Source organism: Citrobacter sp. S39 (assembly GCF_009495675.1).
GTDB classification, from domain to species: Bacteria; Pseudomonadota; Gammaproteobacteria; order Enterobacterales; family Enterobacteriaceae; genus Citrobacter; species Citrobacter freundii.
In genome coordinates this window covers 57,672-111,984 of sequence record NZ_CP045556.1, presented here as the reverse complement: position 1 = coordinate 111,984, position 54,313 = coordinate 57,672, and the positions used below count along the sequence as shown (strand labels likewise).

General features: G+C 48.6%; 68 protein-coding genes and 2 pseudogenes (1 of these 70 running past the window's edge). 18 read left to right on the top strand and 52 right to left on the bottom strand.

Annotated elements, in window-relative coordinates; all coding sequences use genetic code 11:
- The first annotated feature begins 17 nt into the window (after positions 1-17).
- The 4 genes from dhaK (at position 18) to GFB57_RS23625 (ending at position 4,884) form a co-directional block, all read left to right on the top strand.
- On the top strand, positions 18-1,088 hold the full coding sequence (gene dhaK, locus GFB57_RS23640; RefSeq protein ID WP_007372180.1) for a dihydroxyacetone kinase subunit DhaK: 1,071 nt from the start codon (positions 18-20) through the stop codon (positions 1,086-1,088).
- Between the two features lie 10 nt (positions 1,089-1,098).
- Positions 1,099-1,731 carry a dihydroxyacetone kinase subunit DhaL gene (gene dhaL / locus GFB57_RS23635; protein WP_007372179.1) on the top strand — a complete coding sequence of 211 codons (633 nt, stop codon included), beginning with the start codon at positions 1,099-1,101 and terminating at the stop codon, positions 1,729-1,731.
- Positions 1,732-1,741: 10 nt separating this feature from the next.
- On the top strand, positions 1,742-3,160 hold the full coding sequence (gene dhaM / locus GFB57_RS23630; protein ID WP_007372178.1) for a dihydroxyacetone kinase phosphoryl donor subunit DhaM: 1,419 nt from the start codon (positions 1,742-1,744) through the stop codon (positions 3,158-3,160).
- A gap of 74 nt (positions 3,161-3,234) precedes the next feature.
- Positions 3,235-4,884, top strand: coding sequence for a glycerone kinase (locus GFB57_RS23625; protein ID WP_007372177.1), 1,650 nt, complete (start codon positions 3,235-3,237; stop codon positions 4,882-4,884).
- Between the two features lie 103 nt (positions 4,885-4,987).
- Here GFB57_RS23625 and GFB57_RS23620 read toward each other — a convergent pair whose 3' ends face one another.
- A complete protein-coding gene (locus GFB57_RS23620) occupies positions 4,988-5,758 on the bottom strand; it encodes a siderophore-interacting protein (protein ID WP_007372176.1) in 771 nt (256 codons plus the stop codon).
- A gap of 239 nt (positions 5,759-5,997) precedes the next feature.
- On the opposite strand from GFB57_RS23620, the pseudogene GFB57_RS23615 reads away from it, so the two are divergent.
- Positions 5,998-6,215 (top strand): annotated as a pseudogene (locus GFB57_RS23615) (PadR family transcriptional regulator); the annotation flags it as partial.
- A pseudogene (locus GFB57_RS23610) lies at positions 6,201-6,611 on the top strand (site-specific DNA-methyltransferase); the annotation flags it as partial. The pseudogenes GFB57_RS23615 and GFB57_RS23610, both read left to right, overlap by 15 nt.
- Before the next feature lie 148 nt (positions 6,612-6,759).
- On the opposite strand, the gene GFB57_RS23605 reads toward GFB57_RS23610, so the two are convergent.
- The 18 genes from GFB57_RS23605 to GFB57_RS23520 all read right to left on the bottom strand — a co-directional run bounded on the left by GFB57_RS23605 (position 6,760) and on the right by GFB57_RS23520 (position 19,559).
- On the bottom strand, positions 6,760-7,740 hold the full coding sequence (locus GFB57_RS23605) for an IS5-like element ISKpn26 family transposase (RefSeq protein WP_000019445.1): 981 nt from the start codon (positions 7,738-7,740) through the stop codon (positions 6,760-6,762).
- Between the two features lie 45 nt (positions 7,741-7,785).
- On the bottom strand, positions 7,786-8,178 hold the full coding sequence (locus tag GFB57_RS23600; RefSeq protein WP_032951328.1) for a hypothetical protein: 393 nt from the start codon (positions 8,176-8,178) through the stop codon (positions 7,786-7,788).
- 14 nt (positions 8,179-8,192) lie between these two features.
- Positions 8,193-8,948, bottom strand: coding sequence for a hypothetical protein (locus GFB57_RS23595; RefSeq protein WP_009654999.1), 756 nt, complete (start codon positions 8,946-8,948; stop codon positions 8,193-8,195).
- 153 nt (positions 8,949-9,101) lie between these two features.
- Positions 9,102-10,811: a DUF4942 domain-containing protein gene (locus tag GFB57_RS23590; protein WP_007372173.1), complete on the bottom strand. Its 1,710-nt coding sequence runs from the start codon at positions 10,809-10,811 to the stop codon at positions 9,102-9,104.
- 191 nt (positions 10,812-11,002) lie between these two features.
- Entirely contained in the window at positions 11,003-11,587 is a 585-nt protein-coding gene (locus GFB57_RS23585) for a hypothetical protein (RefSeq protein WP_032951326.1), read from the bottom strand.
- A gap of 51 nt (positions 11,588-11,638) precedes the next feature.
- Positions 11,639-12,079 carry a hypothetical protein gene (locus GFB57_RS23580; RefSeq protein WP_223226831.1) on the bottom strand — a complete coding sequence of 147 codons (441 nt, stop codon included), beginning with the start codon at positions 12,077-12,079 and terminating at the stop codon, positions 11,639-11,641.
- On the bottom strand, positions 12,069-12,551 hold the full coding sequence (locus tag GFB57_RS23575) for a hypothetical protein (RefSeq protein ID WP_032951323.1): 483 nt from the start codon (positions 12,549-12,551) through the stop codon (positions 12,069-12,071). Before GFB57_RS23575 ends, GFB57_RS23580 begins: the two co-directional genes overlap by 11 nt.
- Positions 12,552-12,648: 97 nt before the next feature.
- Positions 12,649-13,077 (bottom strand): HNH endonuclease signature motif containing protein, encoded by a 429-nt coding sequence (locus GFB57_RS23570; RefSeq protein WP_032951321.1) that lies wholly within the window; start codon positions 13,075-13,077, stop codon positions 12,649-12,651.
- 18 nt (positions 13,078-13,095) lie between these two features.
- Positions 13,096-13,698: a hypothetical protein gene (locus GFB57_RS23565; RefSeq protein ID WP_223226832.1), complete on the bottom strand. Its 603-nt coding sequence runs from the start codon at positions 13,696-13,698 to the stop codon at positions 13,096-13,098.
- Positions 13,695-14,573 carry a hypothetical protein gene (locus tag GFB57_RS23560; RefSeq protein WP_290366982.1) on the bottom strand — a complete coding sequence of 293 codons (879 nt, stop codon included), beginning with the start codon at positions 14,571-14,573 and terminating at the stop codon, positions 13,695-13,697. Before GFB57_RS23560 ends, GFB57_RS23565 begins: the two co-directional genes overlap by 4 nt.
- Before the next feature lie 11 nt (positions 14,574-14,584).
- Positions 14,585-15,568 carry a recombination-associated protein RdgC gene (gene rdgC, locus GFB57_RS23555; protein ID WP_007372167.1) on the bottom strand — a complete coding sequence of 328 codons (984 nt, stop codon included), beginning with the start codon at positions 15,566-15,568 and terminating at the stop codon, positions 14,585-14,587.
- Positions 15,555-15,785, bottom strand: coding sequence for a hypothetical protein (locus GFB57_RS23550; protein WP_007372166.1), 231 nt, complete (start codon positions 15,783-15,785; stop codon positions 15,555-15,557). Before GFB57_RS23550 ends, rdgC begins: the two co-directional genes overlap by 14 nt.
- Positions 15,782-16,603, bottom strand: coding sequence for a Dam family site-specific DNA-(adenine-N6)-methyltransferase (locus GFB57_RS23545; RefSeq protein ID WP_007372165.1), 822 nt, complete (start codon positions 16,601-16,603; stop codon positions 15,782-15,784). Before GFB57_RS23545 ends, GFB57_RS23550 begins: the two co-directional genes overlap by 4 nt.
- Positions 16,604-16,753: 150 nt before the next feature.
- Positions 16,754-18,022: a DNA polymerase III subunit beta gene (dnaN, locus tag GFB57_RS23540; RefSeq protein ID WP_223307982.1), complete on the bottom strand. Its 1,269-nt coding sequence runs from the start codon at positions 18,020-18,022 to the stop codon at positions 16,754-16,756.
- An 87-nt stretch (positions 18,023-18,109) separates the two neighbouring features.
- On the bottom strand, positions 18,110-18,409 hold the full coding sequence (locus GFB57_RS23535; RefSeq protein ID WP_009653866.1) for a hypothetical protein: 300 nt from the start codon (positions 18,407-18,409) through the stop codon (positions 18,110-18,112).
- Between the two features lie 13 nt (positions 18,410-18,422).
- Positions 18,423-18,767 (bottom strand): hypothetical protein, encoded by a 345-nt coding sequence (locus tag GFB57_RS23530; RefSeq protein ID WP_032951317.1) that lies wholly within the window; start codon positions 18,765-18,767, stop codon positions 18,423-18,425.
- The gene (locus tag GFB57_RS23525; protein WP_223227020.1) at positions 18,757-19,083 is read right to left on the bottom strand and encodes a hypothetical protein; all 327 of its coding nucleotides are present in this window, start codon (positions 19,081-19,083) and stop codon (positions 18,757-18,759) included. The genes GFB57_RS23530 and GFB57_RS23525 overlap by 11 nt, the downstream gene beginning before the upstream one ends.
- A gap of 62 nt (positions 19,084-19,145) precedes the next feature.
- Entirely contained in the window at positions 19,146-19,559 is a 414-nt protein-coding gene (locus GFB57_RS23520) for a hypothetical protein (RefSeq protein WP_007372162.1), read from the bottom strand.
- A 133-nt stretch (positions 19,560-19,692) separates the two neighbouring features.
- Between GFB57_RS23520 and GFB57_RS23515 the strand changes: the two genes are divergently transcribed.
- Positions 19,693-20,040 carry a hypothetical protein gene (locus GFB57_RS23515; protein ID WP_127649446.1) on the top strand — a complete coding sequence of 116 codons (348 nt, stop codon included), beginning with the start codon at positions 19,693-19,695 and terminating at the stop codon, positions 20,038-20,040.
- A 17-nt stretch (positions 20,041-20,057) separates the two neighbouring features.
- Here the strand turns inward: GFB57_RS23515 and GFB57_RS23510 are convergent, their stop codons facing one another.
- The 15 genes from GFB57_RS23510 to GFB57_RS23440 all read right to left on the bottom strand — a co-directional run bounded on the left by GFB57_RS23510 (position 20,058) and on the right by GFB57_RS23440 (position 29,221).
- Entirely contained in the window at positions 20,058-20,372 is a 315-nt protein-coding gene (locus GFB57_RS23510; RefSeq protein WP_127649449.1) for a hypothetical protein, read from the bottom strand.
- A 27-nt stretch (positions 20,373-20,399) separates the two neighbouring features.
- On the bottom strand, positions 20,400-21,080 hold the full coding sequence (locus GFB57_RS23505; RefSeq protein ID WP_007372161.1) for a hypothetical protein: 681 nt from the start codon (positions 21,078-21,080) through the stop codon (positions 20,400-20,402).
- Between the two features lie 277 nt (positions 21,081-21,357).
- The gene (locus GFB57_RS23500; RefSeq protein ID WP_154050669.1) at positions 21,358-21,711 is read right to left on the bottom strand and encodes a hypothetical protein; all 354 of its coding nucleotides are present in this window, start codon (positions 21,709-21,711) and stop codon (positions 21,358-21,360) included.
- A 55-nt stretch (positions 21,712-21,766) separates the two neighbouring features.
- A complete protein-coding gene (gene ssb / locus GFB57_RS23495) occupies positions 21,767-22,324 on the bottom strand; it encodes a single-stranded DNA-binding protein (RefSeq protein ID WP_008786804.1) in 558 nt (185 codons plus the stop codon).
- A gap of 322 nt (positions 22,325-22,646) precedes the next feature.
- Positions 22,647-23,177, bottom strand: coding sequence for a hypothetical protein (locus GFB57_RS23490; RefSeq protein ID WP_007372158.1), 531 nt, complete (start codon positions 23,175-23,177; stop codon positions 22,647-22,649).
- 82 nt (positions 23,178-23,259) lie between these two features.
- On the bottom strand, positions 23,260-23,712 hold the full coding sequence (locus GFB57_RS23485) for a hypothetical protein (RefSeq protein ID WP_007372157.1): 453 nt from the start codon (positions 23,710-23,712) through the stop codon (positions 23,260-23,262).
- Between the two features lie 12 nt (positions 23,713-23,724).
- Positions 23,725-24,030 (bottom strand): hypothetical protein, encoded by a 306-nt coding sequence (locus GFB57_RS23480; RefSeq protein WP_032941601.1) that lies wholly within the window; start codon positions 24,028-24,030, stop codon positions 23,725-23,727.
- Between the two features lie 5 nt (positions 24,031-24,035).
- Positions 24,036-24,563: a hypothetical protein gene (locus GFB57_RS23475; protein ID WP_007372155.1), complete on the bottom strand. Its 528-nt coding sequence runs from the start codon at positions 24,561-24,563 to the stop codon at positions 24,036-24,038.
- 79 nt (positions 24,564-24,642) lie between these two features.
- Positions 24,643-25,527 (bottom strand): hypothetical protein, encoded by an 885-nt coding sequence (locus GFB57_RS23470; RefSeq protein WP_007372154.1) that lies wholly within the window; start codon positions 25,525-25,527, stop codon positions 24,643-24,645.
- 199 nt (positions 25,528-25,726) lie between these two features.
- Positions 25,727-26,128 (bottom strand): hypothetical protein, encoded by a 402-nt coding sequence (locus GFB57_RS23465; RefSeq protein WP_020996135.1) that lies wholly within the window; start codon positions 26,126-26,128, stop codon positions 25,727-25,729.
- Between the two features lie 90 nt (positions 26,129-26,218).
- Positions 26,219-26,680 carry a hypothetical protein gene (locus GFB57_RS23460; RefSeq protein WP_009653863.1) on the bottom strand — a complete coding sequence of 154 codons (462 nt, stop codon included), beginning with the start codon at positions 26,678-26,680 and terminating at the stop codon, positions 26,219-26,221.
- Between the two features lie 383 nt (positions 26,681-27,063).
- Positions 27,064-27,399, bottom strand: coding sequence for a PerC family transcriptional regulator (locus GFB57_RS23455; protein ID WP_008786801.1), 336 nt, complete (start codon positions 27,397-27,399; stop codon positions 27,064-27,066).
- Positions 27,400-27,407: 8 nt separating this feature from the next.
- The gene (locus GFB57_RS23450) at positions 27,408-27,725 is read right to left on the bottom strand and encodes a hypothetical protein (protein WP_020996134.1); all 318 of its coding nucleotides are present in this window, start codon (positions 27,723-27,725) and stop codon (positions 27,408-27,410) included.
- Positions 27,726-27,834: 109 nt separating this feature from the next.
- On the bottom strand, positions 27,835-28,905 hold the full coding sequence (locus tag GFB57_RS23445) for a phosphoadenosine phosphosulfate reductase family protein (RefSeq protein ID WP_071684404.1): 1,071 nt from the start codon (positions 28,903-28,905) through the stop codon (positions 27,835-27,837).
- Positions 28,898-29,221 carry a hypothetical protein gene (locus GFB57_RS23440; protein WP_020996132.1) on the bottom strand — a complete coding sequence of 108 codons (324 nt, stop codon included), beginning with the start codon at positions 29,219-29,221 and terminating at the stop codon, positions 28,898-28,900. Before GFB57_RS23440 ends, GFB57_RS23445 begins: the two co-directional genes overlap by 8 nt.
- A gap of 122 nt (positions 29,222-29,343) precedes the next feature.
- On the opposite strand from GFB57_RS23440, the gene GFB57_RS23435 reads away from it, so the two are divergent.
- Entirely contained in the window at positions 29,344-30,333 is a 990-nt protein-coding gene (locus GFB57_RS23435; protein ID WP_007372150.1) for a hypothetical protein, read from the top strand.
- A gap of 26 nt (positions 30,334-30,359) precedes the next feature.
- Here GFB57_RS23435 and GFB57_RS23430 read toward each other — a convergent pair whose 3' ends face one another.
- From GFB57_RS23430 to GFB57_RS23410, 5 genes are all read right to left on the bottom strand, one after another.
- Positions 30,360-30,764, bottom strand: coding sequence for a hypothetical protein (locus GFB57_RS23430; protein WP_008786799.1), 405 nt, complete (start codon positions 30,762-30,764; stop codon positions 30,360-30,362).
- A gap of 326 nt (positions 30,765-31,090) precedes the next feature.
- Positions 31,091-31,642: a hypothetical protein gene (locus GFB57_RS23425; protein ID WP_007372149.1), complete on the bottom strand. Its 552-nt coding sequence runs from the start codon at positions 31,640-31,642 to the stop codon at positions 31,091-31,093.
- Between the two features lie 29 nt (positions 31,643-31,671).
- Positions 31,672-31,908 (bottom strand): hypothetical protein, encoded by a 237-nt coding sequence (locus tag GFB57_RS23420; RefSeq protein WP_007372148.1) that lies wholly within the window; start codon positions 31,906-31,908, stop codon positions 31,672-31,674.
- A 77-nt stretch (positions 31,909-31,985) separates the two neighbouring features.
- On the bottom strand, positions 31,986-32,276 hold the full coding sequence (locus GFB57_RS23415) for a hypothetical protein (protein ID WP_007372147.1): 291 nt from the start codon (positions 32,274-32,276) through the stop codon (positions 31,986-31,988).
- A 185-nt stretch (positions 32,277-32,461) separates the two neighbouring features.
- Positions 32,462-32,863, bottom strand: a complete 402-nt coding sequence (locus tag GFB57_RS23410; protein ID WP_008786797.1) for a hypothetical protein — start codon at positions 32,861-32,863, stop codon at positions 32,462-32,464.
- Positions 32,864-33,219: 356 nt separating this feature from the next.
- Between GFB57_RS23410 and GFB57_RS23405 the strand changes: the two genes are divergently transcribed.
- Positions 33,220-33,903 (top strand): hypothetical protein, encoded by a 684-nt coding sequence (locus GFB57_RS23405; RefSeq protein ID WP_008786796.1) that lies wholly within the window; start codon positions 33,220-33,222, stop codon positions 33,901-33,903.
- Positions 33,904-33,988: 85 nt separating this feature from the next.
- Here GFB57_RS23405 and GFB57_RS23400 read toward each other — a convergent pair whose 3' ends face one another.
- The 6 genes from GFB57_RS23400 to umuD all read right to left on the bottom strand — a co-directional run bounded on the left by GFB57_RS23400 (position 33,989) and on the right by umuD (position 38,611).
- Entirely contained in the window at positions 33,989-34,480 is a 492-nt protein-coding gene (locus GFB57_RS23400) for a GNAT family protein (RefSeq protein ID WP_000217395.1), read from the bottom strand.
- Positions 34,481-34,650: 170 nt separating this feature from the next.
- On the bottom strand, positions 34,651-34,908 hold the full coding sequence (locus GFB57_RS23395) for a helix-turn-helix transcriptional regulator (RefSeq protein WP_001333498.1): 258 nt from the start codon (positions 34,906-34,908) through the stop codon (positions 34,651-34,653).
- A 288-nt stretch (positions 34,909-35,196) separates the two neighbouring features.
- Entirely contained in the window at positions 35,197-35,577 is a 381-nt protein-coding gene (locus GFB57_RS23390) for a type I-E CRISPR-associated protein Cas6/Cse3/CasE (RefSeq protein WP_127649377.1), read from the bottom strand.
- 312 nt (positions 35,578-35,889) lie between these two features.
- The gene (locus GFB57_RS23385) at positions 35,890-36,780 is read right to left on the bottom strand and encodes a DNA replication terminus site-binding protein (protein ID WP_007372144.1); all 891 of its coding nucleotides are present in this window, start codon (positions 36,778-36,780) and stop codon (positions 35,890-35,892) included.
- 149 nt (positions 36,781-36,929) lie between these two features.
- A complete protein-coding gene (umuC, locus tag GFB57_RS23380) occupies positions 36,930-38,195 on the bottom strand; it encodes a translesion error-prone DNA polymerase V subunit UmuC (RefSeq protein ID WP_009652912.1) in 1,266 nt (421 codons plus the stop codon).
- The gene (umuD, locus tag GFB57_RS23375) at positions 38,195-38,611 is read right to left on the bottom strand and encodes a translesion error-prone DNA polymerase V autoproteolytic subunit (protein WP_008786793.1); all 417 of its coding nucleotides are present in this window, start codon (positions 38,609-38,611) and stop codon (positions 38,195-38,197) included. The genes umuC and umuD overlap by 1 nt, the downstream gene beginning before the upstream one ends.
- A 253-nt stretch (positions 38,612-38,864) precedes the next feature.
- Between umuD and GFB57_RS23370 the strand changes: the two genes are divergently transcribed.
- A complete protein-coding gene (locus GFB57_RS23370; protein ID WP_047715698.1) occupies positions 38,865-39,368 on the top strand; it encodes a hypothetical protein in 504 nt (167 codons plus the stop codon).
- A 356-nt stretch (positions 39,369-39,724) separates the two neighbouring features.
- Here the strand turns inward: GFB57_RS23370 and GFB57_RS23365 are convergent, their stop codons facing one another.
- Positions 39,725-40,747, bottom strand: coding sequence for an IS110 family transposase (locus tag GFB57_RS23365; RefSeq protein ID WP_000156887.1), 1,023 nt, complete (start codon positions 40,745-40,747; stop codon positions 39,725-39,727).
- Between the two features lie 698 nt (positions 40,748-41,445).
- Here GFB57_RS23365 and GFB57_RS23360 point away from each other — a divergent pair.
- The 3 genes from GFB57_RS23360 to GFB57_RS23350 all read left to right on the top strand — a co-directional run bounded on the left by GFB57_RS23360 (position 41,446) and on the right by GFB57_RS23350 (position 43,295).
- The gene (locus tag GFB57_RS23360; protein WP_000493286.1) at positions 41,446-41,775 is read left to right on the top strand and encodes a type II toxin-antitoxin system RelE/ParE family toxin; all 330 of its coding nucleotides are present in this window, start codon (positions 41,446-41,448) and stop codon (positions 41,773-41,775) included.
- Entirely contained in the window at positions 41,756-42,037 is a 282-nt protein-coding gene (locus GFB57_RS23355) for a helix-turn-helix transcriptional regulator (RefSeq protein ID WP_000780222.1), read from the top strand. The genes GFB57_RS23360 and GFB57_RS23355 overlap by 20 nt, the downstream gene beginning before the upstream one ends.
- Before the next feature lie 277 nt (positions 42,038-42,314).
- On the top strand, positions 42,315-43,295 hold the full coding sequence (locus GFB57_RS23350; protein ID WP_000019445.1) for an IS5-like element ISKpn26 family transposase: 981 nt from the start codon (positions 42,315-42,317) through the stop codon (positions 43,293-43,295).
- A gap of 316 nt (positions 43,296-43,611) precedes the next feature.
- Here GFB57_RS23350 and GFB57_RS23345 read toward each other — a convergent pair whose 3' ends face one another.
- Positions 43,612-44,112, bottom strand: coding sequence for a non-heme ferritin-like protein (locus tag GFB57_RS23345; protein ID WP_001752509.1), 501 nt, complete (start codon positions 44,110-44,112; stop codon positions 43,612-43,614).
- Between the two features lie 326 nt (positions 44,113-44,438).
- On the bottom strand, positions 44,439-45,143 hold the full coding sequence (locus GFB57_RS23340; RefSeq protein WP_001067855.1) for an IS6-like element IS26 family transposase: 705 nt from the start codon (positions 45,141-45,143) through the stop codon (positions 44,439-44,441).
- A gap of 79 nt (positions 45,144-45,222) precedes the next feature.
- On the opposite strand from GFB57_RS23340, the gene GFB57_RS23335 reads away from it, so the two are divergent.
- Positions 45,223-45,723 (top strand): hypothetical protein, encoded by a 501-nt coding sequence (locus tag GFB57_RS23335; protein WP_001239317.1) that lies wholly within the window; start codon positions 45,223-45,225, stop codon positions 45,721-45,723.
- Positions 45,724-45,872: 149 nt separating this feature from the next.
- A complete protein-coding gene (locus GFB57_RS23330; RefSeq protein WP_001011939.1) occupies positions 45,873-46,514 on the top strand; it encodes a type A-2 chloramphenicol O-acetyltransferase CatII in 642 nt (213 codons plus the stop codon).
- A 143-nt stretch (positions 46,515-46,657) separates the two neighbouring features.
- Here the strand turns inward: GFB57_RS23330 and GFB57_RS23325 are convergent, their stop codons facing one another.
- On the bottom strand, positions 46,658-47,362 hold the full coding sequence (locus GFB57_RS23325; protein WP_001067855.1) for an IS6-like element IS26 family transposase: 705 nt from the start codon (positions 47,360-47,362) through the stop codon (positions 46,658-46,660).
- Between the two features lie 46 nt (positions 47,363-47,408).
- The gene (gene tetR(D), locus GFB57_RS23320; protein WP_023352616.1) at positions 47,409-48,017 is read right to left on the bottom strand and encodes a tetracycline resistance transcriptional repressor TetR(D); all 609 of its coding nucleotides are present in this window, start codon (positions 48,015-48,017) and stop codon (positions 47,409-47,411) included.
- Between the two features lie 95 nt (positions 48,018-48,112).
- On the opposite strand from tetR(D), the gene tet(D) reads away from it, so the two are divergent.
- Positions 48,113-49,297: a tetracycline efflux MFS transporter Tet(D) gene (gene tet(D) / locus GFB57_RS23315; protein ID WP_001039466.1), complete on the top strand. Its 1,185-nt coding sequence runs from the start codon at positions 48,113-48,115 to the stop codon at positions 49,295-49,297.
- Between the two features lie 45 nt (positions 49,298-49,342).
- Here tet(D) and GFB57_RS23310 read toward each other — a convergent pair whose 3' ends face one another.
- Positions 49,343-52,348, bottom strand: a complete 3,006-nt coding sequence (locus tag GFB57_RS23310; protein WP_001143760.1) for a Tn3-like element Tn3 family transposase — start codon at positions 52,346-52,348, stop codon at positions 49,343-49,345.
- A gap of 163 nt (positions 52,349-52,511) precedes the next feature.
- Here GFB57_RS23310 and GFB57_RS23305 point away from each other — a divergent pair, with 163 nt between their 5' ends.
- Positions 52,512-53,069 carry a recombinase family protein gene (locus tag GFB57_RS23305; protein WP_001235713.1) on the top strand — a complete coding sequence of 186 codons (558 nt, stop codon included), beginning with the start codon at positions 52,512-52,514 and terminating at the stop codon, positions 53,067-53,069.
- A gap of 182 nt (positions 53,070-53,251) precedes the next feature.
- On the top strand, positions 53,252-54,112 hold the full coding sequence (locus tag GFB57_RS23300; RefSeq protein ID WP_000027057.1) for a broad-spectrum class A beta-lactamase TEM-1: 861 nt from the start codon (positions 53,252-53,254) through the stop codon (positions 54,110-54,112).
- Positions 54,113-54,184: 72 nt separating this feature from the next.
- On the opposite strand, the gene GFB57_RS23295 is transcribed toward GFB57_RS23300, so the two are convergent.
- A protein-coding gene (locus GFB57_RS23295; protein ID WP_001067855.1) for an IS6-like element IS26 family transposase crosses the window boundary here: on the bottom strand, positions 54,185-54,313 show its 3' portion. It continues 576 nt past the right edge of the window; 129 of the gene's 705 nt are visible here — the last part of the coding sequence; its start codon lies off the right edge, out of view — the gene reads right to left on this strand; its stop codon occupies positions 54,185-54,187.

The window sequence follows — 54,313 nt, the reverse complement described above, 5'->3', positions numbered from 1 at the left end:
CCTACGGAGCATAAACAATGAAAAAACTGATTAACCGTGTGGAAGATGTACTGAGTGAACAGCTTATCGGCCTGGCGAAGGCGCATCCTGAACTGACGCTGCACCAGGACCCGGTCTATGTCACCCGCGCTGATGCACCGGTCGCCGGCAAAGTGGCGCTGCTCTCCGGCGGCGGCAGCGGACACGAACCGATGCACTGCGGCTACATCGGCCAGGGCATGCTCTCCGGCGCCTGTCCGGGGGAAATTTTCACCTCGCCGACGCCGGACAAAATGTTCGAATGCGCGATGCAGATTGACGGCGGCGAAGGCGTCCTGCTGATTATCAAAAACTATACCGGCGACATCCTGAATTTTGAGACCGCCACCGAGCTGCTGCACGAAAGTGGCGTTAAGGTTACCACCGTCGTGGTGGATGACGACGTGGCGGTAAAAGACAGCCTCTATACCGCCGGACGCCGCGGCGTCGCCAATACCGTGCTGATTGAAAAACTGGTCGGCGCCGCCGCCGAACGCGGCGACTCGCTGGAAGCCTGCGCTGAACTGGGCCGCCGTTTAAATAACCTTGGTCACTCGATTGGCATCGCGCTGGGCGCCTGCACCGTACCGGCCGCCGGACAGCCCTCCTTTACCCTGAAAGATGATGAGATGGAGTTCGGCGTCGGCATCCATGGCGAGCCGGGTATCGACCGCCGCCGCTTCAGCTCGCTCGACCAAACCGTCGATGAGATGGTCGATACCCTGCTGGAAAACGGCGCATACAGCCGCACGCTGCGCCAGTGGGATAACGTCAAGGGAGCGTGGCAGGAAGTGAAACAGAGCAAAACCGCGCTGCAAAACGGCGATCGGGTTATCGCGCTGGTCAATAACCTCGGCGCCACCCCGCTTTCCGAACTGTACGGCGTTTACAACCGCCTTGCCCAGCGCTGCGAAGCGTCCGGCATTGTGATTGAACGCAACCTCATCGGCAGCTACTGCACCTCGCTGGATATGGCGGGTTTCTCCATCACCCTGCTGAAAGCGGATGATGACACACTGGCGTTATGGGACGCCCCGGTCCATACCCCAGCGCTGAACTGGGGAAAATAAGGAGCACGACATGTCACTGAACAGAACGCAAATCGTCGACTGGCTGTACCGCTGTGGCGACATTTTCACCAAACAGAGCGATTTTCTCACCGGCCTTGATAAAGAGATCGGCGACGCCGACCACGGCCTCAATATGCATCGCGGCTTCAGCAAAGTGGTCGAAAAGCTGCCGTCGATCGCCGATAAAGACATCGGTTTTATTCTCAAGAATACCGGGATGACGCTGCTTTCCAACGTCGGCGGCGCCAGCGGCCCGCTGTTCGGCACCTTCTTTATCCGCGCCGCCCAGGTCACCCAGGCGCATCAGAGCCTGACCCTCGACGAGCTTTATCAGATGATCCGCGAAGGCGCGGACGGCGTCGTCAACCGTGGTAAAGCGGAGCCGGGCGATAAGACGATGTGCGACGTCTGGCTGCCGGTGGTGGAATCCCTGCGTCATTCCAGCGAGCAACATCTGTCTATCCCTGCCGCGCTGGATGCCGCCTGCGAAGTGGCCGAGCGCGCCGCCCACGCCACCATCACCATGCAGGCGCGTAAAGGCCGCGCCAGCTATCTCGGCGAGCGCAGCATCGGGCATCAGGATCCCGGCGCGACCTCGGTGCTGTTTATGGTTCAGATGCTGGCTGCCGCCGCCAAAGAGTAAGGAAATCGCGATGGTAAACCTGGTTATTGTTTCTCATAGCGCCCGGCTGGGCGAAGGTGTCGGAGAACTGGCCCGGCAGATGTTAATGAACGATGGCTGTAAGCTGGCGATCGCCGCCGGGATCGACGATCCCGACAGCCCGATCGGCACCGATCCGATTAAAGTCATGGAGGCGATCGAATCCGTCGCCGATACCGACCATGTTCTGGTGATGATGGATATCGGCAGCGCCCTGCTCAGCGCCGAAACCGCCCTCGATCTGCTCGATCCGGCGATGGCGGCAAAGGTGCGGCTGTGCGCCGCGCCGCTGGTCGAAGGGACGCTGGCGGCCACCGTCAGCGCCGCCTCCGGCGCCGGGATCGACAAAGTTATCGCCGATGCCATGAACGCCCTGGAAGCCAAGCGGGTTCAGCTGGGTTTACCTTCGCACACGCCTGACGCCGCCGCCCCAACGCTTGCTGACGACGGCGATGCTAAATCGGTTTCAGTCATTATTAACAATCACAACGGCCTGCACGTGCGTCCGGCATCAAAGCTGGTCGCCGCGCTGGCGGGTTTTAACGCCGACCTGGTGCTGGAGAAAAACGGCAAATGCGTCACCCCGGACAGTCTGAATCAAATCGCTCTGCTACAGGTGCGCCGCCACGATAAGCTGCGCCTGCTGGCCCGCGGTCCGGACGCCGATGCGGCGCTGGCGGCGTTTCAGGCGCTGGCCGCCGATAACTTCGGCGAGTCGCCGGAGGCGCAGCCGACAGCGGAACCCGCCATACCTGCGCGTGTTGAAGGCGCCGCGATGATTTATCCGCAGGCGCCGATCCAACCGGCGCTCCCCGCCGCCGCCGACATCGCCCGCGAGCAGCAGCGCCTGCGCCAGGCGATCGACCAGACGCTGGCCGATCTCAATGCGCTCACCGAGCTGGCGGAACACAAATTTAACGCCGATATCGCGGCGATCTTCGCCGGTCATCACACCTTGCTCGACGATGAAGATCTGTTTGATGCCGCCAACGATCGCCTGCTCACCGAACAGTGCTCGGCGGAATGGGCGTGGCATCAAGTGCTGATGGAGCTCAGCCAGCAGTATCGTCAGCTGGATGACGCCTATCTGCAGGCCCGTTATATCGATGTCGACGATATTCTGCAGCGCACGCTGCGCCATCTGCAGGGTATTAAGGAGACGCTGCCATTCGCCAGTGAGCCGACGATTATTATCGCCGACAATATTTATCCCTCGACTGTACTCCAACTGGATGCCAGCAAGGTCACCGGCCTGTGCCTGCGCGACGGCAGCGAACAGGCCCACGGCGCGATTATCGCCCGCGCGGCGGGGATCGCCTGGCTATGCCAGCAGGGCGAAGCGCTGAATGATATTCAGCCTGGCGAAGCCATCACGCTCGATATGCGTCTGCAACGTCTTATTCGTCGCTAAATCCACTTTGACCGTTACCACTCCGGGGGCCCGCCTCCGGAGGGTGAGTTTTCGCTTACTGATCAGGAACCACTATGTCTCAATTCTTTTTTAACCAGCGCGCCAGCCTCGTTAACGACGTGATCGAGGGAACCATTATTGCCAGCCCGTGGAACAACCTCGCCCGCCTGGAGAGCGACCCGGCGATCCGTGTAGTGGTACGCCGCGATCTGAATAAAAACAACGTGGCGGTGATTTCCGGCGGCGGCTCCGGCCATGAACCGGCGCACGTCGGCTTTATTGGTAAAGGCATGCTGACCGCCGCGGTCTGCGGCGATCTGTTCGCCTCGCCGAGCGTCGATGCGGTACTCACCGCGATTCAGGCGGTGACCGGCGAGGCGGGCTGTCTGCTGATCGTTAAAAACTACACCGGCGATCGGCTTAACTTCGGCCTCGCGGCGGAGAAAGCGCGCCGTCTTGGCTATAACGTAGAGATGCTGATCGTCGGCGACGATATTTCGCTGCCGGATAACAAACAGCCGCGCGGTATCGCCGGGACTATTCTTGTGCATAAGGTGGCGGGTTATTTCGCCGAGCGCGGCTTCAACCTCGCCACCGTCCTGCGTGAAGCGCAATACGCCGCCAACCATACCGCCAGCATCGGGGTGGCGCTGGCCAGCTGTCACCTGCCGCAGGAAGCGGAAAGCGCGCCGCGCCATCAGCCCGGCCACGCCGAGCTGGGGATGGGCATCCACGGCGAACCGGGAGCCTCGACGATCGCGACCCATAACAGCGCGGAAATCATGCAGATTATGGTAGAGAAGCTGACCGCCGCCCTACCTGAAACCGGCCGCCTGGCGGTGATGCTCAATAATCTCGGCGGCGTGTCGGTGGCCGAGATGGCGATTCTGACCCGCGAGCTGGCCAACACCCCACTCCATGCGCGCGTTGACTGGTTGATTGGCCCGGCTTCGCTGGTAACGGCGCTGGATATGAAAGGCTTCTCGCTGACCACTATCGTGCTGGAAGAGAGCATTGAAAAGGCGCTGCTGTCGGATGTCGAAACCGCCAGTTGGCAGAAGCCGGTGCAGCCGCGGGCTGTTAATATCATGCCGTCCGCGCTCGCCAGCGCACGCGTCGCCTTTACGCCATCGGCCAACCCGCAGGTGGGCGATTACGTGGCGCAGGTGACCAGCACCCTCTCCGGCCTCGAAACCCATCTCAACGCGCTTGACGCCAAAGTGGGCGACGGCGATACCGGCTCCACTTTCGCCGCTGGCGCGCGTGAGATTGCCGCTCTATTGCAACGCCAGCAACTGCCGCTCAATGATTTACCCACGCTGTTCGCGCTAATTGGCGAACGCCTGACGGTGGTGATGGGCGGCTCCAGCGGCGTATTGATGTCGATTTTCTTCACCGCCGCCGGGCAGAAGCTGGAGCAAGGCGCCAGCATGGCGGAAGCGCTGAACGCCGGTCTGGGGCAGATGAAATTTTACGGCGGCGCCGATGAGGGCGACCGGACGATGATTGACGCTCTACAGCCGGCGCTGGCGGCGCTGCTGGCCGAACCGGATAATCTGCAGGCCGCTTTCGCCGCGGCGCAGGCCGGCGCGGATCGCACCTGCCAGTCGAGCAAAGCCGGCGCCGGACGCGCCTCCTATCTCAATAGCGAGAGCCTGCTCGGCAATATGGACCCCGGCGCCCACGCGGTGGCGATGGTGTTTAAGGCGCTGGCGGAACGCTAAGCCTCACCCGGTGGCGCTGCGCTTACCGGGGCGACATAACACCATTGAAAGGTAGCCCGGAGAAGGCGCAACGCGCCGCCATCCGGGTTTACCACACTGCCGATTATTTGCTATGCCAGTACGCCTGCGAACGCACCAGTTGCTGATCGATACTCGGCTCCTCAAAGCGCGCCAGCAGCGATTTCACCACGCCGCCTTCTCCGGTCAGCCAGATAAAATAATCTTCTGACGGCACCTTGACCTGAGCCAGCCGCTCGGCGACGAACGCCGGGTTGTGGCCTACCACCCATTCGATATTAAAGCCGTCGAGATCCGCCAGATAATCTTTATACGAAGCATCCGCGACGGTGACGATGGCCGTCACCTGCGGCGTCACCGGCAGCTGACGTAATCCCAGCAGGCGACGGCGCAGCGCCGGCATGCCCGACTCGTCACAGACATAAAGCTGCCAGGCGTAATCTTCCGGCACCACCAGCGAGCCGCGCGGCCCGCCGATCACCAGCTTATCGCCGATGTTGGCTTCCAGCGCCCAGCGGCTGGCAATACCGCCATCGTGGATATAAAAATCGTAAGCCAGCTCGTGGCGTTCGGCATCGTACAGCGGCGTGTAGTCGCGGGTCGCCGGGCGCACGCCCTCGCCCCAGTTAATGCCTTCGTCGGTCACTTCCGGCGGCGTAAATACGCTGCCCGCCTGCGGGAAAAACAGTTTGGTGTGGTCGTCAAAACCTTGTGAAACAAAGCCATCCAGCGCCTCGCCCCCCAGCACGATCCGCTGGAACGCCTGGCCGATACGCTCAACGCGCAGCACGGTTAATTCGCGAAAACGTAGTTCGTTACGCACGCGCTGTGGGTAGCGTGAGGTGTTTTTTGTCATTTTTTCGCCTTCGTGAAGATAATACGATATATCTAAATTTATTTTTAAATGATAATGATTGCTAATCAAAAAGATTGCAAGCACTTTTTTGATATAGTCAGCTTGAGATTAAACAGCTATCAGCAATCCATAAAAACCATTAATAATCATTAAATTAAACAAAAATTATTTTATAGACTTACAAGTCGATAAACTTTAGATATAAATTAGATATATCTAAATAACATCAGGAGACGATGATGCAAAACCATCATGAAGGTTGCTGTAAACATACAGAGCACCAACACGAAGGCTGCTGCAAGGGTGAAGGACATCACCACGAAAGCCGCCACAGTGAGCACCATGCAGGCTGCTGCAAAAGTGAAGAGCATCGCCACGCAGGCTGTCACCAGGAACATCACCACGAACAGGGTGCGGACGCCGCCACGGTCGCGGCGGAGGTGGTGGTCGTCGCCAGTGCATCTCCGTCACTAACAACGAAGTCGCTGCCGACGAACAGAAAAAATTGCGCGAACAGGGCTTAAGGCCTGGAGATCCTGATTGGGAAAAGTGGGGGATCTGTGATTATATCACCAAACCACGTGTACAAGCTGCTATCACAGGCAAAACGCCGAATGAACAACCGATTAAGGTCAATTATAGGTTTACAGACGAGTTCCCAATGTCTGACGGTTTTGAGGAAAATGCCGAGTTTTTCACTCTGACCTACGAAGCTGAGAAGTCGGTTAGCCACAACTTGGCCTTTGTTCGCATTGCGCCGTTGCTATGGCTACGCGCGGGTGCGCGCGGCGAACGTATTGAAAAAATACCTACTAAAGGATGGGAAGTGACCGATGCGTACGGTCTACTGCTAGGGAAGGTGCGAATAAGCAGGTCATTTCTTCCCAAGCTGACTCGCTGATTAAAATTTCGCGGATCTGGGCCGATTTTTTTCCCGCAAACACATCGAATCAGCCTATTTAGGCTATTTTTTCCACCATTTCTGGCGTTATTTCCGGTTTTTACTGAGATCTCTCCCACTGACGTATCATTTGGTCCACCCGAAACAGGTTGGCCAGGGTGAATAACATCGCCAGTTGGTTATCGTTTTTCAGCAGCCCCTTGTATCTGGCTTTCACGAAGCCGAACTGCCGCTTGATGATGCGAAACGGGTGCTCCACCCTGGCACGGATGCTGGCTTTCATGTATTCGATGTTGATGGCCGTTTTGTTCTTGCGCGGATGCTGCTTCAAGGTTTTTACCTTGCCGGGACGCTCGGCGATCAGCCAGTCCACATCCACCTCGGCCAGCTCCTCGCGCTGTGGCGCTCCTTGGTAGCCGGCATCGGCTGAGACAAATTGCTCCTCTCCATGAAGCAGATTACCCAGCTGATTGAGGTCATGCTCGTTGGCCGCGGTGGTGACCAGGCTGTGGGTCAGGCCACTCTTGGCATCGACACCAATGTGGGCCTTCATGCCAAAGTGCCACTGATTGCCTTTCTTGGTCTGATGCATCTCCGGATCGCGTTGCTGCTCTTTGTTCTTGGTCGAGCTGGGTGCCTCAATGATGGTGGCATCCACCAAAGTGCCTTGGGTCATCATGACGCCTGCTTCGGCCAGCCAGCGATTGATGGTCTTGAACAATTGACGGGCCAGTTGATGCTGCTCGAGCAGGTGGCGGAAATTCATGATGGTGGTGCGATCCGGCAGGGCGCTATCCAGGGATAATCGGGCAAACAGGCGCATGGAGGCGATTTCGTACAGGGCATCTTCCATGGCACCGTCGCTCAGGTTGTACCAATGCTGCATGCAGTGAATACGCAGCATGGTCTCCAGCGGATAGGGCCGTCGGCCATTGCCCGCCTTGGGATAAAACGGCTCGATGACAGCGGTCATATTCTGCCATGGCAGAATCTGCTCCATGCGGGAGAGGAAAATCTCTTTTCGGGTCTGACGGCGCTTAGTGCTGAATTCACTATCGGCGAAGGTGAGTTGATGGCTCATGATGTCCCTCTGGGATGCGCTCCGGATGAATATGATGATCTCATATCAGGAACTTGTTCGCACCTTCCCTAGCTGAGCGCATTTTGCAACGCGGACTGAGTGGTCAAGGTTGACCTTGTCGAATTCAGCCTTCAGTTGCTCATCTGGCTTAGCTTCGTTAACAGTTACCAGAATCCGACTAGCATACTCGCTACCCTTGGCTTGATTGCCTACCATCTTACCCAGTACACGGCCAGCTTTTGATTTCGCTTCAGTCAAACGTTCCTCGCCATTTTCGAGGTAGTCTTTACATGCGATAACAGCAGCAATCTCGGAAGCATGAACTTTCATCACGTCATTCAGTTCGTCACGAGATGGAGAGCTTTCCGCTGATATTGCGAAACTTGATGCATTAATTGCAAATAAACAAACAACCGCATTTAATATTATTTTTCTCATCACAGGTTTCCTTTTTATTGGTTACGAGGCAATGCTGCTTCAGACAGCTGGTAATTCAATATTGATAAGTAGGCCAGAGGTATAGTTGCTGCCGGGATTAACCATTCATACCTGAGCGAAAAGTATGACCACGAAAGTAAAACAACACCAGAGATAGCTGAAAATGCGAACAACGGCCCAATATTCATAAAAGTACTTTTACAAATGACTGGTATACTTTTCAGCAGAGAACCTTTACACCGCGTAACTGTTGGTATGAATAAAACGAGCATTGGCGTAGCGATAAATACGCTCAAAGTGGCAAGGGCGTACATATTGAAATACACTATTAGGTTGGAGTAAGCCAGACTAATGCTTGTTAATGTTGGTTGTTTATATTCAACATGGTTGGTTTCACCCGCAACCGCTGAAGCAATCATAAATTTGACTAACCACAATATTACGATCATTAGTACGGTCAGGAATAATGCATAAACTAACACAACGATAAAGTTGCGTAGTTCTTCCCAGATATTCAATCTTAGCTCTGAGCTTTGATATCGGCATAAGATAGCCGTAAGGTAGAGGGTGAGTACAACTGGCTGTAAGATAAAAAATGCAAGCCCCTCCATTGTCACATTTTTCATGATGAGTGTCAGGAGTCCACCACCAGCAATTATCGGCAAGAATATTGCCAAAATACCATGAAGAGATGCCATTGTTTTCATGGAGGACAACATTATTTGTTTGGTATCTTCGAAAGATAATTTATTGATGAGAAATGCTGACATTGTGTTTCCTCTTCATGTAGTTGGCTCAATTGTCGCATGTTGAAAAATTTGAATAGCATTTAACATCGACAAACTGACGGCTTTTTCTCTATCTCATTTTTTCTGTTCAGTTACGGGTGACGAAATTAACTCGACCAGCTCTTCCTTTCCCCACTATTCATGGGCATCAACGGAGAAAAGTTTTATGGATTCTGCGGTTCCTTCAAAGGCGTTGTCATAGCAACCCAGAATATTGATGTCGTAACCGGGCCCAGCTTCTCGGGTTAAAAGATGCTCCTTTGCGCTCCCTGGCAGTATTGCTATCAAGCGTCCTCCCGGTTTCAGGAATCTCATCGCATGTTGAAAATGTGCAATCCAGCGTGAGTCACTAAATGGAGGATTCATCAGAATTCTTTCAAACAAGCCGGTATTTTCAGGCTTGACCAATAGAAAATCATTAAGGGTGACGTTCCAGCGCAGGCCAGTAATTGCAACAGCTGCGGGGTGTATATCAAAACCAGTAACATCCACCCCCTCTGGTAACCCTTTCAGTAGCGCACCAAGACCGATATTCGGTTCCAGCAAACGCATACCTGAAGCCACCATACATTCATCAATTGCTCGTTTCTGGAGTTCTCCGACCGTTGCATAGAACTGGTGCGTATAGCGGTCAGGTATAGAACCATGTAATGCCAGAAGTTTGAATGCTTCAACGGGGCTAAAGTCAAAGTCATATACTTCTCTATATCTTCTGACAGCACCCAATGACTCCCATATGTTCACCAGTTCTTTTTTCTCACTAACAGACTGGTTGTCCCGCAGGATAAAAGTGTGCGGCCCCGGTGACAGGTGTTTGCCCGCGTTCAAATGGTCAGTGGCATATGATATTAAGGAGTTAACAGCAGAGAATGATATCAACTGCGACCGATATTCATTGGTTTTTACAGTTCTTGCGGAGTTATGGCCGGTGGTGTATCGGCGATCGAGAGGAATGCAGCCTGGCATTAAATGGGATAGTACCAGATTGAGATTGTCACAAGTTTCCTCCTCAATCAGGATATGCACATTGCCGTTAATAAACCCCTTCACTTTAAGACTATCGTTATCAATACTTACCCATTCGCCAGGGTTACTCATCATGTACTCTTTGACCGCAGCCGAATTCACATCCTCAGCACCGCTTCGTCCATACATCAGTCCAATAACCTTACGAAGGTCATTAAAATAGTTGAGATAGTCATAGGATCTGCGGTTATCTCTACTTGGTAAGCAGCTGGCTATGATGAGTTTGTTGCTGAAGCCCTGGGCACGGTTAGTCTTATGCAGAGCGGAGAGCTTTTCAAACACACCATGAACCATCTGGGCGAAGTAGTCTTTTTTCTCTTCATTCAATGCGAATGCGGTAGAAAAGATACTTTCTTCGTTGAAGGGTACAGGCTTAAGCTTCTCAAAATTTGATTCTGATGATTTTCGCCATGCCCTCAATCCTTCGTTCCAGTCATCGTATCTTTCGGTGGGCATAAATGGTTTTACGCCGGTCAGATCGAGCAGCTTTTGCCAGTACTTTTCATCGAGAGCACAGCGGGCCCGTTCTATACAGAACAAATTTTCTACAGCCAGCGTATATTTGATGGAATTGTCACAAGAATCACAGAACATGCGCCATGCTTCATCATGCCGGTTCCGCATCACTGCATCATACATGGCCTGCATGTGCTTCAGTGTTGTGTTGTATTCCACCAGCAGATCGCGCATGGCATTTAGTTTTTGAAAGCCGTCATGTTCAATGAGGCCACTTTGACTGTCTACGGGATTAGCATAAAGGCTGAGGACGTCTGATTCATTTTCATCGTTATTCGCTAATACAGCTGTCGGTAGGTTCATCAGATTTCTCCAAATAGAGAAATTATGAGACAGGTATGGCAGGTGACGAAGCAAATCGACGAACTACATAAGCCGGGATATTTGGGGATACCGTGAAGTACATAGCACGGCGGAAGTCCAAAAAAAGAGACCCCAGTAAGGGGTCTTAAATGAGGTATATATAACTATCAGATCACAGAGCCCGAAGCAGACTACTCAACGTCCTGAATTTCAGGAAGCTTCAACCCTTTCGGATAGAAGATTGTATGAACAGTCAGGTCAGCCAGGAACGTAGATTTGATAATTAATTTTATTATAGGGTTAATACTATCCCAAGAATCGGGCGAATTCCAGATAGTGGCATCACAGCTTTCAGGATACTGGTTAACTCCAGGAGCATGGCCAGCCGTGCAGCGCATTGGGTCGGTTGATTCATGCTCGCATTTAGGGCAAATATAGCGCCGCAGCTGGTGTTCACCTAGGTCTTGGTCAAAATCGTGAGGAGTTTCCCAGCAATGAACATCTTCAAGCTCAGGTAGCCTGGACGGAGTGTAAAAAGCCCACGGCACTTCCGTACCTCGCAGTACCTCAAGTGCGTGTATCACCCGCTCAGGCTCGATTTTAAGCACGTCACTGTATGCTTCTATTCGATCACGTAACAGGCTGGCCATTACAGAGATTGTATGGATATCGATACCGGCTGCTTGAGCGTCCCTTTCCAGCTGCTCAATAACGACATCAATACTTGCTGGTGGTGCAGACATAAATAACTGCGTTGCGGCTTCTTGTCGTGACATATACGAAGGTTCCTTCGGTTACCGGTGACAGTAACCGATATTTTCCCCTCGCTACAGCTGGTCACGAATTTTTTCAGCTTGTACATCGGATACCAGAACACAATCACCTGTTGCAGAATTACAAACGTAATATTTTCCGTCCTGATGCTGCTGTAATTTCAGTTTTGTACCCGTAAGTGACACTGTAACGCCACTTGCTTCAAACTGCCCTTTGTTGGTGATGAAAAAGTTGTTTTTTGCGAGGGTTCCGGCTTTCAAATCAACGCCTCTGATCACTTCACCCAGGTCCCATTCGTTCATTACTGAGCGTTGTTTATGGATCAAGGAGCCAAGACAGACAAACACCACGACACTGATTGCAGCAAGACCCATAAGGTTTTTAAACGAATGGTGGGCTTTCAGGTCAAGCGTCTTCGCTTCTACCAGCTGCTCGGACGTTAACTGGACAGCTCGATTGTTACGCGAAGGACGTTTACGTTGGTTAGCAGTCATGGTTCACCTCTGTTTGAAGGAGAGATAATTTTAAACCTGCCAGTATATAAGCGATCTGAATTGGGTGAAGCGAATCATCAATGCTCATGGCCAGTCTACCCTTCTGATTGGTATCTACGGCTTTGCTGCCTCGGTACTGGTATCCATATCTCTTCCTGGCAAGTTCCAGGCCAGCCAGCATGTACTGGACTTGCTGTAACGATAATGAATCAATTTGCAGAGACTTGAGCCTGTTTTTTTGCTGGCACAGACCAAATAACTCCCTCGACTCGAAATCGTCGGGGTAAGAGTGTAGTAACCCATCAACTGAGCAGGCATTCAACTTATCGAATTCACGTTCAATACCCTCGACCGAGAAATGTCGGTCTCGAACGGACTCGACTCTACATTTGCTGAGCTGGCCATCTGGTGTGGCTACAAATATAGTTGCGCCTTCGGTCAGGTCTCCAGTCCAGTTTGTATGATTAGTCATATACGCTCCGTAATGGGCCTACTAAACAATATTATCACGGCTGAATATTTGACGAAGCAGTGCGCGATACGCGCCATGATAATGTTAAATTAGTCGTTTATTTGATAGCACCATTTTTCTCTGAATACTGTTCAAACCAGAAAACAATGGGTTTCTCTACAATGCTTATCTGGCCGAATCTTTCTGCCGTTCTGAAATTCATACTACTCTTCCGTGCCCTTTCAACCTGTAAACTTATTTGTTTGCGGAACATTTCCAGTGAATATGTTGTTTTGAGCAGATTGCAGGGCGCACAGGCTGGGAAAAGATTTTCTAAGCAGTTGGCACTTTCATTAAACACTTCACCGGTAGCCTTAAGCTTAAATTTCCCTCTGGCCGCAGCTTGCATATCCTGGACGGATTTCCTTAGCACAGGTTCTACGTGATCAGCGTGCCAACCTTTTTCTTTCAGTACCTCGCCACAATATGCACATCGACCACCAAATTTAGCCCTCAGTACTATTCTTTGTTTTTTTGACAGAGACATAATAAATTCCTTGTGGAACTAAGAGAATCGGCCATCGTCTATTGATTCAGCGATGTTGACTGCCAGGGCGTTATCGTCCAAGCCTGACAACGTTTCATAGCGAAAGACAGGAATGTGAGTTCTTTTAAAAAGGGCAATAATGAACTCTCCTTCAGGCTGAGCGCTGATAGCATCTTCATTGATCATTGCTAGCACTAGTTCCCCGGTATGCGCATCGGAGAGAACAAAATCGAACACGAATTCATCTGCGTACTGTTGCGCCTGAAGTACGTCAACCGGGGCAACCGGTTCATCTTCGAGCTCCAGCTCTACTAAGTCCCGGGCAAGCACCTGGGGTGCGATAATGTACTGACCATTGAACACCGCACTCAAGCGCACATAAAGATCCATCAGGACTTTTGGCAATATCGAATTTTTTTTGATGAAGTACTCGCTCAACCCATCAAGTGCGGCGTTCTCGTCGGCATCGGCATTAATATCTGCCTGCTGATCATGCTCGTCCAAAGGTTGCTGAGTTTGTTGTTGTTCTCGTTTTGTTCGACTCGCGTAGATAAGTATGAAAGCTGCAAAGCACACAAATGTCAGAAATATTGCGAGAGCGATTATATATTTTAGAGTCATGGGTTCATTCCTATAGTCTGGAGATACTCAGGCTCCTTGAACTTCATATTTTCGGGTATATGCCGCATCACCTTTTTGATGTATGGTTGTTCAATTCTCTTAAGCGTATCTAATTGAGATTGATAATCCTTAGTTCTCAAATCATGCTCAGCACCCAGTTGTCCTAATAACGTCTGAAGTTTCTTTAAGGCTTTGCTGCACTGCACTTCGGCATTATCCAGCTTTTCAATATTTAACCAGGAGAGAATATCGATAACAGGATTTATAGTCAGATCGACAAACAGATCAAGCGTGTCATCTGGTAAATTTGAATCAATAGGTGATTGCCGGGCAGGCATTTCATCTGCTAATCGCTTAAGCGCACCCATAGCTCTCTTTAACGAACTACTCGCAGAGGATGTGTCTATTGCTGAAAGTATGGATATTGCTTTACTGGTAGTAACCATATCCAGAAATTCAGTTGTGGAAGCACTATTACATTCATCCTTTGCTGTTTTTAATAGTTCACGGGCATTTTCTGCAAGTTTGAGTCGTCTGCCTGACTCGTTATATTTTATCTGAGCTTCTTTCCAGCAGTTGACTAGATGCTGATAAATCTCACAATCTGGTGATTTCGAAATTTCTTCCAACGAGGACATAACTACGTATTGAAGAAAGATGCTCCTGCATTTTGGCAGCAGCAGGTTAAGATGCAATTCACATTCGTTCAGCTTTTTTCGCGCCGGTGTCTCTCTGAAGAGACCAATAAATAGCGCCCACAATGAAAACTGACGATCTCTTGTCTCTTTAACCAACTCTTCAACTGCCAGGGCTCGGGCAATGTTAGCATTTTCAACCTGGCGTGATAACTCTTGGAGTTCTGTAGCTGTAATCATCTCTCAGCCCTTTAATGGAAGGTTTTTTCTGGTTGTTTGGCTTCTGCCGCGACACCTTGTTGTTCGTCTGACGGCGTTGTGATGAGTCCTGGGCTTTCACCCCCGAGGGCTTTTATCATTGTGTCCAGAACCTCCATAACAACAGAGGTAAACAAAACGAAATCGGCATCAAATCTTTGGGCGTGATCTTCTGGCGAAATGTCATCGTTCTGTTCAATAAGTTCTTCCGTAAAGGTCAGTCGTGAAAAGATGAAATTGTCATTCAGGATGAAAAACATCTGGTTCATCCAGCCCAGTGCAACCTTTGTCACAAGCTTTCCGGCCTCGATGTGATGAGCGATCTCATCACATATCAAATCCTGGCGTTTTGTTGTAACGACCCCCCCGTTTTCGAGCACATCTTTGAGCGTGGCTTCGTCGCATAAAGCTAGGCCAGGCGGCAGACTTCCTGTTTTGACCCACTCTGTTAACGTCAGTTCTACCGGCGTTTCCAGCGTGAATGGGATAATTGGAAGTGAGCCAATAGTTTTACGTAGCAAAGCTGTTACATCATCTGCTTTTTTATGGCTGGTGGTCTCAACAAGCAGTAGACGTGATTTAGTATCCACCCAAATGTTTGTAGTGCTGTATTTGCTGAAAGCCTTTGGTATGAGCTCAGCGAGCACGGCATCGTTGACGGCCTGGATCTCCATTTTCTTTAGCCTGCGGTTTTGCTCTTTCTCCAGTTTCTGAACCCGGGTTCGCACAATTTCTTTGATGGTCGCGGGAGGAAGTATTTTCGATTCGTGCTTAACAGTCAGAAGAATGAGATTATTCGACTCATGCTTTAACAGCTCGACATCTTCACCCAATGGCGGGATCCATCCTGACCGTGCCATATCATTAGGCCCGCAGGGAGTGTATTTCAACTCACTTAACTGTTCATCCAGCTTGTCTAATTCCAGAGCTTTTTGGATGCGGTAGACTACAAGGCTTTTGGGTTTAAATTGGCTCATCGTGGCCCTCAGCTGTTGCTTGATTAATTTTAATAAGGTCAGAGACACGCTCGCGGATCACGACACACTCCCAGTAAGTTAGAGGCTTAGAGCTCAGCACTTGTTTAAACTGCGCCACGGCAATATCAGGTGCTGTCCGATATTGTTCGGCGATATCCTGACAAAATTTCTCAGTCTCTGGGTTATGCAGCTTTTCAGAACAATGGAAGCGTTTCATGCCGCAGCTCCCTTTTTCGAGTTATCCGCTAATTTGACCGCGAAGATTTCTGAAGCTTTTTTCCCATCCCCGCTGCCTTTAAATATGCTTCTCCGGGCAGTCACACCATGAATAGCGAAGGCTTGATAAAGCTCACGAATATCAGGCGCATCGTGGCATGATGCGATGACATGAACCCCGCGTTCAGGCAGCAACTGGAGCAGTTTGGTAAGCTCAATCTGCATAGCGGGTGTAAAACCGCTGGCATGGTAAGCCGTGAATCTGCCGGGATTAACATATGGTGGGTCGCAATACACCACATCACCCGGGCGGGCCATTGATAGCGTGGTCTGGAAGCTGGCGCAAAGTAAAGTTGCTGAGGACATTTTCTCAGCCATTGCGTATAACTCTGTCTCTGGGAGATAGGGGTTGGCGTAATAACCCCAGGGGACGTTAAAGATGCCTTTCCGGTTGTATCGGCATAGTCCGCGATGGCCAAACCTATTCAGATAGATAAACAGAGCAGCTTGAGTGTCACTTGCACTATCATGATTATTGAACTGGCTTCGCAGCTCATAATAGGCGTCCTCAGAACGCCCGAGACAGTAAAGGCGTTTAAGCTCAGAAAGTACCTTTTCAGGCGACTTAAAAATACTCTGGTATGTATCGATCAGGTCGCTATTAATATCGGCCAAAATGTATTCTGGGTAATTCGTATTCATCATTACAGCGCCTGAACCGCCAAAGGGCTCAATAAGCCGACCACCTTTCGGTAGTACATGCTTAAGACTTGCCATAATGTTGTGTTTGGCTCCTACCCACTTCAGAACGCTTTTCATTTCATTCTGGCTCCAGAATATTAGGACGCAGTGATCGCGACCAATGGGAGCGAGATGGCATATAGCCATCCCGTCAGGAAGCTTGTTTTAACGTTATCACGCCCATGAAATTGGCTATTTCGAAAAGGCCGACAAAACGAGAGCGTTTTGTCAGACACGGACAGGCATGATGATGTCGTAATTGTTTTTGTTTACTGAAATCAATATGCCGGTCGTTGTATCACGCAAAGCAATCTGTGCGGCTTCTCCTTCTTCCGAACACGCCCCCAGGCTTGCCAGTGATTCCAGGAGGTAATCGGCATTCATACCGATATCAACAATTGTTTCGGGCTCGCCTGCCTCTTTCGCAATGTCCATCACCTCTTTGCAACTGATTGCATTTGAGCCGGGCGACTTAAGCTGTAGGGCGTTGTCTTTGAATGACATCACACAAACACTGGTGTTGTTTGGCGAGCCCTCTTTAAGCAATGGGGTTGCGCGTTTTAGTGCGGTGGTGAGTTCAGAAGGATCAACCTTAAACAGTTCAGTATTTTTGGCTACCGTGCTGGCCACGCGCTTCCAGTCCGGGTAACGGCCATCGACAAGATTTGAAATGACTGTATGGCTTCCGAGCGTAAATGTCAGGTTACGGTTGCTGTAGTCAATTTTGAATTGACCCTGGCTACCGCTCAGGATTTTATGGAGCACGGGGAAAACCCCGTTGGGTAAAATCACACCTGCATTCGTGTTACTGATAGAGGTAGGAGCTGTCGGAGATTGAATCTCATCGCCCACGTCATCGCTGAAGTCGATATCATGAGAACTGACGGCCATACGATGTCCATCAGTGGCTACAGCAATAAATTGGCCATTATCGATACCGAGGTAGACCCCATTCATATAAAAGCGGACATCGTTCTGAGCCGCAGCGTGGCTGACACGCTTGATAATCTGACTCAGCATCTGCGTTGGAAAGTAAACGCTGTAATTATGTTCCAGCGTCTCAGCCTGAATTTCGGGTATATGGTCTAAGCAAACCGGGATGTTATAGGAGTTTTTGTCGGTGCGAATGACAAGATGGTTTTTTGCCGCATGGAAGCGGACGTTAATTTCATCTTCGCCGCGCATGTTGCGGATTAAAGAAAAGAGTTGTGTTGCAGGTACTGATACGTCCATATCACCATTGCCCCCCGATACCGTCCCTTTACTGGTAATTTGGGCAGAGTTTAAGTCAATGCCAAGGGCAGAAAGACAATCCCCACGTAACCGCAGCGTGATCATCTCCAGTACTTTCATTGCAGGAGACCGGCGAATAACCATACACGGCATTTCGATAATTTTGAGAAGTGCTTCAGCAGAAATATCAAACCCTGGAAGCTCTTTAAATGATAAGCGTCTTGCCTTTGGTTGAACTGCGTCTATTGTAGATGCGTCTGTCATTTTACTGTCTCCCATAATTATCCGTGTTAAATTAATCGTACCCCCGGTCAATCAAGTGACGAATAGCAAATTATGAAAAAATGAAGTTTATTTGTGGTGACGGCGATAACCTAATTCAAACGCGAACTGCCATTGGTATTCATTTAAAGCACATCCAAGAGATGTGATGGCCTCAACAATTTCCTTTATAATGAGGTTGCCTGAATTCAATCTGTACTCGTAGTACCAACCTATATCAAATGCGATAAGCTGGAGGCGGAAAAGATGGATCTGAGGAACGTAACCAGTAACGCCGCTAAGCGCTTTTATATAAATGAGTTCCCCTTCCATTTCTGATAGAAAAACCATGTCAAGAATATTGGACGCGAAATTCGTCATGGTGAACATAAATTGAGCCTCTTTATTGAGCCTCGCGTAACACATCGGATGCCTTAAAGTAGCCGAGTCGGTGCATCATTTTATTGATCTGACCTACTTTGCCATCAGACCCTTCATACTTACTCAACCGGTGAAGTAAGATACGCATGGACATCAACACACTGTCTGATGCGTTATCACCACGGGTAAGTAGTTTATCAGTACTATCTGAGTATGACCCCGTAAGTGCCGCGCTCACCAAATCACCGGCAATAGCATCCGGGTGGCACAATGCCATCAAACCGATAATCAATGCCTGCCGATTAAGTTCCGTTTCTGTCAGGCCTGTTTTTGAAGTGAGTTCTGCTAGTAAATTATCAGTGCTCATTATCATGCTCCTTTTGCTTATGTTCTCCCGGTTGAATGGCGGAAGAGTCTTTACTACTGCGTGAAAATACATCCGCGACCAGAAATTTAGCTTTCTCTGAAGGACTCATAAATTTCCAGAGTTCATCAGGATATTCATCGTCATGCTTTTCAGATTTTTTCAATCGGGAGATTCCTTTTAATTTTGCAGCCATGCGGCTCCGTCCATACGGACGGATTGGCATTGTAAAATTTTGCTGCGAACTATCAATCAGACCAGTAAAGTGACGACCCATATAAATACCTCTAAGTGCAGTAGTTATTTTTTCCCGATTCAAAGCTCCGCCTTTAACGTCATACTACGGGATAGCATTACTGCAACGAAATATTCAGGGATTGTTTACGGCGTTTTGAAGGTGTTATCCATTACCGTTTTACTTCTCGCTACCCAGTCGTTTGCATCACTGCAATTGATGTTTGACGCTACGACCTGACGGGCGGATGTATAGATTGGACTTGCATAACCACCATTCCCGGCAACTACCAGACGGATACTGTTGAGATATGCGTAAACAGGATCCTGTAGGATTGTAGAATCGATGGATGCCTGCTGTTTACAGCTATCGCTACGCATCTTTACTACATCAGTTGCGACCATGACGCATTCAGGACATTCATTTTTAAGCTGAATGAACTGAGTTGGTGTCTGCCCCGCTGCCGGACTTCCATCTGCTCTAAGAGGAATATTGGCTTCAGCAATATTGATGCAGAAAGTCGATCCCGCAATTAGCGCCAGCAATAATTTCGTTTTCATATAACCTCGCCTTATTTAATTCAGATTTATCGAACTGAGCTTACTGCTTTAAGTGGTGAGTAAGAAAAAAAAAGGGTGACAAAACGGGGGGTGTTTTTTAACCTTAATCATATCCCATATGATTAGGTTGATTATGAACAATGCCAATATGCAGGGAGATGGTACTGAACATCGCCTGGAGCGCTTTTCCCGTATTCAGAAGGATGCGTTGGTACTTCTTCTTTTGTGCAAAGAAAAAGGCACTGCGATAGTGCCATTCACCAGGTTGCTGGGGTTTATTAACTCTGTTCCAGACAGCCAGGATGTAGCTGAGCCCAACCTACGTAAGTCACTCAAAACATTGCAGCAAAATGGCTATGTATGGAAGTACCGGAACAAAAACGATCTTACAGTTTCATTTGAGTTAACTTCATCAGGAGAACTCCAGGCAACTTCATTTCGGGTGCGAAGATTAGAGGCATGGGGCCAGGCAGACGAGTAAAACTCGTCTGCTGGTGGTTACACAGAAAGATACTTTTTACTGATAGTTAAAGCGCTGCGTCGTTTTAATGCAAATGGACGATTATCAGAAAGTCTGGAAGCATTACCGGCGCGAATGAATATGCGTTTCATCCTGCGGTCAAAATGTTCTTCTGACCAGCCGAAGGGATACGTACCCTTAATACCATCTATTGGCCCGGCAAGAATGCGAGCGGTTTCGCTACGAAGAGTACTTCCCCTTAAACCAAATGAGCTAAGTTTATTTCTTATCAGACTTACAGAAAATTTCCTGGGTTTTAAAACACCCTTAATACAGTACAGATGTTTACTCATAGCATTACCCTTTTATTATGGGAACGATTAGCTGCGCTGCATAAAGTCGATGGATTGGCGTTTGTTTTCTTCGATTATCTTCATTGCCTCTTCAAGCCATCCAGCATCTTCACCCCGGCTGGTTAGCTCTTTGTGCTTTAGTTTGAGTGCAAATACTGCGTCATCAGCACCGGCAGTAAACAATTCTTGTCTGACTTGTTGTGTGCTGGTTGTACCATTTATAACACCAACCATATAATTCACGATATCAATAACTTGGGGGAGTAAATCTGGATCCTCATGATTAATCTCCTCGATACTGACAAACGGCAGTAACCGGTCAATCAGCATATGGGCTAGGTTGGTGATATTCAGCAGGAATAGGTTATCGTTCTCGGTGTCGCTTTTGCTTTTTACTTCTGATGCGGTAAACGACTGAACCCGGCGATTGTATTCGCACTGCCACTCCTTACAGGCACTGATCATCCAGTTCTGTATCTCTTCATCAGAAGCGTTGGATGATGGAATGTCCATCGCAGCAGGGAGAACTTGATCCCACGGGTAAACATGAGAATCAATCATCACGCCTTCCGCGTTACGCATTAACTCAGATAAAGCCACTATGATGCGGCGCATCAGATGGTTTTCAGTGAGGAGAGTAAACTCTTGTTTCGATGCACCAACGAGCTCGACGTTGAGTCCTGTCAGCGAGTCGTTAGTGTTTGGCATAGTAACAGGCCTCCTGCCCTAAAAGATGATTATGAACCAGTCCGTGGTCGCAGGGTTTAGTAGTGCCAGTCAGCGTATCCGATTTTACGCTTTCGTCTTGATCACCAGTGTTCACTGAGGGTAGTAAAGTTTTGACGACGTTTTTCATAAAGACCTTATACTGTCATGACAGTCGTATGTAATTTTAGATAAGTTCTATAAGACATCTCAAAAAATAATGGTAATCCGCGAGCAGATTACCATTCAGGCATTCATCAATCATAATATGCTACGGTTATTATTTTATAATACCGCACTGCTTTGCTATCTCGATAACATCGCCATTTTTTATGATGATACCCAGAGTTTGCGCATCCTCAATGTGTCTAGTGGCGCATCCACCGACAGCTTTAACCTGCTCGATGAGACGGTCTGAGGCAGCAGCAGTATACGCCAGTGTACTGTCTGGAGTGTTGAGACTGAACAGATAAAAGCCTGAGACAATTCCCAAAATTACCAGTAGTCCACTTCTGAGTATCGCCGAAAAAAGGGCCGCAACGCAAATTGCACCACCGGCATAAATAGCAGCCTGGCCATATGACATAGACCCATTTTCCAGTATCGTCTGGAGTGCGTTATTGAATTCATTCACGGCAATAATTCCCCATTAGTTATGATACAAATTAAAACAGATATGCTGCTAATCATTAAAAGGCTATCTCAGTTCCATAAGCACCAGTGCTTCCTGGAACTTCATCCTGATTTCCCAAATAATAATTTTCCATTGTTGGGGGCGAGTTGCGTGGTGTTGCTGGCCTCGCGTTCGTGTTTTGTGGCCTGCGGCTATAACTGGTATTCTGCCGGTGATCCTGCCCACGGTTCTGCTGGAGGTGACGACTCACCAGTTTATTACCGCCTACATTGACTTTGCGAAGAACATGCCCCTTCACGGGGTTGACAAGTACGTCCATAAAGAAGCGTTCTTTACCATCCTCCTTGATTAGGCGGGTACGCAATTGGGCCTCCAGGTACACTCCTGTCCCGACATGAAGATGATTGCGGGCCACATCAGCAAATTGACCAAGCAAAATGATCTGATAGTGTTCTTCCGTAATTTTCTCCAGACCAGATTTATCCTCCATTGAGGACTCAGATGTTGTTACATAAATCTTTGCGTAGATGCCGTGGGTAGGGTGTTGTCGGATTTCAGGCTCACGGCCTACAGTACCTTCGATAATTACTTTGCTATAGCCACGATTAGTCATACACCCTCCCCAGCTCTGTATCGGATGACATTATTATCAGCCTGTCCGGTCTGGTGACGAATGGTAATTCGTTAAATAATTGCACTGCACATCCATAAAAATAGTCAGGATATTAAGTTTGTGGTGAGAAGGACGGCACATCAGACAAAAAAAATCCCGGCCAGGCCGGGAAAGGTGATCTTTATGCCAGCGTACTCGCCAGCGTTCTCTTTGTTATGTCCCCATACTAAACATGTATGGCCCAGAGTGAAACAATTTTTGAAACCTGCAATGAAAATACATTGTGTTTCCATTTTGTTTACCTGAAAAGAGACGAAATGTATTATTGCTTGAGATGCCTTTTTGCCATACGTTTTAGGGTTTGGAGTATTGTTTGGTAAGCAGCGAGTTCATTTTTGTACTCAGCAATCTCCGTCTCATTCTTAACATAGTCGTTTTCAAGCTTAGCTATAGTATCAGTGTATTCTTGCATACTCTGTTCAACTTTTTTTGTTGCTGTACGAAACGCAGCGCTTTTAGTCGTTCTGATACCAACGGGGAATGTTTTCCCGATTTCCACGTCATGTTTATAGAAACTGCTGATGCTTGTATTCCAGACGCTTGGCTTTTTGTCGCTAGGCCGAATTTTGATAAATGTGATTCCAGGGATTTTATCCACAAGAAAAACAGTTTTTTCACTGCCTTCTGCCGCATTCTTTTTCATTCGAATTGTTTTTACGCCAACTTCTATTAATTCGACGCTGGTTTTTATTTTCGACGGGTTGTCTACGTCCATATCAATAAATACCCGCCAGCATGACTGGCCCTCTTTTATCGATGAAGGACACGCTTGTGGAAAATGGTCTTTGTACATGGTAAACCCCAACAACCTGAAATATGTAGGATAAAGATTAAGGGCATTTATGCTGCTTACGAAATTCGGGGCGACTCACTAATCACAGGGTGCGCTGGATTGACTCTGCGGCCTGTTGCCTTAGTGCGTTGCTGATACCAATTGCTTCAGCGAGATAAGCAAGATTATCCACCAGCACACATCGTGTCCCGGAACTGAGATCTCCAGTTACTCCCCAGCGGAGCATTTCACCAGGAGCCGGTTCATAATTATCCAGTTCACACTCAGGAAGGTCTACTGGCTCTCCCAGATAATCAATTAAGACCGGCCTGATATCGCTATATTCGGCATCAATACCAAGTGGCAGATCTTTCCTGACATATTGCCTCAGAACAAATAAATCCCTTTCGCTACATTGAGGGAAAATTCCAACCGGCAAGTTTGTGATAAGAATAGCTGCACCTTTTGAATCGCCAATTTCCTGAACGAGTTTTGCGGCGCACCAGACCGCCCCCTTCAGGAACTCCAGATTTTCATGCGATTGCTGTAATGACATATGACCTCTTTCTTATTGTCTGGCCCGCTTAAATCCATCGTTGCCATATGATTTAAAATACTCAGTAAACCCCTTATCGCTTTCACGAGTGTCGGCTGCGGCTTTTGAATTTGCCTCTTGCATGTCTCTTTCGCCTTTTTCCTGGCTGAGTTTCATGAAAGTCTTAATGTTATCGTCATTAGGGTCAGCCAGTACTTTCTGATAAGCCTTCTGGTAGCGCTCATCCAGGCTTAACCCTATTCCGAGACTCTGGCATCCGCTAATGCCGGTTATGAAAGCAATGATCAGAAACTTTCGTAGGTACGCACATTTCATCATTACTCCTACCGGGATGACCCGAGCATTTTGTTCCAGGCCGTAATCAGTGACTGAATCCCAGAAGTGGGCACAGGAGCAACCCATTTACAGCAGCTGAACCACAGGCGGTTAAACCGGTGAGGCATTTTCGTGATGTAGTTTTCCTTATACTCAAAGTTGTATTTATCACCAACGATGCGCGGAACTTCTTTGCAGAACGGACAGCGTTGAGCACCCGCGCTCATTTCAGGAACGATGATGAACTCGGTTTCCCCCAGCGTATCTGGATCCCACGGTTCGCGTTCACGCCAGCATGTGCCTTCTGGGAGCACGATATTCTCGTCGCATACGATGTATTCAAAGGTGGGAAATAACAGTTGATGAACACCGTGTTTACGCCAGCGCACTAACGCCAGAAACTCAATATGTTCTGAGCTATCGGCTTCCCGGGGAACAATAAAACGGTATACACCTGCTTTAGTCGGTAACCCTTCGCCCCGGATGCCAACTGGAGTCCAGCTTGGTTCTGTTGAGATACGGCGTAGTGCAGTCATAGTTACTCCCATTAAATTTTCTTCGTTCAATTTCCAGAATGAATCGATCTTTAAATCACTCTAACGGTAACTATTCCGATTACGAAATTCCGTTACCTTTAGGAATGATCGTGTTAACAGCCAGCATTGCATTTTTGAAGAAGTGTGCATTGCTACTTCTTAACTTAACAGAAGCATTAGAACTGACCGGGCTCAATGCCAGTAATGCGGTGCTGCGTCCCAGCCAGCGATAATATGAGAATAAACCCCACGAATTCAGGAATTCTCGTTTCATAATTGACATCAATTCAGATCTATCAGTCTGGTTAACTTTTGGGAACGTAATGAAAACTGCGCTATCCGGGTTCCGGGACAACCAACTGAAAACCTCTTCATTGGTGTAATAATACTTACCTTGCGTAAACACTCGCCCATTAAATCCTAATCGCACGACTGAGGACGGTATAATGTTATGGCAATAATCGAGCATGGGATATCCCATTTTCATCTGAGCGATATCAATGCGATTATCGCTCGGAATGCTTGCAGGTGCATTTGCATTTTTGAAACCGCGAGTACTGATCGAGTAATGACCGTCATCTGCATTCTGATAAACCCAGAATGGCTTGCAATACTCTTCTGAGTCTATAGCGGCTGTAAGATACGCTTCATCATAACTTTCAAATAACTTTTTTACTTTAGTCTGGTGGTCTGCAATATTTCTGGATTGAAGGTCTGGCCTGATTTTTAAAGGAATAGAATACACCGGTTCAAATGCCTTGACCGTATGGCCAGAACTCGTATGGTTTAGCAAATACCCAACCCACTCACGTTGAATTCCTTTTCCTATATACTCGCCGCTGTTCGCCCCTGCGTTGGTATCAAAACGCACGATAGATGTTCCACGCGCAGAAAGCATATTTTCAAATTCAGCACGGATAATGTTGGTATTTTTGCTAGTTAACGAATTCTGGAGATCATGCATATGTAGCCACCATTCATGTTTCAGCTTCGACTCTCACTATAATCACATGTTGAAATTTATTGTTACAGTGAGAATGAGGACGTTTTGCACCCAAAAATAAATAGCTTTTTCAACCGCAATTTGTGGGCATAAATGGTTTTTCTTAGCGTAAAAAAATAGCCGACTATGTCGGCTATTGTGACGATTCAACAGCTGGTGGTCAGAAAATGCACATCGAGGCGTATGCCGTCTTCTGGGAAACTTCAGTAGGGTTACGACCAATGAAAATACTACGGTTATTTTCTTTCTCGCTACGCATGAAGCGGTAGAGGTGGATGGCTACTCCATGAGCTTTCTGCACATCACGTCGGTGCAGCACAAGGTGCATTCTTTTTGGTGGTATGTGTGGGAAACGTTTCGCCAGAATTTGTCCAAGCACGTTAAGTGATTCACTGTTCTCGCGTAGCTGGTAAAGGTCTTCCACGATGAAAAAGATGTTATTCCCCCTGTCGAGTTCGTCAGGTACGGGGCACACTTTTAATCGGCACTCGATGACTTCACAACTCCAGTCACGATGAGGCAGAGACATGATGATGTTTTCTTTCTGCAAGACATTCGACATAAATCCCACCTCACGGTAAAAGCTGTATCAGTTTAACTCCCAAAACCCTTCGGCTGTGGGTTCTGCATTACGCACCGGCTCTCAGATTCCTTAAGGCTTTGATCCAGTATTATTCTTGAGAAATTTGAGTTCAGAACTACCCGGCTTCCCTTTTTGGGCCGTCTTGATAAATTCCCGCTCTTTGAAATACCACCGTTCAACAATTTGTGAAGATAGCGTATTGGATTCCAAGGCATAAGCCTGCAACTCCCTCCATGCAGCTATGTTATGCGGTTTGTATTTTGCCAGCTTAATATCCAGTTCTTCTTGCCAAGATCTGGCGCGTTTTGTAAAAACCTTTCGACCCAGCATTGGGAAAACCAAGAGCCCTGCTATATTGCCGACGAACTGTACAGACCAGTCAGAGGTTATGTAAAACCATATCCCGGCATTAACCGAAACCAGAACCAATAACCATGTTCCATACGCTCGCTGAAATGGAGGGAAGCAGTTATCTCGCCACATTCGAATACTTTTTCCAATGCTGTTCAGCAGGTTTTCGTTTGTTTTCATCAGTTATCTCTGTTCCTCTTCAGCATAGGCCGTTTGTATCAATTCAAACCTGTTCACCCTGACTACTTGAAGAACTATCTGATCGGTAATGCACCTAACCGGCGTAGTGCATCAGTAACCTCGTCTATGCCGAATAAAGACATTGGCGGGACTTTATCTCCAGAGATTGAGCAGGCTGTACACAATGCATTGTATGAGCTTACTCGTTCACGATGTAGAGACTGAAGGCTTACGATCAACAGATCTCGCTCTGGGCCCGTGGTAGCTCCTATAAGGTCAAATAAACTTTGTTTAACCACTTACGTAATCCTCCGTCAAAATCAGTCAAGAGTGCGCTCATTCTCCTCAGTTTCATTTTTTAATGAACGGAAAAGGTCGACAAATCAGGCGGTATTAAAGACACCATCGTCTTTTAGTCCCATCCGTGTGTATACATCATTAATATGCTTGTGAATATATTGAAGATCACTTGCCTGCTCATGCTGTCTGATACGGTCTTCATGGCGAGAATTGGATAACCGAATGCAACGTTCCCGTTGTTCAACAATGTACTCAGTACACTGGGTATGTTCAAACATGACCTCTCCCCATTGCCTGGCAGCGCGGAGATACAACCCTCTTTCTTCCAGGTCCCGGGCAAGTATCACCGATTTGGTCGCTGGTATCTGGTACATTTCTTCAGCGAGCAGGAACGCTGCTGCACATTTTCTTTGTCCCATATCTACCTCTACCCTTTGTATAGAGTCGACATCTGGGCAGAAGTGAATGAGATTAACTCTTCAACCTGCCATTCGCTGATACTCTCCTGGTGGATAACCGAGTCCAGAAGTGAGCAGAAGACCCGACCTTCACAGAAGGCATCGAATAAGGTTTGCCAGGCACCGGCGAATCGCCCGGCCAGTTTACTTCGCTGACGTTTACTGCGGCAGCGATGCAATTCTTGCTGAAACAAGGATTCGTTTTCCGCACTGCTTTTTTCATGCAGAGCATCCCATAACTGGTTGAACCGTGTTTCAGTACAATTTCTGGCCGTTACCATCGTCATAATATTTCCTTCAGAGGCGGTTAAGCCTGTATCAATGTTGCTATTTGATATCTATTTTCCACGTAATATTCAGGTGACGAAATCTCAGCTATAAATCGCTGATGGCTAATTAGTCTGACCCGCATTTCTCCCGGTTGTACGCCCCACCAGGTAGCACCCATTCTTTTGACATGTTAATGACGGGCAATGTATAGACCGGATTTACCGCTTGCAGCAGCGCTTCCTCATCCGTGATATTAATAGGAGTAATATTCTGGCTTAGATCCAGAACATTTATTCGTTTACGACTGATAGTGACCCCAAAGCGGTTTTCATAGTTGGCCATTGCGTGAATACGCTCGGGGAAATAATGTTTGATGGTTGCCCATATGCGAGCACTGTTGTATATACACGTTAAGCATGAACTGCGACCCCATCCAAGACGATACGGTACTGGGGCTGTAACACGATGTTTTGCTAAAATCTCCCAGACTTGTTCTTCAGACCATTCAAGTACTGGCCTCCAGGCATCAACTTGTCTTTTTTTGCAACTGCTGGTATGTGGCTCCAGTTGTAAGTAATTGAATCTATTAGAGCTTTCCGCTCTCCTTTCCCCCGTAATAAAAAGCACCTTTTTTCCGTCAAAGCGTCTCTGATTTGTGAGTGCTCGCCGACCAACATCAATTTTTAGTGCTGATGAGCACCAACGTGTTTTAAGGCTTGGTGATTGCTGAGGGAACCGAAGTCGCGTGGCGGGAGTGCTTCGCTGGATATCACGTTCCGCGATTATTAATCCATCTGGGGTTTCGATACATTGCGGGCGACTGTAGCCATTCTCTTTCAGCATCTCACCTTCCATTCCTCCCTGAAGCCAGGAGAACATCAACGGTATCTGAAATGTTGAAGCTATTTTGCGGTTGTAGTCGGCCATAAATGGCCAGTCCATTAAAGTACTTCCCTCGCGGCCATCAACATCGTGATGCCAGAGTTCCACCCTGGACAGATCGACCCCGATGTCAATTAAGTGGAGAAGGCAGGCTATGGAGTCTTTTCCGCCGCTAAGGCAAATGATTATCACGTCATAGCAAGATATGTCGATATCTGGAGCGTTCCTGTACGTTTGTCCTGATAGTGGCGTGGTGATGCCTGCTATGCTACTCAGTGCAGGAATAATAAAGTTATCGTCGATTAAATCACTCACTTGCCGCGCTCCTGCTCTGAAGTGAATTTGTCAGAATCGCAGCAAGTCTAGTCTCGCCTAATGATGAGGCCAGATCTGATAGCGCTAGTTTACCTGCTGCTTCCATACCAAGTGCCTTTACTCGACTGGTATCAAGAACTGCAATTCTTTGGCCTGTTGCCTTACAGACAAGCGCATATCGACATACGCTTAATGTGCGATGGATGATGAATGAGAACATTTGATTGTCGATTTGTGCGCTGAATTTGCAGATCACATTTACTTTATGCGTCAACCCATTCTGGATTATGATTGTTGCAACATCGTCTTTAGGCATATCTACCTCCGGCTTTTTACTAAGCCTAATACGACGCTAACAGCTGACGAAATTTGCTTACAGATATAACTTTCACTGCAAATATCGTGTTATGAGTGACTGATTACTGCTTTGGAGACAGAATGGATTTTTCTAAAACTACTGTAGTGAAACCCGGTTTAATTGGTGATAACAACGCGTATTGGGCGATGCACTTTTGCTCAATTATTGAAACCCTTTATGATAATAACCGGATGAAGGTACGTTTTAATTCCCCTCTCATGGGGAAACATACACCAACAATGAGAAACCTAGTTTCATTAGCTGGTGAAGGATATTTTTCTTTAATTAAAGATCAGTTCAGAAACTTCGGTCTACAAAATTTGCTCTGCCACTATCTGATGAGTTATGAAGGTAGAGAAGTCTTAAATACTATACTTATTAATTTGTCTGATTATCGCAATGTCGATATCCTCGCTAATATGAGCCAGTTTGGTGTATTCATTAGCTGCCGTGACTTTAGAAGTGGCACTAATTTTGCGGTAGAGCATAATCCTTATCTACTTGGCCATGAGAATGTCTTTTATAATTCAGTTTATAATAGCTTAAAGTTTGCAGATCTATGCATTCTTTTCCGTATGAGAACGAATCCTAACCAAGAATCAGCTACTTTGTTTGGCATTCTTGGAGAGGTCGAAGGAAACAATGGTCAGGACTTGAAGAGACCGGCCTTCTGGGGAAGGAAAGGTTTGTATTTGTCTTTTGGTATTGGAGTCAATCCTAAACCCAAGGGGGAAAAACGTTCTAATCAATTTCAGCTTAATGACTGTACTTGCCAGTGGGTAAACGCTGCTGATGGTTATAAATTTGTCGCTATTTTTGAGTCAGAACACCATCTTGTTACAGATTATCTCGATGCAATAGGTACTATTGAACACCTTAATAAATTTGGCCCCAACCATCCTTTTCTAACACATTATCCAGCTCGGCACATTCTAAACATTGTGAGAGATGGCTGGGATAAATCAGTTGATATATTGATTACTGAACTGCGACGTTATCTTGCGCCTAACGAATTAGCTTCGCTAGGAACAAATCCAGTAATACCCTTTATACCCTCATTCAAACATTAAAATAAATGGGGCTACGGCCCCATTTTTTACTCACGATATAAGATGTAATAACATTTTCTGACCTGCATACTGTTGTTCAGGTAACCACAAAGTGCTTCACGACCATCCTGACTACGACCTATCCATAGGCCAGCCAAGCGTTTATCTGGTTGCTCAGACAGTATGAAAATTTTGCTGTTAATAAGACCAATGAATGGGCGTTCTACTCCCTGGGGGACTACAAAATTCCCCAGCGGTTTGTAACTTTCCAGGTTCAATACGATCGCAGCTGTCTGGTCACTGGAATTGTCAGCATCGTCCTGTTGCTCGCTGGCAGCAGGTTGTTGGTAGTTTTGAGAAGGCTGCTGAGCATAGAAATCGTTCGGATCGATCGATTCTGCGCTGGTTATGAAGGGCAATAGTGCTAAAAGGCCAAAAACAGCTTTTTTCATATGTCCACCATAGGGTTATGCGTTTAAATATGATTAGGCTATCAGTACCAATGCTGTCAGGCTAAAAACAATGGGGACAAATTGAGGGCTTTTATGTTGTGTTTATTGCTATTTTTGTCCTGCAATAGCATCTATTTCACACAATACACAGTGACATTTAGCTGGTGGCTCAAGTCGTTCGAATTGCGTCAGATTATGCAGACGTAATCGAGGTATACGTCTGACAGCATGATGGCCACACGAAAGTTCAAGAAACCAGATTCGTCCGTTACGGCTCCCGTCCTGAACCTTTACGTTTACAACTTCTCTCCATATGCGAATCATGGCTAACCTTCTGCCGGGCTCGGTGGTTCATCGTTGTCCTGGGTAATTTTAACGTAATCACCCTGATTGATAACGATTACTTCATTAAGATGAGGGCTGTAACGTACCCTCTCTACTTCGTCGAGATAGTCCACATGTCTACGCGCCTTGTTATTCGAGAAGCCGAGCGCTTTCCCTATTGCGTGAACTGATGGCCCACGGCCACCATTTCTGTTCATGTATTTTTTGACATACGTGATGATTGCTTTCCTGTCACTGGTCATGTCCGGGAGTTCGGCAATGTCATCATGACCTTGTCCTTTCGCTACGCGCAGCGTCATAGACTTTCTTTCACCATCGATAATGATTCGTCCCTGGTCATGCAACTGCCGGATACGCCGGGAAACGAGCCCTTTTGAATACCCCAGAGAAGAACAGATCTGCTCGTAAGACGGTGCTGCACCCTGCTCTTTGATTTCTGTCACAATGAAATCAAAGAGCCTGTCCAGGTGGGCATTTGCTTTTGGGGCGTTCTGTGCTTTTCCAGAAACACTACCGGCGTTGTCTTCAGTCATATCCCTTCCGTCCAGTTGGTGGTTGTTAATTAATGCGGGCTATCGACGTTCTTCGTCGAACTGAGACTAAAAGGCACGACGTCCGCTTTTACATCAGTTAAGGAGTGATTACCGCAGAGTTGCCCTTTAACTTTAGTCAGGCCCACCAGCGCATCCTCAAGCAGTTCTGATTCCTGAGATGTCACATTACTACCCAGTTCCATACCGATTTTTTCGCCCGCGTCCTTGAGGATACTGATAGCACGATCGATAGATTCACTGTACATAATCGCCACCTTGTTCGTTTTGTTAACATAGCCAATTAGTGCGTGTTCAGCTATAGCTGAGTTGTTTTATCACCTGTTTATGCGGCCCTTTTTCTTGCCAGGCAGCGAGCTAAAACCCGTTCCCTGGCTTCATGCTGCTCATCGATACAAAGCTGAATTCCCAACCCCAGGATGTAACGCTCCTGAAGTTCTGCCGGATGGAGGAAATTGAGCGCGGTGAAACCAGCTGGCACGGAACCATATTTGGCCAGGCTGTCTTCGTAACGTCGCTGGGCTATTTCACAAATTAAGTTATATTGAGCAATAGCTGCCTCACGTCCAACTTGATTGAATATTTCAACCGCCAGGACTTCCGAACATGTCTGCATTTTTGCATCCGTTTTGTTTACCTGACATCAGTATCACCCCGATGTGCTGGCTAACGAAATTTACGGATAGATGAATGTAATGAGGGGAATAGAACGTAATGGAATGTTTATACTGAACCCAAATTATGGGGAGCTTGATAATCAAATGTGGAAGTCTGTTGAGAAGCAGACTTCCAGACTTGGTATTAACTGGTTTTCTGACTATTAAGCCAGCTGATTAGCTCATCTTGCGTGTCAAAAGACGCGACAAAGGTCTGCTCCTGATCAGGACGTTGTGCATCCCTTATCGCTCTGAATGGAGCTTCACCGCTATAGTAGAATATTGGCTCCGCACGGCGTTTGACCCATGCTGATTGCTCGCGCTCTGCGAGCTCGCAGGCTTCTTCGTAATTGTCCGCTACTCCCAGCACTGTCGAACGATCCCAAGCTCCTCCATTCAGGCATCGAACAGTGATTTTCCCGTCCGGGCAAGTAATGCCATATGGATGATCCCACCAGGCATCAAGCTGAGACTTTGAGCGCTTTTCATTAGGTGTATCGTCGAAGTTTTTAGGTAATACCGGATTAAGGGGTATGCAGTTTGGCACTTGGATTCTCCCTGTAGCCTGAATCTACAAATAGGCAGTAAGCAATGTTCGTCAGGTTAACATGTACCTCCTGTTAGGTAATTAAGTACTTCGTTCCATTTTCGATATTCGCGTTATCTGACTCATTTTCTCCGACTTCAGGAGATCTCCATGCTGCTACGTAAGCCATGTGAATCAGGCTTGTTTTTCGCCCCGCTTTGACCCCATTTCCATGATGTTCTCAAACCTCGCGCTGTTACAGTAGGACAACTGCTACTGACGAGGTGAATATGACCAGATACCTTGGATACTGCGCCCTTGCGCTCCTTACCGTCCTGCCGACCGCTTCGGTATATTCTGCTGTACAGAATGATACAATGGGCCTATACGCTCCCGATCCCAGCTACACACCTGACATCCAAAATTCAGCACCTGTAACGCCTTCTCCGGGGGATGACAGTCTGTACAGTGATGACGTACCCGATTCATCTACCGCTCCAGAAAGCACCATTACCCCCCTGAATAGCTTTGATGTTATGTCTTTTTCTATAGGGCCGGTAAGCCTGCGGATGACAGCTTCTGAAGCGATCACTGCTATCACTGACAAACTTGGCCAGTCTGCTGGTGAAGAAATTCAAAAGCGCTACAGTAACAACTCATTGAATAGTATTTTCTGGGGAGATGCTCACCAGGAGACGGTGGTCTATTTTATCCCCGATACGGCAGTTGACCCCATTGAGCCGGTGGCTTACAAAATCCGCTTTTCATTCAGCAACCCTGATCTCTTACTGAAGTCGGCGATCGAGAAATATGGAGAGCCTTCAGTCTCTGATGCCCAGAGAGGTCGTTATATCTGGTGCAAGGCACTGGCGGAGAAAACGAATAAGTGTGATGACAGTAAATCTGAGCTTACGCTGACAACGCGAGAAGTTGAAGACACTGGCATCCTGACTCTCAGCGACCCAACGGTCTCATTTGATGCCTCGCGGACTGCAACGGCCACCCCGGATAAAGACCAGGCTGCGACTGAAGATAACCAGGGGCCATTGCCACAGCTCTGAAGTCGTCCGTCGCTGTCCAGCATCCTTTTGCAGGATTACTAAACCGACTGAATTCGTCAGCCGGTTTTTTTATCTGAATTTTACATTAGCGTCTGAAAGTACGCTTTCCAAACGGGCTTATCTCTTTGACGTGAAAACCCGCATTAGTCAGCATCCTGGCCATGACAACTGATGCAGGAAGACAGGATGCCTCCACTTTATGGCCGGGAGTAGCATCCAGAATACTTTGCAACATGGAGCGCCCAAATCCTTTTTGTCTTTGACTCCTGGTAACACCAAACATCCTGATTTCCAGATGTGAAGCAAGTCCATTTGCACCATTTTTGCCCGTCAGTAGGGCAAAACCTATCGCTGCGCCATTATGTTGAGCATCAAAGACAAACAAGAAATCGGCGCAATTCTCTCCCCGTTCCCGCCTGGCAATGGCTTCTGAGATCTGACTTTCGAACTGAGACAGTCCGTCATCATCATCAAAGTTAAAATACCCATCCCGCATACCGTCGCGAATCACCGCTATGATAAAGGGAACATCCTGTTTGGTTCCAAAGCGCATTTCAGGGGCAGATAACACCGTCATCAGTTTGTCTCTCGTAACCGTTATTATTCCATCAATTTGATTACATGGAGGTAAAGAGGTCAATAGAAATGAACGGGGTATTTCGCTGATGACCATTTGATCGGTGTTAGTGGTTTCAGTAGCAGAGCCAGGAGGTATATAAGGCCAGCAAAAATGCCAGCCTTTTTCATTTAAACCGGTTTTCTTATGATTCTCTTGATCGGCATTCCTGCCTTATCAAAATATCGGGTTGGCCATATTTCTTGAGGTTCTTCACCAATTGCATTAGCGATGATGATCTCGCCTCTAGGCCAGTCACGTGTCAGTGCATTTGCCAGAGTGCTGCTTGAAAGACCGTTAGCCCTACTCAGTGAGGCAAGTGACAAACCTTTCTTATGTAGCGCAGCTATGATGTCTGCCTTATGCCAGTCCTGTTTTTCCATCTCCATTTCCTTTGGTGGTGAATCGGAACATGGTTTGCAGTACCAGCTAATGACGACTGGCGAGCCGTAAGGCTCCCACGCCCCGACCCACCATTGACAAAAAACAGGCGAGCGAGTGCGAACCGTTCAAGTACATGAACGGCGTGTCATTAGTCGGGGCTGCAAATCCCCACTCTTACGATTTAGTAAGGGCTACAACAGTTTACAGCATTTAAAGGGTGTATCAGAAGTGTTAATGCCGTAAGTTTGCGAGTCGGTTTGAAATTCAGATAATAACTATGCTTAATGGCCTGTTCAGGAAAGCACTTCGATGCTGTTCATATAGCCAAAGCCGAATATCCGCTTTCTGCCGATCCCGAAAGCGTATGCCTGTTCAAGTGCGCCGACATCTTCAATCACGCATTCAGCATCGTACTGGCTCATCGGTACAATGATCTTGTGGGATGTACGGCCAACGCTCCCGGGCTTAATAATATGGAACTTGGTGCTTCGAACGATACGTAACCGTCCACAGATCACTCCGGCCCGTTCCAGGTGATAGTGGATATAATCCGGGAGTTCATGGGCAGGTGGACAAATCTCTCTTTTCCGGCCTCCAGCTTCCTCGCGTCGAATAGTGGCCAGCGAGCCGCAGATTCGAATTTTCTGGCCAGACACAAACATGATTTCCTTCATGACTTCGCCAGGGAGCCCGAGTGCAACAGCCGTTCTCAGAACAACCTGGGTGTCGGAGGCACTTTGTTTGCGAGAGTAGAAGGTGTATGGGAGTCGCGACCCAGAACGTTCCTGGACTACCTTATCCAGTTGCTGGTGGATCCCATACACGTCACCTGGGGCGATTCTGAACCTGAGCGCACATTCAAAGTATTTCACGCCACATTCCTTGCTGAACATAATGAATTTTCAATATTAGTTTCAGGGTATGGCATGGACGGCGAGTGACGAAATTATGAGGGGGGAATACGGCCAGTCCTTTGGCCGGTGTGGTCAGAGAATCATTTCGATACTTTCGCCGTGGAATATACCGATCACATCTGTCTTGAGGCGGTTACTCCTCGGCTTTACTTCATTGGCCACGAACTCTGGCAATGGCCGAATTTTCACGTGCTCATCCTGAATGATAATGAACGGCATAGATGAAGCGGCAGAAAGACGCAGTATCTGGTCGGGGTGTTCAGGATCAGCCATCGCGATGTTTGCAGCTGGATGCACTTTAACCGGACGGCGTAAGCGAAGCTTTTCTTCCGGTACACGCGCAATAGCCTTAATCAACGAGTTGAGTCTGACTGATTTATCTTCATCTTCCTCGATGTCCTTGCCCATCTTCTGGAGCAACTCGATTTTGTTAACCCTGCTAAAAAGCGTCTTTTGCCTCCAGCCGAAACTGACCAGATTGACGTTAGCATTATCAAACATACGCAGCTGCCGATAGAGATGCAGGGTCATGACACCAGGGCAGGCGCTATGCAGCGCGTTGAAGCGCATGTATTCCGGTCGGCGATCACCACCGTAGTTTTCGATGATGTGGCGTTGAATGCTCTCTTTATGCTGGTTGATGGATGTCACCAAACGGGTAACCAGCTGAGAGAATTCCGCATCTGTATTGTCGTACCATAATACGCCGGTAGTGCGCCGAGCGGACTTCTGCGAATAGCCATCCCTGATATGCAGGTCAGCGTATGCCGCGCAGGCAGCATGGACAGCATCGTGTCCCTGTTTCAGCTCAGGCATGATGTGTTCGATGGCCATATCTTCTTCGCCATCAGCAACGGCTGGCAGGACGCAGACACTCGCCTTGAGCGGAAGCCGGGAACCCAGCACTCCACGAAGTTGTGTGATCTCGCTCTCCAGCGTCTGGAAAGTTGTTGAGATATTCATTTCTATCCCCGAAAAAGGGCTCTAAACTCCCTCCGCTGCACGGAGGACTGTATGTACATACATACTCATAACAAGCGAAACCGAGTATATCAAGTTCGTTTTGTTTACAGACGAATTTTATCGATGACGAATGAAGTTTTCACTGCTGATTAGCCAATCCTGACGCGAGGGATTTCATTAATGTTAGTGAGATAGGATGGTGACAATAACTCCCGCCGCATCGTCCAGTCTTTGTCGATGCCCTGGCCCGCAAACCATAATTTCCCCCGACCTGACCGGTTAATTCTATCCATCACGCCCATCAACGCTTCACCATTGGCAAAGAGTCGGTTCTCACCAAACAAATCGAGCTGGCTGGTGGCGCTATCATAAAAGTCAGATAGCATCACTCCGGCTTTATGGTATCGGTATCCCTCCTGCCAGATATGCCGGAGCCCTGCGACCGCAGCCGCAATGATTTCCCGGGTATCGGCGGTGGGGTTTTCCAGCTTGACTGTCTGCTGGCCACTGTAAGGGGCCGTTTTCGAATAGTAACTTGTGCCAATAAAAACCGTTATGCAGCGACAGTATTGCTTCTCTTCGCGCAGCTTCTCGCCTGCACGTTCGGCATACTCACACACCGCCTGGTGCATTGCTTCGTAGTGCTCTATTTTCTGGCCGAATGAACGCGAGCTGATGATCTGCTGCTTAACCTTCCTCACCTCTTCCAGGGCTATGCAGGACTCGCCATTCAATTCGCGCTGCGTTCGCTCCAGTACGACTCCAAATGTGTTACGGATAAGCGATGTTGGCGCATTGGCCAGATCGAGAGCAGTCCTGATGCCCATGCTGTTCAGTCTGGTGGCATATCTCCGGCCCACCCCCCAGACATCGCTTACGTCAATATATGGCAATAATTTACGTTGTCTTTCTGGACTGCTGAGATCAACCACTCCGCCTGTTTTAGTCCATGTTTTTGCAGCTTTATTTGCTAGTTTTGCCAAAGTTTTAGTTGTCGATATGCCCACCCCCACGGGTATATGGGTGCTCTTTAATACGGTTTTCTTTATTTCTCTTCCATAGTCATCAAAATTATAATTTTTCTGCATTCCTTCAAACGAAAGGAAAACTTCATCAATACTGTAGACCTCAGTATTACTGGAGAATTTAAATAATGTCTCACACACCCTACGGGAGATCTCCGCGTACAAGGCATAGTTAGAACTGAAAACATGTACACCGTTAGCTTCAAAGAATGCTTTCTTCTGGAAGTACACGTCACCATTCTGGATACCTAATTTTTTAGCTTCCGCTGAACGTGCCACGACCATGCCATCATTGTTCGAAAGGCATACAATTGGCTTGTTCACCAGATCGGGCCGAAAGACTCTCTCGCAGGAGGCGTAAAATGAGTTGCAATCCACCAGGCAGAACATCACAAGGCCTTGTACACGATGAAGGTCACCACGCCAAAAATGGCCAGTTCTTCGCCTTCTTTCAGATAGATCGGTGACATCCGGCTATTCATTGGCAGTAGCGCGGGAGCCGGGCTTAGCTGCAACCGCTTAATGGTGAAATCACCATCAACGGTCGCAATCACAATATCCCCCTCTTTCGCCTCAAGTGAGCTATCCACGATGACCAGATCGCCTTCGTGAATACGTGCCTCTACCATCGATGAACCTGTTACTCGTAAGAAGTAGGTTGCAGATGGATGTTTGATGAGGTGAGTATTTAGATCAATAAATTCATCAACATAATCGGAAGCGACTGAAGGGAAACCTGCGCTGACAGGCTCAACGAACAACGGGAATTGGCCTGGTGATTGTTGTGTCACTGGGATAAGTTTCATAATGCTCTGCTCTTCGTGGTGCTGTATATCCATACAGTATTATAGACAGGAGCCAGGAATTTTCGCACCTCCTTTTCCGAAAGTTATTTTCCGCTATCACTCTTCAGGTTTTTCTTATCACTTGTCCAGAAGTGGGTAACTGCACATAACAAATTGCAACCATATGATTCCTCAGTTCATTTTCAGAATTTACTCGTGCTTACTTCGTATACAATTCGGAATTTATCCGTACATTTTATAAGGAGTAATAACGATGAAGCAGTTTACAAATGAAGCAACTCAACAAATGCTGGCCGACTTTGACAAATCCCCTTTCTCTGACGCTGATCTGGCCGCAATGGATGTGGATGCTCGACAAATTATTGAGCAGAACGCTGAAAGGGATCGCCAACACCCGGTAACAGCAATCTGGCGTGTTGCGGTCGAGGGAAGCCTGACTGCGCGAGGTGGTGTCGTAACCGCTGTTGATAGCGCCAGGGTTATGGATCTAGACAACGGTCAAATGGTCAAAATCGCAGTGGAGGGTGATGCAGTCACTTATACCGATGGTTCATCTGCACGGATTGTTTCAAGCGCTGGCCAGAAAGCTACACACTTCGAGAAAGGGCTCGCGCTGGTGGGCAGCGTACTGGATAACGGGGATGAAATTGTCTCGACCCCGCAGGACAGATTAGTGCTGTTATCGCGCAAAGGTATGGCTGAAGCCCCCGACTTTCTGGCAATACCCGGAGGCGTGACTCATGGGGTATCGAACTAACAATTATGGCCGGGGCCAGGCGCTCCACGGAGATAAAACCACCACAGGCGCGACCGTCCTTACTTGGGGTCAGTTTGGATATCGAAAATTATTGTACTATAAGGACTTCCCCGGCATGTCAAAGCCGGTATTTATGGTTTCTGTCTGCTCTTCAGTAAAAATAAAGGGGAGAGACTGCGGTACTATAAACGGCCATGATGAATCGTCATCGATTCGGGCCCTGATGAAAGACGCGCGTGAGGTTCTTGTTCGTTAAGCGGATACGTATATCCTGTACAATAGCCAGATAGGCCTCACGGGGTCTAACCCTTTATCATCAACGAATTGCAGGTCAGATGGTTATACAGCTTCGAGCTTTAGTTGACTGAGTACAGCCGGAAATCATCACCGTAATGTAGTGATGCCCAACACAGCCGCGCATTTTTGGCGGCGATGGCCACAACAGCCCGCCAGTACCCTCTGCGCTCAACCAACATACAAACCCAACGGCTGAATGAGTCAGTCCTTTTCCCGGCGCCAATAAGCACTGAACGAGCCCCCTGAACCAGAAGCGTTCGCAGATACGAATCACCGGCTTTTGTGATCCTGCCGAGTTTCGACTTTCCCCCGCTGCTGTATTGTGATGGCGTCAGCCCCAGCCAGGCTGCCAGTTGACGTCCATTTTTAAAATCATGTGCATTACCGATACTGGCGACCAGTGCACAGGCCGTTGTGGGACCAACGCCCTTTAGCTCCATCAGCCGCTGACTGCGATGATCTGTTTTGGCTATGTGGGACAAAATTCGGTCATATTCAGTGATGTTAGCTTCAATGCGATCAACGTGTTCCATCAAATCATCAACACATTGCTGAACCTGAAGCGGTAAAGAGCTCTTCTGCACAGAAACCATGTGGCGCAGGGCATCAGCACTTTGTGGCGCGATGACACCGAATTCAGATATCAATCCTCGCAGACGATTATACGTTGCTGTTTTCTCTTCGATAAAACCCTGACGGGTACGATGTAAACACTGCATGGCCTGCTGGCTTTCGTCTTTCACTGGTACGAACCGCATATGCGGACGACGAACAGCTTCACAGATAGCCTGAGCATCAGCTGCATCATTTTTTCCTGATTTTCCGGCCATACGATAAGGCGATACAAACTTAGCAGCCATCAGACGTGGCTCATGACCATACTGCCGAAACAATCTTGCCCAGTAGTGAGCCCCGGAGCATGCTTCCATCCCGATAACACAGGGAGGCAAACTTGCAATTAACTCAGGAAGTGCAGCACGCGATACTTTAGGCTTAACCAGAACAGTTCTACCATTTTGATCAACACCGTGAACAGCAAACACATTTTTAGCAAGATCGATACCGACAGTCGTGATAGTCATAACGAATTCCTCCGGGACGATGTGTACCCCATGATTGCACAAGAGTTAATCAGGCGCATAATCAGGGGAAGTCCCTTCCATTCGTTAAGCGCATTATTTAACCAATCTTGGTTCGTAAGTGGTTGATTTTGCGTCAGTGGCTATCGCTTTTAAGTTGTCGCTCTTGCAGTATCGCATTTAGGTTATCCGATTAAGGTCAAACCTCTGAAAATGCCGTATAGCGCGGGAGTACACCCTATTGCTATAGGTAAGTCTGTTCAAAAAACAGGCTTACCGTACAATAATTCTCTATATCCAAACTGACCCCTACACGCTCGTAAGCGGCTCTTACGACCCGCTAACGCGGAGATACGCCCCAACTGCGGCTTCGCCTTGTTGTGACCACTCCGACCGCGCACAAAAGCCTCTGAGCCGCTTTTAGCGGAATATGGCTTTGCAGGGTGAAGGGATGGATAGGCGATCCCTTTCGATCCCTCACTGGTATCGGCGGCTAACCCTCGGTGCTACCTGTCATTTCATCCTGCCGCCTTACATGCGCTAACGCGCATAAATCCCCGTTCCTCAGTGGAACGAAAACTCACGCTAACAGGGTAGTGACCGGGTAGCCACGATAACTGCCAACAAAATTAGCTTATAGGTTAATTCTACCTTGTCTGAAATTAGCCTATAGGTTAATATTAATAGAAATGGGAGGTCACATGTTTAGCGTTGTTTATCACCCGGAAGCCAGGGAAGAAGCCACAGCATTACCCGTAAAAATCAGGGTGAAGTTTGACCGTCTCATCGGCAAACTGGAGTATGACGCCCGATTACTGCGGGAGCCGGACACGAAGCCCCTGGGCGATGGACTTTTTGAGATCCGCACGATGGGGACGGACATAGCCAGGGGAATCTGGGTATACCACAAAGGCAATACCATCATCATGCTCCGTGTTTTCATCAAGAAGTCACAGAAAACGCCAGCGAAAGAAATCGATCTCGCCAAAAAGCGGTTAGCGGAGGTACTTAATGAAACTGGTAAGCCATAAAGAACTGCATAACGAGTGGATGCAGGACGATGAATATCGCGCTGCATGGCAGGAAGAAGAACGTAAGGAAAAGCTCAGGGAGCTGCTTGCTGAATGGCGCAAGCATGACAACCTGACAAAAGCGCAGGTTGCTGAACGCATGGGGGTTACACCTCCGGTTATTTCTCGCCTGGAAAACAACATCACCAAAGCCAGCATCGACACACTGACCCGCTACGCTCACGCCTGCGGCATCAAGAAACCTGTCATTGCCCTGTACTGAATAGCCAGCCCTCCGGGGCTGGCCTTTTTGTTTCGGTCAGTCCCAAAATTTTGTTAAAGCAAGTTTAAAATGTCACCTGTTTCTCCAAAGTTGAAATGTCACTTCTAAGCCAATCTATTTATACATAATCTTTACATCTTTCCCCGGTGACAAAGTGCTAATTGGTCTGTAATGTTCAATGTGTGGCAGGCAAGCCGCCGGTGACTTAGGGAAGGTGCGAACAAGTTCCTGATATGAGATCATCATATTCATCCGGAGCGCATCCCAGAGGGACATCATGAGCCATCAACTCACCTTCGCCGATAGTGAATTCAGCACTAAGCGCCGTCAGACCCGAAAAGAGATTTTCCTCTCCCGCATGGAGCAGATTCTGCCATGGCAGAATATGACCGCTGTCATCGAGCCGTTTTATCCCAAGGCGGGCAATGGCCGACGGCCCTATCCGCTGGAGACCATGCTGCGTATTCACTGCATGCAGCATTGGTACAACCTGAGCGACGGTGCCATGGAAGATGCCCTGTACGAAATCGCCTCCATGCGCCTGTTTGCCCGATTATCCCTGGATAGCGCCCTGCCGGATCGCACCACCATCATGAATTTCCGCCACCTGCTCGAGCAGCATCAACTGGCCCGTCAATTGTTCAAGACCATCAATCGCTGGCTGGCCGAAGCAGGCGTCATGATGACCCAAGGCACTTTGGTGGATGCCACCATCATTGAGGCACCCAGCTCGACCAAGAACAAAGAGCAGCAACGCGATCCGGAGATGCATCAGACCAAGAAAGGCAATCAGTGGCACTTTGGCATGAAGGCCCACATTGGTGTCGATGCCAAGAGTGGCCTGACCCACAGCCTGGTCACCACCGCGGCCAACGAGCATGACCTCAATCAGCTGGGTAATCTGCTTCATGGAGAGGAGCAATTTGTCTCAGCCGATGCCGGCTACCAAGGAGCGCCACAGCGCGAGGAGCTGGCCGAGGTGGATGTGGACTGGCTGATCGCCGAGCGTCCCGGCAAGGTAAAAACCTTGAAGCAGCATCCGCGCAAGAACAAAACGGCCATCAACATCGAATACATGAAAGCCAGCATCCGTGCCAGGGTGGAGCACCCGTTTCGCATCATCAAGCGGCAGTTCGGCTTCGTGAAAGCCAGATACAAGGGGCTGCTGAAAAACGATAACCAACTGGCGATGTTATTCACCCTGGCCAACCTGTTTCGGGTGGACCAAATGATACGTCAGTGGGAGAGATCTCAGTAAAAACCGGAAATAACGCCAGAAATGGTGGAAAAAATAGCCTAAATAGGCTGATTCGATGTGTTTGCGGGAAAAAAATCGGCCCAGATCCGCGAAATTTTAATCAGCGAGTCAGCTTGGGAAGAAATGACCTGCTTATTCGCACCTTCCTTAATATAAAGACACAAGCAGAGACATTTTTGGCACGATATAAAAACGCTAAGTTAAAAAATCACTATGACGTGTTGGGTATCAAATGTTCACTGGCATAAACCTCTGTTTCTGATGTAAAACAGATTTTCTGAGGAGGCGTAAAACCTCCTCGTACTGCGAAATTGATTTAGTGATAGCGATCGATCACGCCAACCAGATAGTGGTCGGTTTGCTGCATGTTGATGCCCGCTTTTTTAGCGCTGCGGACTTCATCCAGAATGATTTGCAACAGCGTCCCGTCCACGATTTCCTCTTTTCTGTATCGCTTCAGGAAGTTAATCGCTGACTTATCGTTTGCTGCCTGGGCGTCTTCCGTCAAAGAGGTCAGCGCATTAATGCGCTTCTGGTAATCGCTTACCGTCTGCTCAAACAGATCTTCCAGCGTGGAAAATTCACCGCACCGGGCGTGTTGCTCCTGTAACACCGGCGTGGCGCCGCTCTGTTTGATGTATTCGTACATGCGCATCATTTGCGTCACCGTATTTTGCGCCTGATGACGCAAAAATAGTGCGGTGCCATTAAGGCTATTCTCGCTGCACCTCTGGCTGAGCTGAAGATACAAATTTGAGGTATAAAACTCCTGATTCATTTGCGCATTCAGTTTTTGAACTATTCCGCTAGCGATCATAGGACTTCCTTATTTCTTGTCATCTCAGAAAACGGTCACTCTTCGAAAAAACAACCAGAATAAAAGCGATTCTTTCGCTTTTTTTATTGCGCCTGGTTACGCAGTCATATTCATTTTAAGTCGGGATGCTCCTTATTTAAATATCCACCCCTACTATCGCATTTCTATCTGGCATTATTCTGTGATGGTGTTTCGATATTCACACTCCCTGTGCCAATCCTTTCTTATCGACAGTAGGAAACTTCCTCCGGCTATTCTGCTGAACACGATTAGGGGCACTGTTGCAAAGTTAGCGATGAGGCAGCGTTTTGTCTTATTCAAAGGCCTTACATTTCAAAAACTCTGCTTACCAGGCGCATTTCGCCCAGGGGATCACCATAATAAAATGCTGAGGCCTGGCCTTTGCGTAGTGCACGCATCACCTCAATACCTTTGATGGTGGCGTAAGCCGTCTTCATGGATTTAAATCCCAGCGTGGCGCCGATTATCCGTTTCAGTTTGCCATGATCGCATTCAATCACGTTGTTCCGGTACTTAATCTGTCGGTGTTCAACGTCAGACGGGCACCGGCCTTCGCGTTTGAGCAGAGCAAGCGCGCGACCATAGGCGGGCGCTTTATCCGTGTTGATGAATCGCGGGATCTGCCACTTCTTCACGTTGTTGAGGATTTTACCCAGAAACCGGTATGCAGCTTTGCTGTTACGACGGGAGGAGAGATAAAAATCGACAGTGCGGCCCCGGCTGTCGACGGCCCGGTACAGATACGCCCAGCGGCCATTGACCTTCACGTAGGTTTCATCCATGTGCCACGGGCAAAGATCGGAAGGGTTACGCCAGTACCAGCGCAGCCGTTTTTCCATTTCAGGCGCATAACGCTGAACCCAGCGGTAAATCGTGGAGTGATCGACATTCACTCCGCGTTCAGCCAGCATCTCCTGCAGCTCACGGTAACTGATGCCGTATTTGCAGTACCAGCGTACGGCCCACAGAATGATGTCACGCTGAAAATGCCGGCCTTTGAATGGGTTCATGTGCAGCTCCATCAGCAAAAGGGGATGATAAGTTTATCACCACCGACTATTTGCAACAGTGCCCTGTTTAGAGTACTATATGCGCCTGCAACAGTGGGCCACCGAAAATATTAAAAAACTGCTTTATCTCGCGGGGGATGACGCGGTGATTAATTACGGGAAAATGCGGCTGGAATTTTTGCAGAAAGCACTGGCGCAGGATACCTCCGGTGACTTCTGCTTTCGTGTGCTGCATCCGGAAGTGTCTGGCCCGCCGGATATGAAAAAGGCTTCCGCCGGGTACCGTGACTTTATTATCGGTAACAGAGCGTTGCTGGATCTGGTGAATTCAGCCGGTGAAGGGGCTCCGGTTGCGCATTATTCCGCTGATGAAATTCAGTCATTATTTTCGGCACAAATACAGGGGTCGGTGGATAAATACGGCGATAGTTTCCTGACGGATGATCCGTATGTGCTGGCGGAAGACAAGCTGCAAACCTGTCAGATGGAAATTGATTTAATGGCGGATGTGCTGAGAGCACCGCCCCGTGAATCCGCAGAACTGATCCGCTATGTATTTGCGGATGAGTGGCCGGAATAAATAAAACCGGGCTTAATACAGATTAAGCCCGTATCGGGTATTATTACTGAATACCAGACAGCTTACGGAGGACGGAATGTTACCCATTGAGACAACCAGACTGCCTTCTGATTATTAATATTTTTCACTATTAATCAGAAGGAATAACCATGAATTTTACCCGGATTGACCTGAATACCTGGAATCGCAGGGAACATTTTGCCCTTTATCGTCAGCAGATTAAATGCGGATTCAGCCTGACCACCAAACTCGATATTACCGCTTTGCGTACTGCACTGGCGAAAACCGGTTATAAGTTTTATCCGCTGATGATTTACCTGATCTCCCGGGCTGTTAATCAGTTTCCGGAGTTCCGGATGGCAATGAAAGATAATGAACTGATTTACTGGGAACAGTCAGACCCGGTCTTTACTGTCTTTCATAAAGAAACCGAAACATTCTCCGCACTGTCCTGCCGTTATTTTCCGGATCTCAGTGAGTTTATGGCGGGTTATAACGCGGTAACAGCAGAATATCAGCATGATACCAGGTTGTTTCCGCAGGGAAATTTACCGGAGAATCACCTGAATATATCATCGTTACCCTGGGTGAGTTTTGACGGATTTAATCTGAATATCACCGGAAATGATGATTATTTTTCCCCGGTTTTTACAATGGCAAAGTTTCAGCAGGAAGGTGACCGCGTACTATTACCTGTTTCTGTACAGGTTCATCATGCAGTCTGTGATGGTTTTCATGCAGCAAGGTTTATCAATACACTTCAGCTGATGTGTGATAACATACTGAAATAAATTAATTAATTCTGTATTTAAGCCACCGTATCCGGCAGGATTGGTGGCTTTTTTTTATATTTTAACCGTAATCTGTAATTTCGTTTCAGAAGGCACTGTTGCAAAGTTAGCGATGAGGCAGCCTTTTGTCTTATTCAAAGGCCTTACATTTCAAAAACTCTGCTTACCAGGCGCATTTCGCCCAGGGGATCACCATAATAAAATGCTGAGGCCTGGCCTTTGCGTAGTGCACGCATCACCTCAATACCTTTGATGGTGGCGTAAGCCGTCTTCATGGATTTAAATCCCAGCGTGGCGCCGATTATCCGTTTCAGTTTGCCATGATCGCATTCAATCACGTTGTTCCGGTACTTAATCTGTCGGTGTTCAACGTCAGACGGGCACCGGCCTTCGCGTTTGAGCAGAGCAAGCGCGCGACCATAGGCGGGCGCTTTATCCGTGTTGATGAATCGCGGGATCTGCCACTTCTTCACGTTGTTGAGGATTTTACCCAGAAACCGGTATGCAGCTTTGCTGTTACGACGGGAGGAGAGATAAAAATCGACAGTGCGGCCCCGGCTGTCGACGGCCCGGTACAGATACGCCCAGCGGCCATTGACCTTCACGTAGGTTTCATCCATGTGCCACGGGCAAAGATCGGAAGGGTTACGCCAGTACCAGCGCAGCCGTTTTTCCATTTCAGGCGCATAACGCTGAACCCAGCGGTAAATCGTGGAGTGATCGACATTCACTCCGCGTTCAGCCAGCATCTCCTGCAGCTCACGGTAACTGATGCCGTATTTGCAGTACCAGCGTACGGCCCACAGAATGATGTCACGCTGAAAATGCCGGCCTTTGAATGGGTTCATGTGCAGCTCCATCAGCAAAAGGGGATGATAAGTTTATCACCACCGACTATTTGCAACAGTGCCCAAACCCCCGGATCAGGCTCTCCAGGCCATGCAGAAAGGCCTGCTCACCATCATCACTGTCCATAATCTGCAGCGCTTCCCGCAATAGCGGCGGCAGGTTTTCGTCCGGTGCTGCAGGGCGGTCGGTCAGGGCGGCAGTATGCTCCTGCTGCTCCAGTACGGCACCAAGGGTAAAATGACTGACCGCTGAAATCGCATATAACCCGTCGCGCAGTGAAAAGCCGTTTTCTGTCATAAAGCGTAACTGGGTTTCCACCGTATCATACTGTTTTTCATCAGGGCGGGTGCCGAGGTGCACTTTTGCCCCGTCACGGTAACGCAGCAGCGCCCGGCGGAAACTCATTGCATTATTGCGCAGAAATGACTGCCAGGATTCCCCCGCCGCAGGCAGTGAATAATCATGATGACGCGCCAGGATCTCCACCGCCAGCGCATCCAGTAACGCCCGTTTATTTTTCACATGCCAGTAAAGTGTCGGCTGTTCTATTCCCAGCTTCTGCGCCAGCTTGCGGGTCGTCAGCCCGTCAATCCCTGTCTCATTCAGCAGTTCCAGTGCCGCATCAATAACCGATTCTCTGTTCAGCCGTGCCATGACCGTCTCCTCCGATTTTCAGATTGACACTCTATCATTGATAGGGATATATTCCAACTCTATCAATGATAGGGAATTAACACAGGATCTGAAAAATGAATAAACCCGCTGTCATCGCGCTGGTGATTACACTGCTGGACGCGATGGGAATTGGTCTGATCATGCCGGTATTACCGTCACTGCTGCGGGAATATCTCCCGGAAGCGGATGTGGCAAACCATTACGGCATTCTGCTGGCGCTGTATGCGGTGATGCAGGTCTGTTTTGCTCCGCTGCTGGGCAGATGGTCAGATAAGCTGGGGCGCAGACCGGTGCTGCTGTTATCCCTGGCGGGTGCCGCGTTTGATTACACACTGCTGGCACTGTCCAATGTGCTGTGGATGTTGTATCTCGGGCGGATTATCTCCGGGATCACTGGTGCCACCGGCGCGGTTGCGGCTTCGGTAGTGGCGGACAGCACGGCGGTCAGCGAGCGTACCGCCTGGTTCGGCCGTCTCGGTGCGGCCTTTGGTGCCGGGCTGATTGCCGGGCCGGCTATCGGCGGACTGGCGGGGGATATCTCACCGCATCTGCCGTTTGTCATTGCGGCAATACTGAATGCCTGCACCTTTCTGATGGTCTTTTTTATCTTTAAACCGGCGGTACAGACAGAAGAAAAACCGGCGGAGCAGAAACAAGAAAGCGCAGGTATCAGCTTTATCACACTGCTTAAACCTCTGGCGCTGTTGCTGTTTGTCTTTTTTACCGCGCAGCTTATCGGGCAGATCCCGGCCACTGTCTGGGTATTGTTTACGGAGAGCCGCTTTGCCTGGGACAGCGCGGCGGTCGGTTTTTCACTGGCGGGACTCGGGGCGATGCATGCACTGTTTCAGGCGGTGGTTGCCGGGGCGCTGGCAAAACGGCTGAGTGAGAAAACCATTATTTTCGCCGGATTTATTGCCGATGCCACCGCGTTTTTACTGATGTCTGCTATCACTTCCGGATGGATGGTGTATCCGGTCCTGATCCTGCTGGCAGGCGGCGGAATTGCACTGCCTGCATTGCAGGGCATTATCTCTGCCGGGGCATCGGCGGCAAATCAGGGAAAACTACAGGGTGTGCTGGTCAGCCTGACCAATCTGACCGGCGTGGCGGGCCCGCTGCTGTTTGCTTTTATTTTCAGTCAGACACAGCAGAGTGCGGACGGTACGGTGTGGCTGATTGGCACGGCACTGTACGGTCTGCTGCTGGCAATCTGTCTGCTGATCAGAAAACCGGCACCGGTGGCGGCCACCTGCTGACCGGCGCTATACGGGGTCTGACGCTCAGTGGAACGAAAACTCACGTTAAGCAACGTTTTCTGCCTCTGACGCCTCTTTTAATGGTCTCAGATGTCCTTTGGTCACCAGTTCTGCCAGCGTGAAGGAATAATGGCCGAGCATATTGATATGTCCGTGGCAAAGCGGGGAGAGGCGTGCGATATCTTCATCATTCAGTGTTTCACCCTGCGCCCGGAGATGATCCAGGGCTGCCTGCATATAAATAGTGTTCCATAACACGACGGCGTTAGTGACCAGCCCCAGTGTGCCCAGTTGATCTTCCTGACCGTCGGTATATCGTTTTCTTATCTCACCTTTTTGACCGTGACAGATGGCTCTGGCAACGGCATGGCGACTTTCTCCCCGATTAAGCTGGGTCAGAATGCGCCGGCGGTAATCTTCATCATCAATATAATTAAGCAGATACAGCGTTTTGTTGATGCGCCCCACTTCAATGATTGCCTGAGTCAGTCCGGAAGGACGTTCACTTTTCAGCAATGAACGGACCAGCACTGAAACCTGTACTTTGCCCAGCTTCAGGGAGCCAGCGGTCCGGATCATTTCGTCCCACTGAAGGACTATTTTTCGGGGATCTGATTGCCCTCTGGCAATATCATTCAGCACGCCATAGTCGGCATCATGGTCCATTCGCCAGAAAACCGAAGCACCGGCATCAGCCAGGCGTGGAGAAAACTGGTATCCCAGCAGCCAGAAAAGGCCAAAGACAAGTTCGCTGGCACCTGCTGTATCGGTCATAATTTCGGTTGGATTCAGCCCGGTCTCCTGTTCCAGAAGACCTTCCAGCACAAAGATAGAGTCCCTCAGCGTCCCCGGTATAACGATGCCATGAAAGCCGGAATACTGATCGGACACAAAGTTGTACCAGGTGATCCCTCTGTTATTACCAAAGTATTTGCGGTTCGGTCCGGCATTGATTGTTCTGACTGGCGTAACAAAGCGCATTCCATCTGCAGATGCCACTTCTCCTCCACCCCATATCTGTGCCAGTGGCAGCGTTGCCTGAAAATCAACCAGTCTGGCATTAGCGCTGGTGATAGTTTCAGCCCGCAGATAGTTCGCTTTTGTCCAGTTCAGCCGGTGTCGGGTCAGTGCAGGAACATTTGATCTGATCAGTGGTTCCAGACCGATATTGCAGGCTTCAGCCATCAGCACGGCGCTGATGCTGACGGGCAGATCATCAACTCTGGCACTGGCTTCACTAGCATGGAAAAACTCATCAGCAAATCCGGTATGGGCGTTAATTTCGAGCAGCAACTCCGTTAAATCCACCGGAGGGAGTAGATCACTGATCATTTTGCTCAGTCGTTTCAGACTGTCCGGCTCATCAAGACTGGCGAGGGGAGAAATTGTCAACCGGGGCTTCGGGCCAGAAACATCGAGTTCGACAGCCTCATTTTCGCAAAGACGTGCAGCAACCTGTCTGTAACGACTATCAAGCTGATGACCCAGAGATTTTATTGCTTCCTGCGGGTCTGTCGGGTGCCCCAAAGAACGATAAACCTTAATCCGGTTTGCCTGCCAGTCAGCACCCTGTAGTAATCTTGCACGAGGATCTCCCCACCGGTTACTGCCGGTAACGTAGACATCCCTCCGCCTCAGACTATCCTGCAGTTTACTGAGAAAGCAGAGCGTGTATCCCCTGCGGGTGATATGTTTTTCCTTGTTAATCACCAGCCGTTTCCATGACCGACTGATAATTTCCGTTGGTGCGTCGTCAAAAAACTGCCGCCGTGAGCTGAACTCCCGGCTGAGGTAGTCACAGGCATTCAGAGTGGTAACCCCGGCAGGTGCGGATGAAAATTTAACGGTATTCAGCAGATGGGGCAGGAAACGACGAACGCGCCCGTACTGCTCCACCATTTCTTCATGAAAATTATCGTCTGAGGGCCGGGCAATTTCACGGACAAGCGTGATGATTTCAGCCAGCTTTTGCCTTGGGATGTAGCTGAACACCTCAGCACGAATCGATTCGTCCGGTGTTTCTTCTTTCAGCAGGTACGAACATGCGCTGGCGAGCGCCAATGCAGATTTATCCAGATCCTTCAGCGAGCGGAGCCGTTTTTTCTGCCCAATCTTTCTGGCGTCACGGATGATAACGGCCAGCATGGCGTCCAGAACGTCCAATGCATCATCCAGCGCCAGCGTTTCCCATGCAAGGACAAAGGCAACCAGAACCGCCATCCTTTTCTGCGGTGACATCCTGGCAATATTGAACACCGAAGTCATACCAGCATAACGTGCGAGATTTTTCAGGCGCACAGCCGGGAGTGTACTCAGGTTTTCAGCATGCAGGCCAAAATCGTTCAGAGTTTTCCAGCGTTCAATTGCTTCATTAAACGCCGGACCACTGATGGTCACAGGGCCCTTTTTCAGTGATTCCAGTAAAGACAGGCGGCTGCAATCAGTTGGCCCCAGCAGCATCTCCAGCTGTGAACGCTGTTCGGCTGACGGTATCAGTGCCAGTTTGTTCCACAGGCGCAACGTCGCCTTTTCCCTTACCTCTGAAATCAACCGGGTCAGCGTAGTGGCTCCGGGGAGAATAATACGATGTTGCATAAGCCACCCTGTCGCCAGATCGAAAAGCAGGCCAGGACGTTCGTTGCTTATCCAGCTCCGGGTATATAAAAGACGGGTAAGGCGAAATGTCCAGGGCCAGGCAAATTCACGATACTGATAGTGCTGACGTATCAGCGCTGCATGCTCACGGCGGGTATTTTCCCTCTGACCGTATTCTGCAAGAACGGTGATATCACGAATCCCGAGCTGTCTGGCGGTAAAATGCCGGACGCCGGAAGGAATATGATTCATATCGGTGAGGAAGGTGCCCAGAAAACGGACACATCCAATTTGCAGGGCAATGCCCAGACGGTTGTGATCACCTCTGCTTTTTCCGATAAATTCCTTGTCTGCTTCATCAAGGTGAAAATATCGTGCCAGCTGAAGCTCATCCGGTTCACCGGTGAATCTGCCATAGCTTTCAGTCTGCTCAGTGGTCAGAAAGTCAACGGGCATATCGGCCTCCCTGCCTGACGGGCATTTAGTAACATTTTTCCAACCGTACGAAATGTTATAAATTATCGGACATCGTAAAACTGTTACATTAATATGTCTATTAAATCGTAAATTTGTAATAATAGACATGAGTTGTCCGATATTCGATTTAAGGTACATTTTTATGCGACTTTTTGGTTACGCTCGGGTCTCAACCAGTCAGCAGTCTCTTGATCTTCAGGTCAGAGCACTCAAAGACGCAGGTGTGAAAGCAAACCGTATATTTACCGATAAGGCATCCGGCAGTTCAACAGACCGGGAAGGGCTGGATTTGCTGAGGATGAAGGTGGAGGAAGGTGATGTCATTCTGGTTAAGAAGCTCGACCGTCTTGGCCGCGACACTGCCGATATGATCCAACTGATAAAGGAATTTGACGCTCAGGGCGTGGCAGTCCGGTTCATTGATGACGGGATCAGTACCGACGGTGATATGGGGCAAATGGTGGTCACCATCCTGTCGGCTGTGGCACAGGCTGAACGCCGGAGGATCCTAGAACGCACGAATGAGGGCCGACAGGAAGCAAAGCTGAAAGGAATCAAATTTGGCCGCAGGCGTACCGTGGACAGGAACGTCGTGCTGACGCTTCATCAGAAGGGCACTGGTGCAACGGAAATTGCTCATCAGCTCAGTATTGCCCGCTCCACGGTTTATAAAATTCTTGAAGACGAAAGGGCCTCGTGATACGCCTATTTTTATAGGTTAATGTCATGATAATAATGGTTTCTTAGACGTCAGGTGGCACTTTTCGGGGAAATGTGCGCGGAACCCCTATTTGTTTATTTTTCTAAATACATTCAAATATGTATCCGCTCATGAGACAATAACCCTGGTAAATGCTTCAATAATATTGAAAAAGGAAGAGTATGAGTATTCAACATTTTCGTGTCGCCCTTATTCCCTTTTTTGCGGCATTTTGCCTTCCTGTTTTTGCTCACCCAGAAACGCTGGTGAAAGTAAAAGATGCTGAAGATCAGTTGGGTGCACGAGTGGGTTACATCGAACTGGATCTCAACAGCGGTAAGATCCTTGAGAGTTTTCGCCCCGAAGAACGTTTTCCAATGATGAGCACTTTTAAAGTTCTGCTATGTGGTGCGGTATTATCCCGTGTTGACGCCGGGCAAGAGCAACTCGGTCGCCGCATACACTATTCTCAGAATGACTTGGTTGAGTACTCACCAGTCACAGAAAAGCATCTTACGGATGGCATGACAGTAAGAGAATTATGCAGTGCTGCCATAACCATGAGTGATAACACTGCTGCCAACTTACTTCTGACAACGATCGGAGGACCGAAGGAGCTAACCGCTTTTTTGCACAACATGGGGGATCATGTAACTCGCCTTGATCGTTGGGAACCGGAGCTGAATGAAGCCATACCAAACGACGAGCGTGACACCACGATGCCTGCAGCAATGGCAACAACGTTGCGCAAACTATTAACTGGCGAACTACTTACTCTAGCTTCCCGGCAACAATTAATAGACTGGATGGAGGCGGATAAAGTTGCAGGACCACTTCTGCGCTCGGCCCTTCCGGCTGGCTGGTTTATTGCTGATAAATCTGGAGCCGGTGAGCGTGGGTCTCGCGGTATCATTGCAGCACTGGGGCCAGATGGTAAGCCCTCCCGTATCGTAGTTATCTACACGACGGGGAGTCAGGCAACTATGGATGAACGAAATAGACAGATCGCTGAGATAGGTGCCTCACTGATTAAGCATTGGTAACTGTCAGACCAAGTTTACTCGGCACTGTTGCAAAGTTAGCGATGAGGCAGCGTTTTGTCTTATTCAAAGGCCTTACATTTCAAAAACTCTGCTTACCAGGCGCATTTCGCCCAGGGGATCACCATAATAAAATGCTGAGGCCTGGCCTTTGCGTAGTGCACGCATCACCTCAATACCTTTGATGGTGGCGTAAGCCGTCTT

Excerpts from the sequence above, each read along its gene's own strand:
- dhaM (WP_007372178.1), top strand. The coding sequence starts at position 1,742 with ATGGTAAACCTGGTTATTGTTTCTCATAGCGCCCGGCTGGGCGAAGGT.
- GFB57_RS23425 (WP_007372149.1), bottom strand. The coding sequence starts at position 31,642 with ATGACTGAAGACAACGCCGGTAGTGTTTCTGGAAAAGCACAGAACGCC.
- GFB57_RS23400 (WP_000217395.1), bottom strand. The coding sequence starts at position 34,480 with ATGACGGTGTTATCTGCCCCTGAAATGCGCTTTGGAACCAAACAGGAT.
- GFB57_RS23370 (WP_047715698.1), top strand. The coding sequence starts at position 38,865 with ATGAAGCAGTTTACAAATGAAGCAACTCAACAAATGCTGGCCGACTTT.
- GFB57_RS23330 (WP_001011939.1), top strand. The coding sequence starts at position 45,873 with ATGAATTTTACCCGGATTGACCTGAATACCTGGAATCGCAGGGAACAT.
- GFB57_RS23585 (WP_032951326.1), bottom strand. The coding sequence starts at position 11,587 with ATGTCACGACAAGAAGCCGCAACGCAGTTATTTATGTCTGCACCACCA.
- GFB57_RS23590 (WP_007372173.1), bottom strand. The coding sequence starts at position 10,811 with ATGAACCTACCGACAGCTGTATTAGCGAATAACGATGAAAATGAATCA.
- GFB57_RS23505 (WP_007372161.1), bottom strand. The coding sequence starts at position 21,080 with ATGCCAAACACTAACGACTCGCTGACAGGACTCAACGTCGAGCTCGTT.
- GFB57_RS23570 (WP_032951321.1), bottom strand. The coding sequence starts at position 13,077 with ATGTCTCTGTCAAAAAAACAAAGAATAGTACTGAGGGCTAAATTTGGT.
- GFB57_RS23360 (WP_000493286.1), top strand. The coding sequence starts at position 41,446 with ATGTTTAGCGTTGTTTATCACCCGGAAGCCAGGGAAGAAGCCACAGCA.
- GFB57_RS23440 (WP_020996132.1), bottom strand. The coding sequence starts at position 29,221 with ATGCCTAAAGACGATGTTGCAACAATCATAATCCAGAATGGGTTGACG.
- GFB57_RS23625 (WP_007372177.1), top strand. The coding sequence starts at position 3,235 with ATGTCTCAATTCTTTTTTAACCAGCGCGCCAGCCTCGTTAACGACGTG.
- GFB57_RS23350 (WP_000019445.1), top strand. The coding sequence starts at position 42,315 with ATGAGCCATCAACTCACCTTCGCCGATAGTGAATTCAGCACTAAGCGC.
- GFB57_RS23515 (WP_127649446.1), top strand. The coding sequence starts at position 19,693 with ATGAACAATGCCAATATGCAGGGAGATGGTACTGAACATCGCCTGGAG.
- GFB57_RS23450 (WP_020996134.1), bottom strand. The coding sequence starts at position 27,725 with ATGACGATGGTAACGGCCAGAAATTGTACTGAAACACGGTTCAACCAG.
- GFB57_RS23365 (WP_000156887.1), bottom strand. The coding sequence starts at position 40,747 with ATGACTATCACGACTGTCGGTATCGATCTTGCTAAAAATGTGTTTGCT.
- GFB57_RS23565 (WP_223226832.1), bottom strand. The coding sequence starts at position 13,698 with ATGACTCTAAAATATATAATCGCTCTCGCAATATTTCTGACATTTGTG.
- GFB57_RS23520 (WP_007372162.1), bottom strand. The coding sequence starts at position 19,559 with ATGAAAACGAAATTATTGCTGGCGCTAATTGCGGGATCGACTTTCTGC.
- GFB57_RS23485 (WP_007372157.1), bottom strand. The coding sequence starts at position 23,712 with ATGTCATTACAGCAATCGCATGAAAATCTGGAGTTCCTGAAGGGGGCG.
- ssb (WP_008786804.1), bottom strand. The coding sequence starts at position 22,324 with ATGACTAATCGTGGCTATAGCAAAGTAATTATCGAAGGTACTGTAGGC.
- GFB57_RS23435 (WP_007372150.1), top strand. The coding sequence starts at position 29,344 with ATGGATTTTTCTAAAACTACTGTAGTGAAACCCGGTTTAATTGGTGAT.
- GFB57_RS23405 (WP_008786796.1), top strand. The coding sequence starts at position 33,220 with ATGGGCCTATACGCTCCCGATCCCAGCTACACACCTGACATCCAAAAT.
- GFB57_RS23545 (WP_007372165.1), bottom strand. The coding sequence starts at position 16,603 with ATGAAAAGCGTTCTGAAGTGGGTAGGAGCCAAACACAACATTATGGCA.
- GFB57_RS23465 (WP_020996135.1), bottom strand. The coding sequence starts at position 26,128 with ATGTCGAATGTCTTGCAGAAAGAAAACATCATCATGTCTCTGCCTCAT.
- GFB57_RS23535 (WP_009653866.1), bottom strand. The coding sequence starts at position 18,409 with ATGTTCACCATGACGAATTTCGCGTCCAATATTCTTGACATGGTTTTT.
- GFB57_RS23575 (WP_032951323.1), bottom strand. The coding sequence starts at position 12,551 with ATGACTAATCATACAAACTGGACTGGAGACCTGACCGAAGGCGCAACT.
- umuD (WP_008786793.1), bottom strand. The coding sequence starts at position 38,611 with ATGAAACTTATCCCAGTGACACAACAATCACCAGGCCAATTCCCGTTG.
- GFB57_RS23605 (WP_000019445.1), bottom strand. The coding sequence starts at position 7,740 with ATGAGCCATCAACTCACCTTCGCCGATAGTGAATTCAGCACTAAGCGC.
- GFB57_RS23595 (WP_009654999.1), bottom strand. The coding sequence starts at position 8,948 with ATGTCAGCATTTCTCATCAATAAATTATCTTTCGAAGATACCAAACAA.
- GFB57_RS23475 (WP_007372155.1), bottom strand. The coding sequence starts at position 24,563 with ATGACTGCACTACGCCGTATCTCAACAGAACCAAGCTGGACTCCAGTT.
- GFB57_RS23390 (WP_127649377.1), bottom strand. The coding sequence starts at position 35,577 with ATGAAGGAAATCATGTTTGTGTCTGGCCAGAAAATTCGAATCTGCGGC.
- GFB57_RS23325 (WP_001067855.1), bottom strand. The coding sequence starts at position 47,362 with ATGAACCCATTCAAAGGCCGGCATTTTCAGCGTGACATCATTCTGTGG.
- GFB57_RS23470 (WP_007372154.1), bottom strand. The coding sequence starts at position 25,527 with ATGCATGATCTCCAGAATTCGTTAACTAGCAAAAATACCAACATTATC.
- rdgC (WP_007372167.1), bottom strand. The coding sequence starts at position 15,568 with ATGAGCCAATTTAAACCCAAAAGCCTTGTAGTCTACCGCATCCAAAAA.
- GFB57_RS23510 (WP_127649449.1), bottom strand. The coding sequence starts at position 20,372 with ATGAGTAAACATCTGTACTGTATTAAGGGTGTTTTAAAACCCAGGAAA.
- GFB57_RS23580 (WP_223226831.1), bottom strand. The coding sequence starts at position 12,079 with ATGACTGCTAACCAACGTAAACGTCCTTCGCGTAACAATCGAGCTGTC.
- GFB57_RS23560 (WP_290366982.1), bottom strand. The coding sequence starts at position 14,573 with ATGATTACAGCTACAGAACTCCAAGAGTTATCACGCCAGGTTGAAAAT.
- umuC (WP_009652912.1), bottom strand. The coding sequence starts at position 38,195 with ATGTTCTGCCTGGTGGATTGCAACTCATTTTACGCCTCCTGCGAGAGA.
- GFB57_RS23300 (WP_000027057.1), top strand. The coding sequence starts at position 53,252 with ATGAGTATTCAACATTTTCGTGTCGCCCTTATTCCCTTTTTTGCGGCA.
- GFB57_RS23460 (WP_009653863.1), bottom strand. The coding sequence starts at position 26,680 with ATGAAAACAAACGAAAACCTGCTGAACAGCATTGGAAAAAGTATTCGA.
- GFB57_RS23455 (WP_008786801.1), bottom strand. The coding sequence starts at position 27,399 with ATGGGACAAAGAAAATGTGCAGCAGCGTTCCTGCTCGCTGAAGAAATG.
- GFB57_RS23305 (WP_001235713.1), top strand. The coding sequence starts at position 52,512 with ATGCGACTTTTTGGTTACGCTCGGGTCTCAACCAGTCAGCAGTCTCTT.
- GFB57_RS23310 (WP_001143760.1), bottom strand. The coding sequence starts at position 52,348 with ATGCCCGTTGACTTTCTGACCACTGAGCAGACTGAAAGCTATGGCAGA.
- GFB57_RS23345 (WP_001752509.1), bottom strand. The coding sequence starts at position 44,112 with ATGATCGCTAGCGGAATAGTTCAAAAACTGAATGCGCAAATGAATCAG.
- GFB57_RS23490 (WP_007372158.1), bottom strand. The coding sequence starts at position 23,177 with ATGTACAAAGACCATTTTCCACAAGCGTGTCCTTCATCGATAAAAGAG.
- dnaN (WP_223307982.1), bottom strand. The coding sequence starts at position 18,022 with ATGACAGACGCATCTACAATAGACGCAGTTCAACCAAAGGCAAGACGC.
- GFB57_RS23355 (WP_000780222.1), top strand. The coding sequence starts at position 41,756 with ATGAAACTGGTAAGCCATAAAGAACTGCATAACGAGTGGATGCAGGAC.
- GFB57_RS23340 (WP_001067855.1), bottom strand. The coding sequence starts at position 45,143 with ATGAACCCATTCAAAGGCCGGCATTTTCAGCGTGACATCATTCTGTGG.
- GFB57_RS23430 (WP_008786799.1), bottom strand. The coding sequence starts at position 30,764 with ATGAAAAAAGCTGTTTTTGGCCTTTTAGCACTATTGCCCTTCATAACC.
- GFB57_RS23385 (WP_007372144.1), bottom strand. The coding sequence starts at position 36,780 with ATGAATATCTCAACAACTTTCCAGACGCTGGAGAGCGAGATCACACAA.
- dhaL (WP_007372179.1), top strand. The coding sequence starts at position 1,099 with ATGTCACTGAACAGAACGCAAATCGTCGACTGGCTGTACCGCTGTGGC.
- GFB57_RS23480 (WP_032941601.1), bottom strand. The coding sequence starts at position 24,030 with ATGATGAAATGTGCGTACCTACGAAAGTTTCTGATCATTGCTTTCATA.
- GFB57_RS23395 (WP_001333498.1), bottom strand. The coding sequence starts at position 34,908 with ATGGAGATGGAAAAACAGGACTGGCATAAGGCAGACATCATAGCTGCG.
- GFB57_RS23600 (WP_032951328.1), bottom strand. The coding sequence starts at position 8,178 with ATGAGAAAAATAATATTAAATGCGGTTGTTTGTTTATTTGCAATTAAT.
- GFB57_RS23620 (WP_007372176.1), bottom strand. The coding sequence starts at position 5,758 with ATGACAAAAAACACCTCACGCTACCCACAGCGCGTGCGTAACGAACTA.
- GFB57_RS23420 (WP_007372148.1), bottom strand. The coding sequence starts at position 31,908 with ATGTACAGTGAATCTATCGATCGTGCTATCAGTATCCTCAAGGACGCG.
- GFB57_RS23550 (WP_007372166.1), bottom strand. The coding sequence starts at position 15,785 with ATGAAACGCTTCCATTGTTCTGAAAAGCTGCATAACCCAGAGACTGAG.
- GFB57_RS23415 (WP_007372147.1), bottom strand. The coding sequence starts at position 32,276 with ATGCAGACATGTTCGGAAGTCCTGGCGGTTGAAATATTCAATCAAGTT.
- GFB57_RS23335 (WP_001239317.1), top strand. The coding sequence starts at position 45,223 with ATGCGCCTGCAACAGTGGGCCACCGAAAATATTAAAAAACTGCTTTAT.
- GFB57_RS23530 (WP_032951317.1), bottom strand. The coding sequence starts at position 18,767 with ATGAGCACTGATAATTTACTAGCAGAACTCACTTCAAAAACAGGCCTG.
- dhaK (WP_007372180.1), top strand. The coding sequence starts at position 18 with ATGAAAAAACTGATTAACCGTGTGGAAGATGTACTGAGTGAACAGCTT.